The organism is Sphingomonas phyllosphaerae (assembly GCF_036946485.1).
Classification (GTDB): domain Bacteria; phylum Pseudomonadota; class Alphaproteobacteria; order Sphingomonadales; family Sphingomonadaceae; genus Sphingomonas; species Sphingomonas phyllosphaerae_E.
Genome location: NZ_JAQIJA010000005.1, coordinates 1,202,190 through 1,258,847 on the forward strand (window position 1 = coordinate 1,202,190; position 56,658 = coordinate 1,258,847).

The following is a 56,658-nucleotide window of genomic DNA, read 5'->3' on the forward strand; positions in this document are numbered from 1 at the left end:
TGCTGCGCCGCGCCGCCAAGGTGATCGTGATGGCCGAGCGTGGCCGCGAAATCCTCGAGCGCGTCTATGGCGCCAACCCGAAGCAGATCGCGACGATCCCGCACGGCGTGCCCGACCGGCCGTTCGCCGAGCCGGATGCGTTCAAGGCGCGCTTCGGCTGGGACGGCCGCCGCGTGATCCTGACCTTCGGGCTGCTCGCGCCCGGCAAGGGGATCGAGACGATCATCGAGGCGATGCCGTCGGTGGTCGAGCGGCATCCGGAGGCAATGTACGTCGTGCTCGGTGCGACGCATCCCAATCTGGTCGCGCACGAGGGTGAAAAGTATCGCGATTCGCTCAAGGCGCGTGCCGAAGAGCTTGGCGTCGGCGCGAACGTCGCGTTCATCGACGCGTTCGTCGATCACGACGACCTGATCGACTATCTCCAGGCAGCGGACATTTACGCGACGCCGTACCTGAACCCGGCGCAGATCACGAGCGGGACGCTCAGCTATGCGGTCGGCGTCGGCAAGGCGGTGGTGTCCACCCCGTACGTCCATGCCACCGAGATCCTTGCCGATGGGCACGGCGTGCTGGTCGACTTCCGCGACCCGGCCGCGTTCGCGCGCGAGATCAACGACCTGCTCGGCAGCGCGCGTAATCTCGCGCGGCTGTCGGCCCGGGCTTATGCGCGGGGCCGGACGATGATCTGGCCACGCGTGGTGGAGAAGGCGATGGACGAACTGATGGCCAGCCTGTCGACGCGGACGCAGCGGCTTCCGCACCCCGGCAAGGCCGACAAACAGGTGTTGGCTCCCGATATCGCGGCGGTCGAGCGGATGAGCGATGCGACGGGGATGCTCCAGCATTCGATCTTCTCGGTGCCCGATCGCCGCCACGGCTATTGCATCGACGACAATGCGCGCGCGCTGATGCTGATGAGCGCGATCGACGATCTCGACGCGGAGACGCGCGACAAGTGGATGACGATCTATGCGTCGTTCGTGCAGTTCGCGTGGAACCCGGATGCACGTCGGTTCCGCAACTTCATGAACTTCGACCGGACGTGGTGCGAGGACGTCGGCTCGGAGGATTCGAACGGACGTGCGCTTTGGGCGCTGGGTGTCACCGCGCGTGACGCGCACGAGCCCAAGCATCGCGATTGGGCGACGGCGATGTTCGACAACACCGCCAGCCTCGCGCTCGACCTCGGCAGCCCGCGCGCGCAGGCGTTTGCGATGCTCGGCGCGGCGGCGATGCTGGAGGCGTCGCCGGGGCATGAGATGGCGTTGCAGATCCTGCGCCGCTTCCCCGACGAGCATCTCGCCCTGCTCGACGCGGCGCGGCGGCCGGAATGGTGCTGGTTCGAGATCGTGCTCGCTTATGACAATGCGCGGCTGCCCGAGGCGATGCTGCGCGCCGGGCTGGCGCTCAACCGTGCCGATCTGATCGCGTGCGGGCTGGACACACTCGACTGGATCGTTGCCCGGCAGACCGCGCCCGAGGGGCATTTCCGCGCGGTGGGGTCGGAGAGCTTCGGGCGCGTCTATGAGGATCCGTTGCCGTTCGACCAGCAGCCGCTGGAGGCACAGGCGACGATCGACGCGTGCGCCGCGGCGTTCGACGCCACCGGTGATGCGCGCTGGTACGCCGAGGCGAAGCGTGCCTATGACTGGTATCTCGGGGTCAACGACCTCGACCTGCCGCTGGCGACGCAGCGCGATGGTGGCTGTTTCGACGGGCTGATGCCGACCGGATTGAACCGCAATCAAGGTGCCGAGTCGATCCTTGCGTTACAAATGGCGTCCTGTGCGATTTCGGGGCTTTCAAAGCGCGTCGGAAAAGTGGCAGGGACGGTGCGCGTCTTCGCCTGACGGCGGCGACGCTCGCGTTCGACGTCCCTAAAGACGAGGCTGGTCCTTGGAGCTGTTCAACCACCGGCTGCGCCTGCATGCCGATCCGTCGCGCGTCGTGGTGCGCCCCTTTCACATCGGCTGGATCGCCAATGCCAACGGCGTCAGCCGGTCGCAGCGGCTGATCAGCGAGGTCATGGACATGTCGCCGCAGGAGGCGCGTGACCAGCTCGACCTGGTGCTGAAGGACTTCGAGGCGCGTCACTGGCAGACGCGACGCGTGTTCATGACCCGCTATGACGAGATCGCGGCGGCGCATGGGCTGGACGGCAGCCGGATCTCTGACGAGAAGCGTCAGTTGATCGGCGCCTATTTCTGCCACGAATATAGCTATGCCGCCGCCGCGCTGATGAACCCCAGCGCGGTGCCGCATCCCGATCAGTCGGGGATGGAGGACGGGGCGCAACGCATCGTCATGTCGCTGCGCGCGGTCGGCGAGGGGCATATCTCCTCGGTGGCGTTCCGCGAGGGGATCATCACCAGCGAGAACGAGCTGAAGCTGGCGCCCGAGCCGCCGTTCGCGACCGCCACCGACGCGACCGGCACCGACGAGGAAGCGCCGCCCAGCGGGCCGGTGACGGTCTATCGCCATCGCGACAGCACGCTGTCGGGCACGGTGATCTTCCCGATCACCGATGCGCAGTCCAAGGGGCTGGAGGATCTGCGGCTCGTGCACTTCACGCACGACGACGGGACGCAGGAGTGGCTGGGGACCTATACCGCCTATAACGGCGCGACGATCCAGTCCGAGCTGCTGCGGACGCGCGATTTCCGCGCGTTCGACCTGATCCCGATGACCGGCAGCGCGGCGCGCAACAAGGGCATCGCGCTGTTCCCGCGCAAGGTGGGTGGCGAATATCTGTCGATCGGGCGGCAGGACGGCGAGAACCTGTACCTGCTGCGCACCAACGACCTGACGCATTGGGACGACGGCGAGCTGATCCTCAAGCCGGTGTTTCCGTGGGAGTTCGTCCAGATCGGCAATTGCGGGCCGCCGATCGAGATCGACGAGGGTTGGCTGCTGCTGACGCACGGCGTGGGCGCGATGCGGAAGTATTCGATCGGCGCGGCGTTGCTCGACAAGGACAATCCGGCGCGGATCATCGGCCGCACGCGCTCGCCGATCCTGGCGGCGGCGGATCAGGACCGCGAGGGCTATGTGCCGAACGTCGTCTATACGTGTGGCGCGATGAAGCATGGCGACAAGCTGTTCATGCCGTACGGGATCGCGGACAGCTCGGTTGGGTTCGCGTTCGTGTCGATCAAGGAATTGCTGGCGAAGATGTGACCGGTCGCCGTCGCGGCCACGTCTGCGGCGGTGCAGGCCACAGGGCCGCGCAGCGACCGGTCCGGCCGGCGGGTTGGCTTGGCCGACCCCGTCCGACATTAGGCCGGCGGCTTTGCCGTCGGCGATGTTCTACAGTCGTCATTGCGAGCATAGCGAAGCAATCCAGGGCCGGATCAGGACGCTCTGGATTGCTTCGCTACGCTCGCAATGACGATATTTGCGACGACTTACGAACTACTCTTCTATCGCCGCCGTCTTCTTAGCGGGCCTTCTTGGCCGGCGCCTTCTTCGCAGGCGCCTTCTTCACCGCAGGCTTCTTCTCAGCAGCCGGCTTCTTCGCCGCCGCCTTCTTCGCCGGTGCCTTCTTCTTCGTCTTGGACGGGCCCGCCGCTGCGCGGTCGTCGATCAGTTGCGCGGCTTCCTCCAGGGTCAACTGGTCGGGGGCGATCGTCTTGGGCAGCGTCGCATTGGTCGTGCCGTCCGTGACATAGGGACCGTAGCGGCCCTCCATCAGCTTGATCTCCGCCTCGGTGCGCGGGTGAGCGCCCAGCACCTTGAGCGGCGCGCGCGCCGCCCCGCGCGCCGGGCGACCGCCGCCCGCCGCCGCCTCGGCCAGCTTGACGACCGCGGCGTTCATGCCGGTTTCGAACACCTCCGATGTTGACGAAAGTCGCGCATATTTGCCGTCGTGCACGAGGTACGGCCCATAGCGGCCGATGCTGGCGTTGATGGGCAGCCCCGTCTCCGGATGTTGCCCGATGGTGCGCGGAAGGTTCAACAAACGCAGCGCCATCTCGAGGTCGAGTTCGCCGATGTCCTTCGGAATCGACGCGCGCTTCGCCTCCTTGCCCTCGCCGAGCTGGATGTACGGACCGAACCGCCCGCTCTTGCGCTCGACCGGCAGCCCGGTTTCGGGATCCTGCCCGAGCGTCTCCGGCCCGCTGTCCTCCGCCGCGGCGTCGCCGCCCTGCGCGAAGCGGCGCGTGAACTTGCACTCGGGATAGTTGCTGCACGCGATGAACGCGCCGAACTTGCCGCCGCGCAGCGCGAGCTGCCCCGCGTGGCACGCCGGGCACAGCCGCGGATCGCTGCCATCGGCCTTTTCGGGGAACAGGTATGGCGCAAGGAACTGGTCGAGCGCGGCGGTGACCTCGCTCGGCTTCTGCTCCATCACTTCGGCGGTGCGCGGCTTGAAGTCGCGCCAGAACGCCTCCAGCACCGCCTGCCATTGCGCGCGGCCGCCGGAGACGTCGTCCAGCTCCTCCTCGAGCCCGGCGGTGTAATCGAAGCCGACGTATTTCTCGAAGAAGCGCTCGAGGAACGCCGTCACCAGCCGCCCGCTCTCCTCGGCGAAGAAGCGGTTCTTCTCGACGCGCACATAGGCGCGGTCCTTGAGCGTCTTGATGATCGAGGCATAGGTCGACGGGCGACCGATCCCCAGTTCTTCCATCCGCTTGACCAGCGAAGCCTCGGAGAAGCGCGGTGGCGGCTGGGTGAAATGCTGTTCGGCGACGACGTCCTTCTTCGCCGGGCTGTCGCCCTCGCGCATCCGCGGCAGGCGCTTGGCGTCCTCGTCCTGGCTGTCGTCCTGGCCTTCCTCGTAGAGCGCGAGATAACCGGGGAAGAGCACCACCTGACCGGTCGCGCGCAGCACGTTGCGCCCGGTGCCGTCGGCCAGCTCGATCGTGGTGCGCTCCATCCGTGCCGACGCCATCTGCGACGCGAGCGCGCGCTTCCACACCAGATCGTACAGCCGCGCATGGTCGCCCGAGCCGACGCGGTCCTTCGAAAAGTCGGTCGGTCGGATCGCCTCGTGCGCTTCCTGGGCGTTCTTGGCCTTGGTCTGATACTGGCGCGGCTTGTCGGGGACGTAGCCGCCGTCATAGCGGTCGGCGATCGCGGCGCGCGCAGCGGAGATGGCGCTGCCGTCCATCTGTACGCCGTCGGTCCGCATGTAGGTGATCGCGCCATCCTCGTAGAGCTGCTGCGCGATCCGCATCGTATGGTCGGCGGAGAAGCCGAGCTTGCGCGCCGCCTCCTGCTGGAGCGTCGAGGTGGTGAAGGGCGGCGGCGGGTTGCGCGTCGCGGGCTTGGTCTCGACCGACTGGACCGAGAAATTGCCGGCCTCGACGTCCGCCTTGGCCTTGAGCGCGTCGCCCTCGTTGCCGATCGACAGGCGGTCGAGCTTCTTGCCCTGCCATTGCACCAGCCGCGCGGCGAACGGCGTGCCGTCCTGCTCCATGCTCGCGATGACCGACCAATATTCCTGCGCGCGGAATGCCTCGATCTCGCGCTCGCGGTCGACGATCAGCCGCAGCGCGACCGACTGGACGCGCCCCGCCGACTTTGCCCCGGGCAGCTTGCGCCACAGCACCGGCGAGAGCGTGAAGCCGACCAGATAGTCGAGCGCGCGGCGGGCGCGGTACGCGTCGATCAGGTCGGTATCGAGATCGCGCGGCGCCTGCATCGCCTGCGTCACCGCCTGTTTGGTGATCGCGTTGAAGGTGACGCGCTGGACGTCCTTCGGCAGCGCCTTGCGCTTGGCGAGCACCTCCTGAACGTGCCACGAAATCGCCTCGCCTTCGCGATCAGGGTCGGTGGCAAGGATCAGGCGGTCGGCGGTCTTGGCGAGATCGGCGATCGCTTTCAGCTGCTTGGTCTTGTCGGCGTAGTTCTCCCACTCCATCGCGAACCCCTCGTCGGGGTTCACCGAGCCGTCGCGCGGCGGCAGGTCGCGGACGTGGCCGTAGCTGGCGAGGACGCGATAGTCCGAGCCGAGGTACTTCTCGATGGTTTTGGCCTTGGCGGGCGATTCGACGATGACGAGCTGCATTGTTGCCTAACTAGGGAGCCTCACACGTACGTGCGAGGGTGAAGGGGAGCGGCGGGGGGCGTCAAGGGTGTGTGGAACAGTCTTCCTTCCGTCGCCCCGGACTTGATCCGGGGCCCCGCTTCTTCTTCGCGACGGAGGTAAAAGCGGGATCCCGGATCAAGTCCGGGATGACGGGGTAGCGGGTCGGTGATTTCAGTCGATCACGTTCAGGCAACGGCGCTCAGCAAAGGCTCACGCGGCCGCCGGCGTGGCGTTCGAGGCGACTGGCGAGTTCGAGTTCCAGCAGCACCATCTGCACCACCGCCGGCGCGCAGCCGGACTGACGCACCAGTTCGTCGACCGCGACCGGCACCGGACCGAGCAGCGCTTCAATGCGCGTGCGCTCGGCGTCGCTGGCGTCTTCGGGCGGGGGCGCGCCCCAGCCGCCGGTGGGCGCACGGACCGCGGCGCGGGCGTCGATCGGGCGAATCTGCTCCAGCACGTCGGCGGCGTTCTGGATCAGGGTCGCGCCATCGCGAATCAGCGCGTTGCAGCCCTGTGCGCGCGGGTCGGACGGGTGACCGGGCACCGCCATCACCTCGCGCCCCTGTTCGCCGGCCAGTCGCGCGGTGATGAGCGAGCCCGATTTTGGCGCGGCCTCGACCACCACCGTGCCCAGCGCCAGCCCGGCGATGATGCGGTTGCGGTGCGGGAAGTGACGGGCACGCGGCTCGGTGCCGGGTGGCATTTCGGCGATCAGCAGTGCGTCGCTGGCGATGTGTTCCTGAAGCGTCGCATTCTCGGGCGGGTAGGCGACGTCGATCCCGCCGGCGATCACCGCGATCGTCGCCGCGCCCGCGCCTTCGTGCGCCGCGGTATCGATCCCGCGCGCGAGCCCGGAGACGACGCTCGCGCCGTCTGCGGCCAGTTCCTGCGCCAGACCGCGCGCGAAGCGGCACGCGGCGGCCGAGGCGTTGCGCGCACCGACCAGCGCGACCGGCGTGCGTCGCATCAGCGACAGGTCGCCACGGACGGTCAGCACCGCGGGGCCGTTGTCGATCTCGGCGAGCAAGGCGGGGTAATCGGGGTCGCCGACGAACAGCAGCCGCGCACCGAGCTTCTCGACGAGCTTTCGTTCGCGCTCGACCGCGGCGATCGGGGGTGGCGCGGGGACGCGGCCGCCGCCGCGTCGGGCGAGATCGGGGAGCGCGTCGAGCGCCGCCGCCGCCGAGCCGAAGCGTGCGAGCAATTGGCGATAGCTGACCGGTCCGATCGACGGCGTGCGGATCAGCCGCAGCCGCGCGGTCGTGTCATCCACCGGCGTCTTCGCCCACCGCCTCCGCTTCGCTGGGCGCAGGCTTCGCGCCGCCGACGCGCGGCTCGGTGCCGTCGACCAGCCGCGCGATATTGGCGCGGTGCTTCCACAGCACGATCGCGGCCAGCGCCAGCAGCAAGGGCACGAGATCGAAATCGCCGAGGATCGCGGCGGTAACCGGGGTGCTGATCGCCGCCGCCATGCCGGCCAGCGACGAGACGCGGGTGATCGCGAGCAAACCGAGCCACAGGATCGCGAACACCAGCCCGAGCGGCCAGCCGAGCCCGAGCGCGACGCCCATCAGCGTCGCGACGCCCTTGCCGCCGCGGAAGCGCAGCCAGACCGGATAGCAATGGCCGATCAGCGCGCCGGCCGCCGCCAGCGGTTGCTCGCCGGGCCACAGCCACGCGACCAGCAGCACCGCGGCCAGCCCCTTGGCGAGATCGAGCAGCAGGGTCGCCGCCGCCAGCCCCTTGCGCCCGGTGCGCAGCACGTTGGTGGCGCCGATATTGCCCGAGCCGATCTGGCGCAGGTCGCCCGCGCCGGTCAGCCGCGTCAGCACGACGCCGAACGGGATTGAGCCGAGCAAATAGCCGATCAGCAAGGCCGCGGCCGGCGGTATCCAGATGATCTCGGTCGGCAGTGTTCGATCCCCCTCGATCGCGAGCTTTAGCCGAAACATTTCGGGTACGCCACCGGCAGCGTTGCCCTGCATCATCGATACGGACTAGGTGGCGGTGTGATTGAATCGGCTCCGATCCTGTTCTTCGATTCCGGCGTCGGCGGACTGTCGGTGGTCGCGCCGACGCGCGCGCTGCTGCCGCAGGCGCCGATCGTCTACGCCGCCGATTCGGCCGGCTTCCCCTACGGCACGCGCAGCGAGGCGGAGATCGCCGCGCGGGTGCCGGCGCTGCTCGGGCGGCTGGTCGAGCGCTATCGCCCGCGGCTGGTGGTGATCGCGTGCAACACCGCCTCGACGATCGCGCTGGCGGCGGTCCGCGCCGCGCTCGACGTCGGGGTTGTGGGTACGGTGCCCGCGATCAAGCCGGCGGCGGCGATGAGCCGGTCGCGGGTGATCGGGGTGCTGGGCACCGCGGCGACGGTGCGTCAGCCCTATGTCGACGATCTGGCGGCGCGGTTCGCGAGCGACTGTACGGTGCTGCGCTATGGCTCGGCGGCGCTGGTCGAGATCGCGGAGGCGAAGCTGGCGGGGACGCCACCCGATCCGGCGGCGCTGGCGCGCGAGCTGGACGGGCTGTTCGCGCAGCCGGGCGGGGCGGCGATCGACGTGATCGTCAATGCCTGTACGCACTTCCCGTTGCTGGAGGCGGAACTGGTGGCTGTCGCGCCCGCGGGCGTGCGGTTCGTCGACGGCGGGCCGGGAATCGCGCGGCGGATCGTCCATCTGACAGAGGGGCAGGCGTGGCCGGCGCAGGCGGAGGATGTGCTGGTGTTCACGCGGCTGGGTGACGCCGAGCGGCGGCTGGCGGCGGGGCTCGGTTTCGGGCGGGTCGAGGCGCTTTGACTCGAGGTTCCGTCGCCCCGGACTTGATCCGGGGCCACGCTTCTTATTTCGACGTCGCACAGAAGCGGGATCCCGGATCAAGTCCGGGATGACGAGAGAAGGCAAAGGGGGTGGGGCAATTTGTCCACCCTTTTCGATCAGAGAGAATGCGGTTCTGCGCTGGCCATCGCCGGTCGGAGGGAGTAATCGCGGGCACCATGAAGACGGAGAGCATCGAAGCGCGCGGCGTCGATTATTCGCGCGTGTTCACCCAGGCGATCGACCGGCTTCATGCCGAAGGCCGGTATCGCGTGTTCATCGACATCCTGCGCAACAAGGGCATGTTCCCCAATGCGCGGTGCTTCGCCGGGCATAACGGGCCGAAGCCGATCACCGTCTGGTGCTCGAACGACTATCTCGCAATGGGCCAGCATCCCAAGGTGATCGCGGCGATGGAGGAGGCGCTCCACGACGTCGGCGCCGGCTCGGGGGGCACGCGCAACATCGGCGGCAACACGCATTACCACGTCGATCTCGAAACCGAGCTGGCCGACCTGCACGGCAAGCAGGCGGCGCTCTTGTTCACCTCGGGCTATGTCTCGAACGAGGCGACGCTGTCGACGCTCGCCAAGGTGCTGCCGGGCTGCATCATCTATTCCGACGAGCTGAACCACGCCTCGATGATCGCGGGGATCCGCAATTCGGGATGCGAGAAGCGCGTGTTCCGGCACAACGATCTCGCGCACCTCGAGGAACTGCTCGCCGCCGACGATGCGGCGGTGCCGAAGCTGATTGCGTTCGAGAGCGTCTATTCAATGGAAGGCGATGTCGCGCCGATCGCGGCGATTTGCGACCTCGCCGACAAGTATAATGCGCTGACCTATCTGGACGAGGTTCATGCGGTCGGCATGTATGGCCCGCGCGGCGGCGGCATCTCGGAGCGCGACGGGGTCGCGCACCGGCTGACGATCATCGAGGGGACGCTGGGCAAGGCGTTCGGGGTGATGGGCGGTTATATCGCGGCCGATCGCACGATCGTCGACGTGATCCGCTCCTATGCGCCGGGGTTCATCTTCACCACCTCGCTGTCGCCGGTGCTGGTCGCGGGGGTGCTGGCGAGCGTGCGGCACCTCAAGCAGTCGAGCGCCGAGCGCGACGGGCAGCAGGCGGCGGCGGCGACGCTGAAGGCGATGCTGCGCGACGCCGGGCTGCCGGTGATGGCGGGCGAGACGCATATCGTGCCGGTGATGGTCGGCGACCCGGTGAAGGCCAAGAAGATCAGCGACATCCTGCTCGCCGAATATGGCGTGTACGTGCAGCCGATCAATTATCCGACCGTACCGCGCGGGGCCGAGCGGCTGCGCTTCACGCCGGGGCCGGCGCACAGCGAGGCGATGATGCGCGAGCTGACCGATGCGTTGGTGGAGATCTGGGATCGGCTGGAGTTGCGCGCGGCGGCGTGAGGGCCGTACGTCATTGCGAGCGCAGCGAAGCAATCCAGGGCCGGATCAGGACGCCCTGGATTGCTTCGCTGCGCTCGCAATGACGTTTTGGGCGTAGCGCGGGTGCCCAAATTCTCCGGCAAAGAAGAAGCGGGCCCCCGGCTCAAGGCCGGGGCGACGGTTAGTTGAGGCCCTCGTCCCTTCGCGCCAGCAGCGGTGGCTGGTAGGGCAAAGCCGCATCCTTCGGCATCGTCGCCAGTTCCCGCTCGATCGCTGCCGCGCGGTCCTTTGCCGAGGGATGGGTGCGGCTGTGGAACATGCCGCCGTCGATCTTGCTGCCGTATTCGCGCCAGAAGCGCACCGCGAGCTGCGGATCCCAACCGGCGTTGCGGAGCAGGTATGCGCCGAGCAGATCGGCCTCGGTCTCGGTCTGGCGGAACAGCCGCGCGTTGCGGCCGAATTCGGAGAGCAGCCCCCATTTGACCCCCGCCGCCTCCAGCCGGACGCGGTGGCGAAGGATCGCATGCGCCAGCTCGTGCGCGACGACCACCGCGATCTGATCGTCGCCGAAACGCTCGAACAGTGCGCCGCCGACCTGCACGACATGGCCGTCCGACGAGGCGCCCAGCTTGCTGCCGGTCAGCACCTCGAATTCTACGCGGCAGCCGGCGCGCGGCTGGACCGTCACTTCGCGGACCGCGCCATCGCGGCGCAAGGTCAGCGCGATCGGTGCGGTGACCGGCAGCGCCGCGATCCGTGCCTGGGCGGCGTCGCGAGTCGCGCTGGTCATCGCGTCACCGGTCGTCGCGGGTGGCAGCGGCTGCGCGTCGATCGCGGTGACGCCGTCGTTGGCGAGTATCCCGGCCTGTGCGGCCGGCGCGCCGGGCACGACCAGCTCGACCGCGACCGGCGCGGCGAAGGCGCTGCGCAGCTCGGCCGGATATTGGTCGGCGGCGTGGAGCGTCGCGCCGATCACCGGTTGCTGCTCGCGGCACAGGGGTGCGTTGGCGGTGGTCAGTCGCCATGCGATCGCCGCGAGCCGCAGGTCGACCTCCAGAAGGCTCGGCGCGGCGGCGGCGGGCAGCGCGACGAGCGCCAGCAGAACGGCCAGAAAACGGAACAACATACGCATTACTCGGACGGGCGGGCGGTCGGGCGGAAGGCCGCGGGCTCGATGCCGTGGCGCTGCATACGGTCGTACAGGCTGCGGCGCGGCAACTGCAACTCCGCCGCCGCCGCGCCGACGTCGCCGCGCACGCGCTCCAGCGTGGCGCGGATCGCCGCCGCCTCGAAACGGTCGACACGCTCCGACAGCGGGAGCTGGTCGGCGGCGTGCGCCGCGCCGCCGTCGACCCCGAGCACGACGCGCGCGGCGAAGTTCCTCAGCTCGCGGACGTTGCCGGCCCAATCGTCGCTGACCAGCCGTGCCTCGACCGCGGCGTCGATCATCGGCCGCTCGCGCCCGAAGCGCTCGGCGGCTTCGCCAAGGAAGTAAGCGAACAGCAGCGGCACGTCGGCGCGGCGCTCGCGCAAGGGCGGGATGCGCAACCGCACCGTCTCCAGCCGGTAGAGCAGGTCGGCGCGGAAGCGGCCCTCTGTAGCGGCGGCCGACAGATCGGTCTTGGCGGCGGCGACGACGCGCAGATTGACAACACGCGGTGCCGCCCCCGCTTGCGGCAGTTCGCGCTCCTCGACGACGCGCAGCAACTTGCCTTGCAGCGCCGGGGACATGCTATCGATCTCGTCGAGGAACAGCGTGCCGCGATCCGCATCGGCGATACGGCCGGGCTGGGTACGGTTGCCGAACAGCGCCTCGTCGGCGATCGCGTCAGGCAGCGCCGCGCAATCGACCGCGACGAACTGGCGCGTGCGGCGGTGGCTCCAGCGGTGGAGCAGCAGCGCGACCAGCTCCTTGCCGGTGCCGGTCTCGCCCTCGATCAGCACGTCGACATCGACATCGGCCAATTGCCGGATCGTCTCGCGCAGCCGCACCATCACCGGCGTCTCGCCGATCAGCGGATAATGCGTTTCGGCCTCGGCGGCGGCGACGCGCAGCCGGCGGTTTTCGAGCACCAGCCGTCGCACCTCCAGCGCGCGACGGACGCTGGCGATCAGATGGTCGGCGGCGAACGGCTTGGCGATGAAGTCCCACGCGCCCTTCTTGAGCGCGGCGACCGCGGTCGCGATGTCGCCGTGGCCGGTCATCAGGATCACCGGCAGTTCGGGGTCGCGCGCGGCGATCGCCTCGGCGAGCGCATGGCCGTCCATGCGCGGCATTCTTATGTCGCTGACCACCACACCGGGAAAATCGGTCCCGAGCTGCGCCAGCGCGGCGCGGGCATCGGCGAACGGCTCGACCGCGATCCCGGCGATCGCGAAACTGTCGGCGAGCGCGGTGCGCAATCCGTCGTCATCGTCGATCAGCAGGACGCGCTGCGTGTCGCTCGCGGGCGAGTCGCTCATGCGCGCTTCACCGAGGCCATGAACGCCGCGCCGCCCAGCGGCGAGGGCACGATCCGCAGCGTCCCGTCGAACTGCGCCATGATGTCGCGCGCGATGCCGAGCCCGAGCCCCAGCCCGTCGGGCTTGCCGGTGACGAACGGGCTGAACACCTCCTCGCCCAGCGCCGGGTCGATCCCGCTGCCGTTATCGGCCACGATCAGCTCCACGCATGTCTCCCGTTCCTCCACCAGCACAGCGATGTGCGGGTCGTCGCGCCCCGCCACCGCATCGACCGCATTGTTGAGCAGGTTGACGAGCACCTGCTCCAACCGCACCCGCCCGGCGATCACCGCCGGCTGGCCGCGCGCGGGCCAGTCGACCGCCACGTTCGCGCCGCGCAGCCGGTCGCCGACCAGCAACAGCGTGCCGTCGAGCACCTCGTCGAGCGCGATCGGCTCGATACGGCCGCTGCCGCGGCGCGCGAAGCGGCGCATCTCCTGCGTGATCGAGCCGATCCGCGCGGTCAGCGCCACCGCGCTCTCCAGCGTCGCGCGCACGCGATCGTTCCGCCCGGCGGCGAGATGGTGCTGCGCGTTCTCGGCGAGCGTGCGGATCGTCGCGACCGGCTGGTTGATCTCATGAGCCAGTCCCGCTGTGATCGAGCCGAGCGAGGCGAGGCGATTGGCCTGCGCCAATTCCTCGCGCGCGGCGCGGAAGCGCTGGTCGGCATCGGCGCGGCGCTCCATCTCGGCACTCAACGCGGCGGTGCGCTCCGTCACGGCGGCCTGCAACTGCGTGCGCACCGCCGCGGCGCGGGTCAGCCGGGTGATCCGCCATAGCACCAGCGCCGCGAGCAACAGGAGCACCAGCGCAAAGGTCGCGGTGGCGAGCCGCGCGACGCCCGCCGCCTCGCGCAGCGCCCGCGCGATCGGCACGACCCGCACCAATCGCCAGCCGGGCACGTCGAGCGGAGTCGCGACCGTCAGCAGGGTCGGATCGGCGCCCGGGCGGACATGGGTGAGCGGCAGCGGCTGTGCGCCGAACTGCCCGCTGGCGCGGATCGCGGCGCGTGTAGCGGGCGAGAGCGGCCGCAGCGTGCGCAGCGCCTCGCGCGGGTCGGTGGTGGCGAGGACGATGCCGCGCGCGTCGACGAGCAGGGTGGTGCCGGGATCGTTGGCCCAGACGCGCGTCACCGCGTCGAACTCGACCTTCACCACCACCACGCCCGCCGGGCCGCGCGGGCCATCGATGCGGCGGCTGAGGAACAGCCCCGGTCGCCCGCTGACATTGCCGAGCGCGAAATATTCGGCGCTGCCGTCGCGCATCGCCAGCCGGTAATAAGGGCGAAAGCGATAGAGATGGCCGACGAAACTTTCCGGCTGCGCGGCGTTCGAGGCGGCGACGGTCATGCCGCGCGCGTCGATCGCATAGATCACCGCCGCGCCGGTGCGCTGTGCGAGCGGGGCGAGCTTGCGGTCGAGTCGCCGCGCCGCGTCCGCCCCGGTCCCGCCGGCGAGCGCGTCACGCAAGTCGCTGTATTCGCTGAGCACGATCGGGAGCAGGCGATATTTGTTCAGCTCGCTGTCGAGCAGCCGCGCCTGCTGGCGCGCGGTGCCGAGCGCCGCCGCACGCGCCTCTTCGCGTGCGCGCGCCGCGGTCCAGGGGGCGACCAGCAGGTAGAAGAGCAGCGTCAGCGCGACCACGATCGCGGGCACGATCAGCCGCAAGGGAAGACGCGCGGGCGACATGCGTGCAGGATATTGCAATGCCGTCGATGAAGTCACGCGGGATTTCGCCCGCGGCCCCCTGATCTGCCGCAAGGTTTCCAAAAAGTTACGAGTGTTTTCATGTTTTTAGCATACCGCCCCGCTGATTTTTGCGATCCCGCCTGGGCACGTCATGCTGTGCGCAAGCCGGGGAAGACGGCGAGAGAGGACCGAATGTACAGCAATTTGAATGGCGCACAGGCGAAGGTGGCGCGGGGCGCGACGCTTCGCGCGCTGCTGCTCGGCGCGTCGGCGCTCGTCGCGACTCCCGCGCTCGCCGATCCGGCCGCCACCGCGCAGGTCACCGGCACCAAGGAATCGCCCGCCACCCCGTCGGTGGTCGGCTATCCGGCGATCGGCAATGGCGAGGGCACCGTTTCGGGCAAGTACAATGTCTCGCGCTGGGCCGAGGACTGGCGGTCGATGCGCGATCCGGCGAAGCGCGACGATCCGCTCGACCGGCTCAAGTTCCTGCCGCTGACGGCCGACGGCGACGTCTATCTGACGTTGTCGGGCGAGTTCCGTTTCCGCGTGCAGGAGACCACCAACCCGGACCTGCGCGACCGCGCGGCGCAGCGGCAGGACCGGACGCGCGTCTATGCCGGTGCGGACCTGCATCTGGGCGAGCATGTCCGTTTCTACGGCGAGCTGGCGCACGCCGGGGTGAGCGGGGTCAATATCGGCACCCCGGCAGGGAACATCAGCAACCGGTTGACGCTGCAACAGGGCTTTGGCGAAGTGATGGGCCGGATCGGCGGCGCCGAGGTCGGCGTGCGCGGCGGGCGGCAGGAATTCTCGGACGGTCCCAACCTGTTGACCTCGGTCCGTGACGATCCGACGCTGCACTTCGTGCTGGACGGCGTGCGTGGTTACGCGCGCGGCAAGCGCGTGCGCGCCGACGTGTTCGACCTGCGCTTCGTCAATTTCGGGCGCGAGGGGTTGAGCGACGATCGTACCGACGGGTCGCGGCGGTTCAGCGGCGTGACCTTCGGCTATGCGGTGCCGAACGACTTCCTCGGCACGTCGAAGCTGTTCTTCGACCCGTTCGTCTGGCGGCTGCGCACCCGCGCCGCGGCGTGGGGACGCCAGACTGCGCGCGAGGAGCGGATGTTCTACGGGCTGCACCTGTACGGCGATGTGGATCGCGCGACGATCGACTGGACGGTCAATTATCAGGGCGGCGACTTCAACGACCGCAAGATCAGCGCGTGGCAGGCGTTTCTCGCCCAGACGTGGCGGGTCGGCAAGGCCGCGAGCGCGCCGCGCGTCGGCGTCCATGTCGATTACGGCAGCGGCGGCGGCGGGGTGAGCGGGCAGGGTGACCTGCGCACCGCCAGCGGGCTGTACGGCAACAACATCTATTACAGCTATCAGCTGTTCCTGACCCCGACCAACCTGATCGCGATCTCGCCCAACGTGACGGTGCAGCCGGTCAAGAACCTGCGCGTCACCGGCGAATATACGATGGCGTATCGGCCGAACGAGAATGAGGCGGTGTATCGCGCTTCGGGCGCGGCGTTCGCCAACACGCAGAACGTCGAGGGCAAGCATATCGCCGATCTGATCCGCCTGCAGGCGGTATGGGCGCTGACGCCGCGCATCTCGCTGACCGGGCGCTACGAGCATATGATGGTCAAGGATGCGCTGGCCAATGCCGGCTTCAAGAATTCGGATTTCCTGGCCGGCTGGGTCAGTTTCCGGTTCTGATATAAAAAGGGAGAGACGCGATGGCGGGAACGCCGACGACCGACAATCGACTGAAATCCATTATCGGAGGATCGACCGGCAATCTGGTCGAATGGTTCGATTGGTACGTCTATTCGGCGTTCACGCTGTATTTCGCCCCGCACTTCTTTCCCTCGGGTGACCAGACCGCGCAATTGCTGAGCGCCGCCGCGGTGTTCGCGGTCGGCTTCGTGATGCGGCCGATCGGCGCGTGGATCATGGGGATCTATGCCGATCGCAAGGGGCGCAAGGCCGGGCTGACGCTGTCGGTGACGCTGATGTGCGCCGGCTCGCTGATCATCGCCTGCACGCCGGGCTATGAGACGATCGGGCTCGCCGCGCCGGCGCTGCTGGTGCTCGCGCGGTTGATGCAGGGGCTGTCGGTCGGCGGCGAATATGGCGCAAGCGCGACCTATCTGTCGGAAATGGCGGGCAAGGACCGGCGCGGGTTCTTCTCGGCGTTCCAATATGTCACGCTGATCTCCGGGCAGCTGCTCGCGATCATGGTGCTGCTGATCCTGCAATCGGTGATGCCCAGGGCCGAGCTGGAAGCATGGGGCTGGCGCATCCCGTTCGTGGTTGGCGCATTCCTCGCGGTAGTCGTCTTCTACCTGCGCCGCGGGCTGGCCGAGACGCAGAGCTTCAAGAACGCCCATGCCAATGAGGCGCCCAAGTCGGGGTTCCTCGCACTGCTGAAGAACCATCCGCGCGAAACCGCGCTGGTGATGCTGCTGACCGCCGGGGGCACGCTCGCCTTCTACGCTTACTCGATCTACATGCAGAAGTTCCTGGTCAACACCTCGGGCTTCTCCAAGGAAGTCGCGACGCAGATCAACGCGGTCACCTTGTTCGTCTTCATGCTGCTCCAGCCGGTCGCGGGCGGGCTGTCGGACCGGATCGGGCGCAAGCCGCTGATGGTCGCGTTCGGGGTCGCGGGGGTGCTGTTCACCTATCCGATCTTCTCGGCGCTGGAGGCGACGCGCGACCCGGTCACCGCCGGGCTGCTGGTGATGGCGTCGCTGATCATCGTCACCGGCTATACGTCGATCAACGCGGTGGTGAAGGCGGAGCTGTTCCCCGCGCATATCCGCGCTTTGGGGGTCGCGCTGCCCTATGCGCTGGCCAACACGCTGTTCGGCGGGACCGCCGAATATGTCGCGCTGAGCTTCAAGAAGCACGGGTGGGAGCAGGGCTTCTACTGGTATGTCACGGTGATGATCGGCATTTCGCTGCTGGTGTACCTGCGGATGCGCGACACCGGGCGGAACAGCCTGATCAGCGAGGATTGATCACCTCGCTCCATTCGTCATCCCGGACTTGATCCGGGATCCCGCTTCTCCCTCGCCGGTCGCCGAGAAAAGCGGGGCCCCGGATCAAGTCCGGGGCGACGGGGGAGGTGGCGGTCGATCTCAGGGTCACCGATCAAGCTCATCCGTCGCCCCTGCGCAGGCAGGGGCCCATGGCTGTCTAATGTTGCGGCGCATTTGACACACGGTTGTCGTCACTGTGTCAGCCTCGGCGATGCACGACACAGACATGGGTCCCTGCCTGCGCAGGGACGACGGTGATTGACGGGCGGGGTGGTTTCCCTTGCGCCAGCGGATCGCTACATCGGCGCGCATGACCGATATGCTGCTCGACCCGCTCGTCCTCCCCGATTTCGCCGCGCTGACCCCCGAGGCGATCGCCCCCGCGCTCGACGCCGCGATCGCGCGTCATGCCGAGGCGGTCGAGATCGTCACGCGCGACCGGCCGACGACGTTCGAGCAGGCATGGCTGCCGCTCGAACGCGCCGAGGCGGGGGTGGATGCGCTCTGGTCGGCGGTGTCGCACCTGCGCGGCGTGGCGGACACGCCCGAGCTGCGCGCCGCGCACGCTGCGGGGCAGGAGAAACTGGTCCAGCATTTCATGGCGGTGGCGCAGAACCGTGACCTGTACGACGTGCTGACCGCGCTGGAGGCGTCGCCCGGCTTCGCCGATCTGCCGCAGGCCGATCGCGTCGCGGTCGAACATGCGATCCGCGACTTCCGGCTGGCGGGCGTCGCGCTCGACGCGGCGGAGCGCGAGCGGTTCGCGGCGGTGTCGGTCGAGCTGTCGGCGCTGTCGACCGAGTTCGGCAGCGCGGTGCTCGACGCGACCGATGCGTGGACCTGCCACATTACCGACGAGGCGCGGCTCAAGGGCATTTCCGCGCCCGACAAGGCGATGTTCGCCGCCGCGGCACAGGCCAAGGGGCTGGACGGCTGGCTGGTCACGCTCCAGCAGCCGAGCGTCAATGCGGTGCTGACCTTCGCCGAGGATCGCGACCTGCGCGCCGACGTGTACCGCGCCTATGGCACGCGCGCGTCGGATCAGGGGCCGAACGCGGGCACGCACGACAATGGCCCGCGGATCGCGCGCATTCTCGAGTTGCGCCGCGAGGCGGCGGCGCTGCTCGGCTTCACCGATCCGGTCGCGCTGTCGCTGGAAACCAAGATGGCGCCGAATGCGGGAGAGGTGCTGGCCTTCCTGCGCGACCTCGGCCAGCGTGCGAAGCCGGCGGCGCAGCGCGATCTCGACGCGTTGCGGGCGTTCGCGGCGGAGGAACTGGGCATCGCTGACCTTCAGCCATGGGACGCGGGGTTCGCCGCCAACCGGCTGCGGCAGGCGCGTTATGCGGTGGATGAGCAGGAGGTGCGCGGCTATTTCCCGGTCGAGCGCGTCACCGCCGGCTGGCAGACGCTGCTCGGCCAACTCTTCGGACTGCGGCTGACGCGGCGCGACGAGGTGCCGCTCTACCTCCCCGACGCGCATTATTACGACGTCGCCGATGACAGCGGTGAGGTGTTCGCGGGCCTGTACCTCGACCTCCATGCCCGCCCCGGCAAGCGCGGCGGTGCGTGGATGGCGCAGGCGCGGCCGCGGCTGCGCGATGGCAATAACGTGCGGGTGCCGGTCGCCTATCTGGTCTGCAATTTCGCGCCAAAGGGCGAGGGGCAGCCGTCGCTGCTCAGCCACAGCGATGTCGTGACCTTGCTCCACGAAACCGGCCATTGCCTCCACCATCTGTTCACGCGTGTCGACCGGCCGTCGATCGCGGGGACCAGCGGGTTCGAGTGGGACGCGGTCGAACTGCCGAGCCAGTTGATGGAGGATTTCGCCTGGGACCGCGCGGTGCTGACCGCGATGTCGGGGCATTACGAGAGCGGCGCGCCGCTGCCGGCCGATCTGTTCGACCGGATGGTCGCGGCGCGGCGTTTCCAGTCGGGGATGTTCATCGTCCGCCAGCTCGAATTCGCGTTGTTCGATCTGCTGCTCCACCTCGGCACGATCGGCAGCGACCCGATGGAGGTGATCGAGGCGGTGCGCGACGAGGTGTCGGTGCTACGCCCGCCGGCATGGCACCGTTTCCCGCACGCGTTCAGTCATATCTTCGCGGGCGGCTATGCCTCGGGCTATTACAGTTATCTGTGGGCCGAGGTGCTCGCCGCCGACGGGTTCGGCAGGTTCGCCGAGAACGGGCTCGTCGATCGCGCGACCGGCACGGCGCTGCGCGAGGAAGTGTTGTCGCGCGGTGCGACGCGCCCAGCGGCGGAGAGCTTCCGCGCGTTCCGCGGGCGCGACGCCGATCCGGTCGCGATGCTGGTCCGCCACGGCTTGCTGGAGGACGCGCAGTGAGCGTGCTGATCCTCACCACCGGCGGGACGATCGACAAGCTCTATTTCGATGCACTCAGCGAATATCAGATCGGCGACAGCGTGGTCGACCGGCTGCTCAGGACCGCGCGCGTCGCTTTGCCGTTCCGCGTGCAGGAGCTGTTGCGCAAGGACAGCCTCGAGCTGACCGACGACGATCGCGCGGCGATCGCGCAGGCGGTGGCGGACGCGCCCGAGCGGTGGATCGTCATCACGCACGGCACCGATACGATGACCGACACCGCGAAGGTGCTGGCGGGCCGGACCGACAAGACGATCGTGCTGGTCGGCGCGCTCGCCCCGGCGCGGTTCGCGGAGAGCGATGCGTCGTTCAACCTCGGCATGGCGTTCGCCACCGCGCAGGTCGCCGGACCGGGCGTGTGGATCGCGATGAACGGCACGATCTTCGATGGGACCAAGGTGCGCAAGGATCGCTCGATCAACAGCTTCGTCGCCGTCGAATGACGCGCGACTGGCTGGCGGAGGCGATCCGGCGGATCGAGGCGGATTACAACCGCAGCGCCGACACGCATCTGATCCAGGTCGATCTGCCGCATCATGACGGTATCCAGCTGTACCTGAAGGATGAGAGCAGCCACCCGACCGGCAGCCTCAAGCACCGGCTGGCGCGCTCGCTGTTCCTCTATGCACTGTGCAACGAGTGGATCGGGCCGGACACCTGCGTGATCGAGGCGTCGTCGGGGTCGACCGCGGTCAGCGAGGCCTATTTCGCCAAGATGCTGGGCTTGCGCTTCATCGCGGTCGTCCCCGCCGCCACCGCCGCGCCGAAGCTCGACGCGATCCGTTTTCATGGTGGCGAGATTCACGCGGTCGACGACCCGCGCAGCGTCTATGACGTCGCGCAGCGGCTCGCGCGTGAGACCGGCGGGCATTATCTCGACCAGTTCACCTATGCCGAGCGCGCCACCGACTGGCGCGGCAACAACAATATCGCCGAGAGCATCTTCGCGCAGATGGCGGAGGAGGAGCATCCGGTTCCGGCGTGGATCGTCTGCGGCGCGGGGACCGGCGGCACTTCCGCGACGATCGGGCGCTTCATCCGCTATCGCCGTTACGCGACGCAATTGTGCGTCGCCGATCCGGTCAATTCGATCTTCCATCGTCATTATGCCGATCGGGCGGCAGTGGCGCTGCCCGAGGGCTGCGCGTCGCGGATCGAGGGCATCGGGCGACCGCGCGTCGAGCCGAGCTTCGTGCCGGGCGTGATCGACCGGATGATCGCGGTCGAGGACGGCGACAGCCTCGGCGCGATGCGGGCGCTGGGGCAGGTGCTGGGGCGGCGGGTCGGCGGGTCGACGGGGACGAACCTGTGGGCGTGCGCGCAGCTGATCCGCGAGATGGCGGCGCGTGGGGAGCGCGGGAGCATCGTGACGTTGCTGTGCGATGGCGGCGATCGCTACGGGTGTACGTACCACGATCCGGCGTGGCTGGCGGAGAGCGGGCTGGCGTGGGAGCGGGCGGAGGCGGAGATGGCGGGGTTGTTGTCCCCTCCGTCGCCCCGGACTTGATCCGGGGCCCCGCTTCTTCTTTCCGACCGGGGCAAGAAGCGGGATCCCGGATCAAGTCCGGGATGACGGGATGGAGTAGCTGGAAACCCCCGGACCCACATCAACCGGCAGCCATTACCGCTTCCCCGCGCCCGCCCCATCGGTTAACAGCCCTGCCATGACGGCGGTGGATCAACCCGCGCAGGGACGTTTCGAGGGGAACAGCCACCTCTTCGCGCTGCGCGTCTATTTCGAGGATACCGACCTGTCGGGCGTGGTCTATCACGCCAATTACCTGCGCTATCTGGAGCGCGCGCGGTCGGACATGCTGCGCGTCGGCGGGATCGACCAGCGCGCGACCTTCGAAAGCGGCGGCGGTGCCTATGCGATCACCGACCTGACGATCAAATATCGTGCGCCCGCCAAGCTCGACGACGCGCTGCTGATCGAAAGCCGCGTGACCCGCATCCGCGCCGCGAGCGTCGTCATTCATCAGACAGTCAGGCGTGGGGCGGAAATGCTGGCGGACGCCACGGTGACCGCGGCGCTGGTCGGCCCCGACGGGCGTCCGCGTCGTCAACCCGCCGGCTGGGTCGACACATTCCGCCGCCTCGCGTCATTGGGGGAAGAGACACCGTGAATCCGATTTTGCAGACCGACGCGGCCACGCTGTCGCCGATCGCGCTGTTCCTGCAGGCCGACTGGGTGGTCAAGGCGGTGATGCTGGGGCTGCTGCTCGCCAGCATCTGGACCTGGGCGATCATCATCGGCTTCTGGCTGAAGCTGGGCCGCACGCGCCAGCGCACCGAGGCGTTCGAGCGCGACTTCTGGAAGGCCGAGGATATCGACGCCTTCTACAAGTCGCAGACGCATACCGATCTGCCCTCCGCGCGCGTGCTGAACGCCGGCGTCACCGAATGGCGGCGCTCGACGCAGGGGCAGAAGATCGATCGCGAGGGCACGCGCGACCGGCTGGCGACCGTGATGGGCTCGGCGGTGGCGCGCGAGATCGACCAGCTGTCGGATCGGCTCAACGTGCTGGCGACGGTCGGCTCGGTCGCGCCGTTCGTCGGGCTGTTCGGCACCGTCTGGGGGATCATGCGCAGCTTCACCGCGATCGCCAGCCAGCAGAACACCAGCCTGTCGGTCGTCGCCCCCGGCATCGCCGAGGCGCTGTTCGCGACCGCGATCGGGCTGTTCGCGGCGATCCCGGCGGTGATCGCGTACAACCGCTTCAGCCATGCCATCAACCGCATCGAGGCGCGGCTGAACCGCTTCGCCGACGGTTTCCACGCCACGCTGTCGCGGCAGCTCGACGGCGAACGCTGATGGCGATGCATTTGCCTTCCGCGCGGGGCAAGGGCCGCCGCGCGCCGATGGCGGAGATCAACGTTACGCCGCTGGTCGACGTGATGCTGGTGCTGCTGATCATCTTCATGGTCACCGCGCCGCTGTTGACGCAGGGCGTGCCGGTGAACCTGCCCGACAGCCGCGCCAAGCCGCTCGATCAGGAGCAGCAGCCGACCGAAATCTCGCTCGACGAACAAGGGCGGATCTTCATCGCCAAGGAAGAGGTCGCGTCCGACGCGCTGCCGGCGCGGCTCGCCACGATCGCCGAAACCGCGAAGGGCAATGAGCCGCCGCAGGTGTTCCTGCGCGCCGATCGCGGGCTGGATTACGGGCGCGTGATGCGCGTGATGGGCGAGCTGAACCGGGCGGGCCTGAACCGCGTCGCGCTGGTGACGGTCGGCGAGGAATAACGTGGAGCGTGGTGAGAAGATCGGACTGGGGCTGGCCGTAGCGGGACACGTCCTGCTGTTCGGCGTGCTGTCGGTCGGCTTTCTCGCTACGCCCAATCCGGTCAAGCTGAAGCAGAACCCGGTCGAGGTCAGCCTCGTCAAGGACGTCGCGCTGGAGTCGGCCGCGCCGCAGCAGACCGAGGCGCCGTCGCAGGCGGTCGCGCCTGATGTCGGCGAGCCCGAGGAAGCGCCGCCGCCCGCCGAGGCCCCGCCGCAGCCCGTGCCCGCGCCGGTCCCCGAGCCCGCACCGCAGCCCGAGCCCAAGCCGGTCGCGAAACCCGCGCCGCCCAAGCCGGCCCCGCCGAAACCTGCCCCCAAGCCCGCGCCCGCGCCGAAGCCGGTCCCCAAGCCGCAGCCGAAGCCCAAGCCCGCGCCGCCTGCGGCGGAGAAGGCCGCGGCCAAGCCCGCACCCAAGAAGCAGGAGAGCGCCGCGGCGTCGAGCAAGTCCTCGGCCGCGCCCGCCGCCTCGAAGGGCAAGGGCAAGACCGAGACCGCCAAGGGCGAGAAGCCGCGCGGCAGCCGGCTGGGCAGCGACTTTCTCAAGGGGCTGACCGCCGAGAAGAGCGACGCCAAGCCCAATGACGCGCCACCGTCCGCCGCGCGCGTCGACGGCAAGGCGCTGGCGGCGATCCAGCAGGCGATCGCGCGGCAAATTCAGCCGTGCGCCGACCGGCAGGTCGATCCCGGCCCCGGCGCGAACCAGATCGTCACGACGCTCAACCTGCGGCTCAACCGCGACGGCACGCTGTCGGCGACGCCGACCGTGGTGCGCCAGAATGGCGTCGACGACGACAACCGCCGCTACGCCCGGCGGGTCGTCGATCTGGGGATTGCGGCATTCAAGGGCTGTTCGCCGCTGAAATTGCCGGCAGAATATTATTCCACCGCCAATGGGGGGTGGAGCAACATCAACTATAATTGGAAACTGCGGTGATGCGACTCCGGCTGCTCCTCCTCGCCACGCTCGTCTCCACCCCTGCGCTGGCGCAGCAGGTGCCGCCCCCCGCGGCGCCGCTCGACCCCGGCGCGGCCCCGGCCGGGCAGACACCGCCGCCGCTGGAGGTCGACGTTACCGGCGGCATCTCCGCGCCGATGCCGATCGCGATCCCGCCGATGCCGACGCAGGCGGTGGTGCAGACCGCCGCCGGCTCGACCGACCAGCTCGGGCGGCAACTGGCAGAGATCGTCAGCAACGACCTGCGCAATTCGGGGCTGTTCACCCCGCTCGCGCCCGGGCGGATGCGCGCGATCGGCTTCCCGGAAGTGACCGCGCCGGCGTTCGACTACTGGTCGGGCTCGGGCGCGCAGGCGCTGGTGCAGGGCTATATCCGCGCGAATGGCGACGGCACGCTGACGGTCGGCTGCTATCTGTACGACGTGTCGGCGCAGACGCAGCTCACGCGGCAGGGCTTCGTGGTCCCGCCGTCCGACTGGCGGCGTGCGGGCCATAAGTGCGCCGACATGGTCTACACCCGGCTGACCGGCGAGGGCGCGTATTTCGACAGCCGTGTCGTTTACGTCAGCGAGACCGGGCCGAAGGCGAACCGCATCAAGCGGCTGGCGATCATGGACCAGGACGGCGCGAACAGCCGCTTCCTGACCACCGGCTCGTCGATCGTGCTGACCCCGCGCTTCGCGCCCAACCAGCAGTCGATCGTGTACATGAGCTATGTCGGCAAGACGCCGGCGATCTATGTCTACGATCTCGGTTCGGGGCGGCAGCGGCTGGTGGTGCAGAACGTCGCGACCACCTTCGCGCCGCGCTTCTCGCCGGATGGCCGCTACATCCTGTTCTCGATGGCGCAGGCCGGGAACACCGACCTCTATCGCGTCCCGGCGTCGGGCGGCACGCCGCAGCGGCTGACGACCTCGCCGGGGATCGACACCGGCGGCAGCTATTCGCCCGACGGGTCGAAGATCGTGTTCGAAAGCGACCGGTCGGGCGGGCAGCAACTCTACGTCATGAACGCCGACGGATCGAACCAGCAGCGGATCAGCTTCGGCGGCGGGCGCTACGCCACCCCGGTGTGGAGCCCGCGCGGCGACCTGATCGCCTTCACCAAGATCCAGGGCGCGTTCCGGATCGGGATCATGAGCCCGAGCGGGCAGGGCGAGAAATTGCTCACCAACAGCTGGCAGGACGAAGGTCCCTCTTGGAGCCCGAACGGGCGTGTGCTGATGTTCTTCCGCCAAGGGCGCGGCAACGCCGGCAAGGCCGATCTGTGGTCGGTCGACCTGACCGGGGTCAACGAACGCCGCGTGCCCACCCCGCTCGACGGATCGGACCCCGCCTGGGGCCCGCTTCGTCCGTAACTATTACGAACGATCATAGAGGAGACACTCGATGGCCCGTCTGACCACCACCCTGCTGATGGCGACCGCGCTGGTCGCCACCGCCGCCTGTTCCAAGAAGCGCCCCGAGGTGCTGCCGCCGGCACCGGGCGCCGCGCCTGCGCCGACGACGTCGACCGGCCCGGTCGATCCCAATGGCGGCGTCACGCCGGGCTCGGCAGCCGATTTCAAGCGCTCGACGCAGGGCGACACCGTGCTGTTTGGGCTCGATCAATATGACATCGACGCCACCGCGCGCGGCATCCTCGATTCGCAGGCCGAGTGGTTGCAGCGCTACAACAACGTGACGATCACGATCGAAGGCCATGCCGACGAGCGCGGGACGCGCGAGTACAATCTCGCGCTGGGCGATCGTCGCGCCAATGCGGCGAAGAACTATCTTGCGGCACGCGGGATCGCGCCGTCGCGGATCAGCGTGATCAGCTATGGCAAGGAACGCCCGGTCGCGCTGGGCTCGGACGAGCAGAGCTGGGCGCAGAACCGCCGTGCGGTGACGGTGGTCGTCGGGGGGTGATGGCTGCCTCTCCCTCTCCCCTCCGGGGAGAGGGTCGGGGTGAGGGGTTGGAGCCTCGCAGAGAGGTCCGTCTCGGTGAGACACCAGCCCCTCACCCAACCCTCTCCCCAAAGGGGAGAGGGCTTATGGAGTATTACGCCGGCGTGATCGGCGGGTTCTCCATCTCGGCCTTGACCTCCGCGATCAGGTCCTTGCGGCTCAGCTTGCCGATCATCGTCTTCGGCATGGTCGCGCGCACCACCACGCGGTCGACGCGCTCGTGCTTGCCGAGTTGCGGGTTGAGCCATGCGGCCAGCGCTGCGCCCTCGGCTTCCATGCCCTCGTTGAGGGTGACATAGGCGCGCGGGACCTCGCCGCGGTACGGATCGGGCAGACCGATCACCAGCGCCTCGCGCACCATTGGATGATGATACAGGATCGCCTCGATCTGGCTGGGGAAGACCTTGAACCCGCCGACCGAGATCATGTCCTTCAGCCGGTCGACGATCGCGATGAAGCCGTCGTCGTCGATCGTCCCGACATCGCCGGTGCGCAGCCATTTGCGCCCCTCCGCATCGACCGCGAAAGTGGTCTCGTCGGCGTCGGGGCGGTTCCAGTAACCCGCCATGATCTGCGGTCCGAGCGCGACGATCTCGCCGGGCTGTCCTTCCGGAGCGGGGCGCGTGGCGTCTTCCTTGTCGACCAGCCGCAGCCGCGTCGCGGGGATCGGTTGGCCGATCGTGCCGGCCTTCTGCCCGCCCTCATAGGGGTTGGTGGTGAGCACGCCGGTGCTCTCCGACAGGCCATAGCCCTCGATCAGCGTGGAGTGCGTCGCCGCCTCCCAGCGTGCCTTCAGCTCGGCATTGAGCGGCGCGCCGCCGGAGATGCAGACGCGCAGCGACGCGAAGTCGGTCTGCGCCAGCTTCGGATGGTCGAGCAGCGCCTGGTACATGGTCGGGACGCCGGGGAGCGACGTCGGCTTGGTGCGCGTGATCGTCGCCAGCGCCTGCCCGGCATCGAAGCGCGGCAGCAGCACCATCTCACCGCCGGTGACGATCGTGCGGTTCATGACGCAGGTGTTGGCGAAGACGTGGAACAGCGGCAGCACCCCGAGGATGCGGTCGCACGCCTCCGGATGCGGATCGAGCTGCGACACCTGCCGGGCGTTGGCGCTGACGTTGGCGTGGGTGAGCATCGCGCCTTTCGGCACGCCGGTGGTGCCGCCGGTGTACTGGATCAGCGCCACGTCGCGTTCCGGGTCGATCGCGGGCGGGGGAAGCGCGCCGTCGTTGGCGATCAGCTTCGAGAAGGCGATGACGCGCGGGTCGTCGGGGCGCGGGGTGGTTTCGGCACGCTTGAACAGGCGATAGGCGATCGACTTGGCGGGCGGCAGGACGCCGGCGACCGACCCGACCACCAGCCGTTCCAGCCCGCTCTTCTCCAGCACCTTCAGCGCGGTCGGCAGCAGCGCGCTGGCCGAGACGGTGAACAGCACGCGCGTCCCCGAATCCTCGACCTGATGACACAATTCCTCGACCGAATAGAGCGGCGAGAAGTTGACGACCGTCGCGCCGAGCCGCAGCGCGCCGTAATAGGCGGCAAGATAATGCGGAACGTTGGGGAGGAAGAGCCCGACGCGGTCGCCCTTGCCATAGCCGAGCGCTGCCAGCCCGGTCGCGACGCGGCGGACACCGTCGGCGAGTTCGGCATAGCTATAATGACGCCCGAGGAAGTCGATCGCGCGGCGGCCGGCGTGACGAGTGGCGGATGCCTCGAACAACGCCGGCATCGACAGCGGCGGATAGTCCGAATCCCAGGCCACGGGATGGCGATAGGCGGTGCGCCAGGCATGCTCTCCAGTCATTGACATGGTTGTAAGCAACAAACCGTGGCGCGCAAGCGGTCAGCGTTGGAACAGCGTCCCGATCACGCCCACCGCCTGTCCGATGCCGGCGATCGCCGACGCCACCGGCGGCGCCCAATCGGCATCGACCGTCGCGCTCTGGCGGTCGATCGAGATCGAGAACGTGCCGATCATCGGCGTGCGGTGACCGGTGCCGATCAGCATCAGCGCGCCCAGCGCGATGACGGCTGCGCGACGACGGCGATAATCGGGTGATGGCGACATGATGGCGTCCCTCTTAGACCGCCGGGATCATAGCATGGATGGGGAAGGCACGGCAGCGGGATCGTCGGCCGGGACGCGGGACTACGCCGCCTCTGCCCAGCGCAAGCGATCGCGACCGGCGCGTTTGGCGGCGAACAGCGCGTCGTCGGCGCGGCGATAGAGGCGCTTCCATTCGGCCTCGTCGACGATCGTGCCGCATTCGCTGCCCAGCGAGGCGGTGACCGCGAGATCGAACGGCATCGCCGCGGCGCGGATCTGCGTCAGGATCGTCTCGGGCATCATGGTCGCCGCCCCGGGCGCGAGCACCGCGAATTCCTCGCCGCCGATCCGTGCGATCAACGCGTCGGCGGGGACTGCCTGCCGCAGGGCATCGGCGAACACGCGCAGCACCTGATCGCCCCCGTCATGCCCCAGCGTTTCGTTGACGCGCTTGAAATGATCGATGTCGACCAGCACCAGCACATGGCGATCGGCGCGCCCGATCGCCTCGCGCAGGAAGCTGCGGCGGTTCATCAGCCCGGTCAGCGGATCGCTGTCCGCCAGCAGCCGCGCCAGCATCTCCTGCTCGCGCGCCTGATCGCGCTCCTCGCCCAGTTGCTTGATCCGCCAGGCGATCGCCAGCGCGCTGCAGCACGCCTCCAGCACCATCGCGATCAGCGTCGAATTGTCGATCCAGAAGTTCCACGGCACGACCCCGAGTGCCTGCAACACGCGCGCGGTGGCGGTGAGCAGCGGCAACGCCCAGGCGATCGCGAATGCGCGCGCATAGCGATCGCGTGCGTACCAGCCGCGCCAGAGCAGCGGCAGGGTGAGCAGTAACGTCCCCAGGAAGGTCAGCGTCAACGCGCGATCCAGCATCCGTTCCTGGATGGGCATGAGCACGACATAGGCCAGCGAGGCGGCGAGGAGCGCTCCGGTGGTCACGTCCATCGTGGGCCGCAGCCAGCCGCGCGTCACCTGTGGTGCGAAGAAGCGTCGCGCGAACAGAAGCGCGCTGCATAACGTGGCGGCGAGCAGCAGCACGTTGAGGCGCAGCCGCAGGTTGTTGTCCAGCCCGGTCAATTGCCCGAGCAACCCCGAACTGCTCGCGGCATAGCCGATCAGGAACAGCACCATCGCGCAATAGGGCAGATGAAAACGCTGCCGAAGCGCGGCGGCCAGCGCGATGTTGAAGATCAGCAGCGCACCCGCCAGCCCGACGAAGCCGGCGTAGAAGGCGGTCAACTGCAAGGCGTAGCGATGCGAGATGTCGGGTGAGAGCAATTGCGGCTGAAGCACCAGCCCGCGCAGGTTCGCCGCGCCCTTAACGTGCCAGAGCAACTGGACCGGGCGCGCCGCGGCGGCGGGGAGCGGAAGTTCGAACGCGGCGCCCAGTTCGAGATAGCGCCACGCGGTCGCGCTGGTGAAGCCGACCGAGCGGATCGAGCCGTCGGCATAGCGGACGTAGAGGGTGACGCGATCCTGCCACAGGCTGCCCGATCGCACCGCGACGCCCGGTTCGACGATGGGCAGCCGCTCCGATCGGACCCAATAGTCGCCCGGCGGCGCGCTACGTTGCGAATGCCGGCAATCGAAGCCCGCCTTCGCACCGAACAGCCGTTCGGCGCGGTCGCCATCCACGGCGGCACGGAAGCAGGTATGCAGGAGCATGTCGGTGCGTGCGGAGGCCGCCGGCGCCGTCGCCAGCGACATGAGGATCACGGCGCAAACCGCCGCGACCCGACGGATGAACCCCCCGGTCATGCGCCGAGGCTAAAGAGGAATGGCAAACAGAAGGTTAACGCGGTCGCCGGAACCGTGAAGATCGCAGGCGTGTCGCTATCCCGGACACGACGTGCGGCGGCGGAAGAGCCCGGCTTCAGACGGGGTGATGGGGGCGGAGTCGACGCAAAATGGTTAACGGGCCGGCGACATGGTCGCCAGCCCGCTAAAGGATCAGTCGGCAGCCGCCGGAGCCGCCTTACCCTTCTTGCCGGACTTCTTGGGCGCGGCCGGCTCGATCGCGAAGGTCAGCGCATTGTCCTTCAGATTGACGGTGACCTCGCCGCCATGGACCAGCTTGCCGAACAGCAGTTCCTCGGCAAGCGGCTGCTTGATCTTCTCCTGGATCAGCCGGCCCATCGGACGTGCGCCATAGAGCTTGTCATAGCCCTTCTCGGTCAGCCACGCCTTCGCCTCATCGCTCAGCTTGATGTGCACGTCGCGGTCGGCGAGCTGCAATTCGAGCTGGAGGATGAACTTGTCGACGACGCGCGCCACCACCTCGGTCGGCAGATAGCCGAACGGGACGATCGCATCGAGCCGGTTGCGGAACTCCGGCGTGAACATCTTCTGCACCGCCTGCTCGTCCTCGCCCTCACGGGTGAGGTTGCCGAAGCCGACCGTCTCGCGCGCCATGTCCGATGCGCCCGCATTGGTCGTCATGATGAGGATGACGTTGCGGAAGTCGACGGTCTTGCCGTGCTGGTCGGTCAGGCGGCCGTTGTCCATTACCTGCAACAGGATGTTGAACAGGTCCGGATGCGCCTTCTCGATCTCGTCGAGCAGCAGCACGCAATGCGGGTTCTGGTCGACCGCATCGGTCAGCAGCCCGCCCTGATCGAAGCCGACATAGCCCGGAGGCGCACCGATAAGCCGGCTGACCGAATGCCGCTCCATATATTCGCTCATGTCGAACCGCTGGAGCGGGATGCCGAGGATCGTCGAGAGCTGCTTGGCGACCTCGGTCTTGCCGACGCCGGTCGGGCCGGTGAACAGGTAATTGCCGATCGGCTTCTCGGGCTCGCGCAACCCGGCGCGCGCCAGCTTGATCGCCGACGACAGATTCTCGATCGCGACATTCTGCCCGAAGACGACACGCTTCAGATCGGTTTCGAGCGTCTCCAGCTGCTTCTTGTCGTCGGTCGACACGCTCTTCGGCGGGATGCGCGCCATCGTCGCGATCACGGCCTCGATCTCCTTGGCGGTGATCGTCTTCTTGCGCTTGTTCGGCGCCACCAGCATCTGCATCGCGCCGACCTCGTCGATCACGTCGATCGCCTTGTCGGGCAGCTTGCGGTCGTTGATGTAGCGCGCCGACAGCTCGACCGCCGACTTGATCGCCTCGGGCGTGTACTTGACCGAGTGATGCTCCTCGAACGCCGAGCGCAGACCGGCGAGGATCTTGATCGTGTCCTCGATCGTCGGTTCGTTGACGTCGATCTTCTGGAAGCGGCGCAGCAGCGCGCGGTCCTTCTCGAAGTGGTTGCGGAACTCCTTGTAGGTGGTCGAGCCGATGCAGCGGATCGTGCCGCCCGACAGCGCCGGCTTGAGCAGGTTCGACGCGTCCATCGCGCCGCCGCTGGTCGCACCCGCGCCGATCACGGTGTGGATCTCGTCGATGAACAGCACCGCGTCGGGCAGCTTCTCCAGTTCGTTGACGACCGCCTTCAGCCGCTCTTCGAAGTCGCCGCGATAACGCGTGCCGGCAAGCAGCGCGCCCATGTCGAGCGAATAGATCACCGCCGGCTTGAGCACGTCGGGCACGTCGCCCTCGACGATCTTGCGCGCCAGACCCTCGGCGATCGCGGTCTTGCCGACGCCGGGATCACCGACATAGAGCGGGTTGTTCTTCGAGCGGCGGCACAGGATCTGCACGGTGCGGTCGACCTCGGCCGAGCGCCCGATCAGCGGATCGACCTTGCCGATCTTGGCCTTTTCGTTGAGGTCGACGGTGAACTGCTTGAGCGCGCTTTCGCCCTTCTTGCCCGGTGCCTCGGCCTTTTCCTTTTTTTCTTCCTCAGGCGCGCCCTTGGCGCTGGTCGCCTCGGGGGTGGCGGCGCCCTTGCCGACGCCGTGGCTGATGTAGCTCACCGCATCCAGCCGGCTCATGTCCTGCTGCTGGAGGAAATAGACCGCATAGCTCTCGCGTTCGGAGAAGAGCGCGACCAGCACGTTGGCGCCGGTCACCTCGTCGCGGCCCGACGACTGGACGTGCAGGATCGCGCGCTGCACCACGCGCTGGAACCCGCTGGTGGGGGATGGATCGGTCGCGGCATCGACCTTGAGCGCGCCCAGCTCGGTATCGAGATAGTGCGCGACGGTGGTCTTCAGCTCGCCCAGGTCGACGCCGCACGCGGACATCACCTGTCCGGCATGTTCGTCGTCGATCAGCGCGAGCAACAGATGTTCGAGCGTCGCATATTCGTGGCGGCGCGACGACGCGGCCTCGAGTGCCTTGTGCAGCGTGGTCTCGAGGGCGCTGGCAAATGACGGCATCAGGTTACTCCTTGCAGGCCGCGTGAAGCCACGCGACCTCTTGCCACGAATGTCGTGACGATCGGGCTCCGCATCAAGCGTCTCCCGTCATCACCCTCTCGACCCTGCACCTATAACCCTGTCACCCTCGGTAAGGTGCCGGTCTTATTTTTTGAATATCGCGTCGGCACTTGCGCGATGGTTAACGGCGCCTTCGATCTTTTTGCGCGTGCGGGCGATCTCGCCCTCCAGCGCCGCCACCCGCGCCTCCAGCTCGGCGACCGACAGGCGATCGAGATCCTCGCGCAGCAGCGCGGTCAGCGGGTCGTCGGGGCGCGCGCCCAGGATGTCGTCCAGGTCCACGGGCAGCATCGTTGACGCTGGGGAACGCGGAGTCAATATGGCCACTGGCCGCTAGACAGGGTTCCCCGACACGATGACCGACGTCCCCGATACGATGCTCGCGATCGACCCTGCCGAGGCGGGCGGCCCCGAGGTGCTGGTGCCGCAGCGCCGTCCCGTGCCGGTGCCGGGCGATGGCGAGGTGCTGGTGCGTGTGGCCGCGGCGGGGGTGAACCGCCCCGATGTGATGCAGCGGCAGGGATTGTACCCGCCGCCGCCCGGCGCGCCCTCGACGTTGGGGCTGGAAATTGCAGGCGAGGTGGTCGCGCTGGGCGAGGGCGTCGACCCCGACATGCTGGGGCAGCGCGTCTGTGCGTTGATCGCGGGCGGGGGCTATGCCGAATATGCGGTGGCGCCGGTCGGGCAGTGCCTGCCGGTGCCCGACGCGCTGACGCTGGAAGAGGCGGCGGCGCTGCCGGAGACGCTGTACACCGTCTGGACCAATCTGTTCGAGCGCGCCTTTGCGGTCGAGGGCGACACCGTGCTGGTGCATGGCGGGACGAGCGGGATCGGGACGATGGCGATCACGCTGGGGAATCTGTTCGGGCTGGAGGTGATCGTGACGGTCGGCTCGCCGGAGAAGCAGGCCGCGGCGCTGCGGCTCGGCGCGGATCATGCGATCGACTATAAGGCGGAGGATTTCGTCGCGCGGGTCAAGGAAATCACCGGCGGCCGCGGCTGTGCGGCGGTGCTCGACATGGTCGGGGGCGATTATGTCCCGCGCAACCTGCAGTGTTTGGCGGAGGATGGCCGCCACGTCTCGATCGCGGTGCAGCGCGGCGCGTCCGCGACGGTGCCGTTGTTCGAGATCATGAAGCGGCGGCTGACGCTGACCGGCTCGACGCTGCGCGCGCGCGATGCGGGGTTCAAGGCGCTGGTGACCGAGGAAATCGCGCGGACGGTGTGGCCGTTCGCGGCGGCGGGCAAGCTGAAGCCGGTGATGGACCGCAGCTTTCCCTTCGCGCGGGCCGCGGACGCGCACCGGCGGATGGAAGAGGGCAGCCATGTGGGGAAGATCGTGCTGACGATGGGGTGAGGGCGTTCGCCTGTGGCCGTCGCCCCGGACTTGATCCGGGGCTCCGCTTCTTTCTTACGTCGGCGAGAAGAGGTGGGGTCCCGGGTCAAGCCCGGGACGACCAAAATCACCGCCGCTCGTAGGCTTTGGGCAACGCACCCTCCGTGGGAGTCAAATACCGATCCCGAAGCTCGGTCTGACGCGACCGCATCGGTTGCGCGACGCCGTCGATCCACGTCGCGACCGGCACCGATGACAGCTCCAGCGGATCGCCGTCCCAGATCACCACGTCCGCGCGGCGCCCGGCACGTAGTGAGCCGATCTCGCCGCCCATGCCGATCGCCTCGGCCGGACCGCTGGTGATCGACGCGAACGCCTGTCCCCAGTCGAGCCCGGTCGCGCCGGGGATGCGCGCGATCGCGACGAGGTTGCCCGCGAACTGCCGCAGCACATGGTCGCCGCCCGACGCCCCGGTCGAGGCGAGCGCCACCGGCACCCCGGCGGCGCGCAGCCGGCCGACGTTCGACTCGGTCGCAGCGAGATTCTCGAACTGCGCGGGCAGGTCGGCGAGCGCCGCGGCGATCACCGGCACTTTAGCGGCGGCGATCTCGCGCGCGACCAGCCAGCCCTCGGTCACGCCGACCAGCACCAGCCGGAGCTTCGGATAGTCGCGCGGCAGCGCCAGCACGTTGCGGATGTCCGCGGCCCGCTCGACATGCACCAGCAGCGGCACCTGTCCGTCGAGCACGCGCAGCAGCGCCTCGGCATCGGCGCGCGTCACCAGGGCGTCGCGCGAGCGGCCATCGAAGGCGGCGGGGTTGCGGCGGAAGTCCTGCGCCTGCGCAAAGGCGTCGCGGAGCAGCGCATAGGCCGCCGGCCGGCTGCCGCCCGCCAGCTTGCCGCCACCTTCGCCAAGCTCGACGAACTGGAACGCGCGCGGCCGCGTCACGGCGTTCGGGTCCGCGCCGAGGTCGATGATCGCGCCTTGTCCGGCAAAGATCGAGCTTTCGGCGCTCGGCGTCACGATCGCACGCGTCACGCCAAACAATCGCTCGTTGGCGATCTTCACCGCCGCGGGATTGACCCCGAGCGACACGTCGATGGCGGCCTTGAACGGCGAGTTGCGCGCACCGGCGTCGTTGCTTTCCTGCACGCCGTCGGCATCGACCAGCGACAGGTCGGTCAGCGCCGAGACGACGCCCGCCGACACCCATTTGCCGGCCGCGTCGATCACCTGCGCACCGGCCGGCACCGCGACGCCGCGCCCGGCGGCGACGATCCGCCCGTTCGCGATCACCACCGTGCCGCCCTCGATCGGCGCGGAGCCGTCGCCGATCGCGACGGTGCCGCCGGTGATCGCCACCGTCTGGGCAGCAGCGGGCGTCGCCAGCATCGTGGCGAGGAGGAGCAGCGCGCGCTTCACTTGACGTCTCCCGATCCGGGCTGGCCGAGTTCGAAGTCGCTCACCGGGCGACGTTTCGGATCATTGGCATCGTAGAGCAGCGCGCCGTCGACCCAGACCTTTTCGGGGCGGGTGTAGACGCTGAACGGATTGCCGTTCCACAGCACGACGTCCGCCATCTTGCCGGGCTTCAGGCTGCCGGTCTGCGCATCGATGCCGAGTGCCTTGGCCGGGCCGAGCGACAACCACTTCCACGCCGCGGCGTCGCTGATCTGGATGCCGGAATGGCGCGCCGAGGACAGGACCTTGGCGACTTCCTGATTGAGCCGCTGGATGCCGTTCTCGTCGTCAGAATGGATCATCGCGCAGGCGCCGGCATTTTCGAGGATCGCGAGGTTCTCGCCAATCCCGTCATAGCTTTCCATCTTAAAGCCGTACCAGTCGGCCCACACTGCCGCGCAGGTGGCGTTCGCCTTGAGCAGGTCGGCGATCTTGTACGCCTCCACGGCATGATGGAAGGCGGTGACGTGGTAGCCGAACTCCTTGGCCATATCGAGGACGATCGCCATTTCGTCGGCGCGGTAACAATGGTTCTGGACCATGATCTCGCCCGACAGCACGCCGCGCAGCGTGTCCATGCCGATGTCGCGATCGGGGGCGTCGCCGCCCTCGGCCTCGTATTTGTCCCATTTGCGCTTGTAGGCGACCGCCTTCGCCCAGGTCTGGCGATCGACCGCGACATTGCCCATCCGCGTCGATGGCTCGCGGTTCTTGCTGCCATAGACGCGCTTGGGGTTCTCGCCGCACGCCATCTTCAGGCCATAAGGCGCGCCGGGGAACTTCATCGCCTGCATCGTGCGCGCATAGACGTTCTTGAGCACCACGCTGCGCCCGCCCATCAAATTGGCCGAGCCGGGCAGGATCTGGAGCGTCGTCACGCCGCCGTTCGCCAGCGCGCGGCCGAAGCCGGGGTCCTGCGGCCAGACGCTGTGTTCGGCCCAGACGTCGGCGGTGATCGGCGCGGTCGCCTCGTTGCCGTCCGAATGCGCCTGCACCGACGGGGTCGGATAGTCGCCGAGGTGGCTGTGGATGTCGACCACGCCGGGGGTGAGATACTTGCCCTGTCCGTCGATTACCGTCGCGCCGGCCGGGGCGTCGAGCGTCTGCCCGACCGCGACCACCTTGCCGTCGGCGAACAACACCGCGCCGCCGTCGATCCGGTTGCCCTCACCATCGAAGACCGTGACGTTGCGCACCAGCGTCGGCGTGCCGGGATAGGCGTGATAGGTGGAGGGATAAGGGTCACGCGCATAGCGGATCGGCGGCGCCTTCTTCGCGGCGGTCGCCGGCTTCTCCTTGGTCGTGGCGCACGCTGTCAGCGGTAGCGCCAGCAACGCGGCCGACAGCAAAGCGCGCCGTGCGCGATCCGAATTCATGGCGGTGCCCCTTTTTATTCATTGTTTGTTGTCCCGATCATGGACGCCGTCTTGCATGGCGGTCAAGCGACACCGGCGTCATTCGACCGCAAAGCGCAGGCGGGAAATGGTTCCCAGCCGATATTTGCCGACGCAAATAGATACATGTTGATTTCATTTGACGGGCGCGTTGACCTGTTCCGAAACGCTGTCTAGGGCGAGGCATGTAAATAAGGGAGCGCCCCATGTCCGAAGATACCATCACTGCCAACGCGGTTGAGCTTGCTACCGAACTGACCATCGCGTGGCTCGCCAATCCCAACACCCGCGCCTCTGGCGAGGATGTGCCGGCATTTCTGCGCACGATGCATGATGCGGTGACGAACCTGTCGTCGTCGACTGCCCCGGCCGCGCCGGAAGAGCCCGCCACCGAATATACCCCGGCGGTATCGGTGCGAAAGTCGCTGGCGTCGAAGGATCATCTGATCTCGCTGATCGATGGCAAGCCTTACAAGACGCTGCGCCGCCATCTGGCCGGCCATGGTCTTACCCCGGACGACTATCGTCAGCGTTATGGCCTGAAGCCCGACTATCCGATGGTCGCCGAAAGCTATTCGGAAGCGCGTCGCGACATGGCCAAGAAGATCGGCCTCGGCCGCAAGCCCGGCGCGCGTCGTGGCGAAGCTGCCCCGGCCGCCGAGCCGACCACCGGCGGGCGTGGCCGTCGCAAGGCCGCACAGGCGGAGGGCTGATCCCCCGCAGCGCACGGGGCGGCGCGCCGATGTCGATCGTCGATCCGATGATCGCACCGGCGCTCGACCGCGCCCGTGCGTCGCTCGCGCAGGCGTTGCGCGAGATGGTGGGTAGTGGCGAGCTGGACCTCGCCCGCCCGCCCGGCGACCCCGGACTGATCGCCGACACCTCGCCCGCGTGGCGGGTGCATGGCGACTTCTCCGCGATGATGATCGGCGGTATCTCCGCCTTGCTGCTCCAGATGCTCCATCCCGGTGCGCTCGCGGGCGTCTGGGATCACAGCGACTTTCGCCGCGACCGGCTCGGTCGCCTGCGACGGACGGCCCAGTTCATCGCCGTCACCACCTACGGCCCGACGGATCTGGCCGAGCGCACGATCGCACATGTCCGGGCGATCCACGACCGCATTCACGGGCACTTGCCTGACGGCGCGCCTTATGACGCCAACGATCCCGCGCTGCTGACCTGGGTGCACGTCGCCGAAGCCGACAGCTTCCTGCGCGGCTATCTGCGCTATCGCGATGCGACCTTGTCGCCCGAGGATCAGGACCGCTACGTCGCGGATGTCGCGATCGTGGCGGAGCGGCTCGGCGCGTGTGACGTGCCGCGCTCGCGCGCCGATATCGCCGCTTATTATCGCAGCGTCCGTCCCCAATTGCGCGGCGACCACCGCGTGCGCAAGGTCGCCGATGCGCTGCTCGCGCCCGGCCCCGACCGTGCGCAGGCCGCCGGGCTGGCGGTCGCGGCGGCAGCGGCGCTCGACCTGCTTCCCGACTGGGCGGCGGCGCTCCACGACCGCCGCGCGCCGCCGCTCGCGCGGCCCGCGATCCGGGCAGGCGCGGACGGCATGAGCCGCGTGCTGCGCTGGGCATTGCGCGCGCCCTGAACCGTTCGGCATGATGGCTCGTTCTCTTGCGGAAGGAGCCGGGACGATGCCGCTGACCACCGATGCCGAGATCAGGACGCTGCTCGAAGAGGTGCGCACAATCGCGCTGGTCGGCGCGTCGGATCGCCCGACCCGACCCTCGAACGGGGTGATGGCGACCTTGCAGGGACATGGCTATCGCGTGATCCCGGTCAACCCGCAGATCACGGGCATGCATGTGCATGGCGAGTTCGTGTTCCGCGATCTCGACCAGCTCGGCGATCCGATCGATATGGTCGACATCTTCCGCCGCTCGTCGGAGGCGGGCGCGGTGGTCGATCAGGCGATCGCGATCGGCGCCAAGGCGGTGTGGCTGCAACTCGGGATCATCGACGAAGCCGCCGCGGCGCGCGCCGAAGCGGCGGGGCTGAAGGTGGTCATGGATCGCTGTCCGGCGATCGAGATCCCGCGGCTGGGGGTGGGGCCGATCACCGGATAGCCTGTCCCTCATGCCGGACTTGTTCGGGCATCCACAGGTTCGCAGGAGCGCAAGCCGTTAATTTTGCGGCGCAGTGGGTCCCGGAACAAGTCCGGGGTGAAGGGGCTTTCTGAGTGTCGTCGGGACTTTCGCAGAGGTCTCGCCTGCGCATGGCGCGTTGCGGCGGCGTTCCCGCACTCTCCCCAATGGTCGTTGCGGCTGTTACATTCGCGCCGACACCAGAAAAGGGGAGTGCATGTCCAGTTTGTTCCGGCGCAAGCCGATCGCGGTCGATCATGGTGACGGGCACGTCCTCGCCCGTACGCTGTCGTGGCCGCATCTCGTCGCACTCGGCGTGGGCGCGATCGTCGGGACGGGTATCCTGACGCTGATCGGGGTCGGGGCGGATCGCGCCGGGCCGGCGGTGATGCTCAGCTTCGTGATCGCGGGGGCGATCTGCGCCTGCGCCGCGCTTGCCTATGCCGAGATGTCGACGATGATCCCGGCATCGGGCAGCGCCTATACGTACAGCTATGTCGTGCTGGGCGAAGTGATCGCCTGGGTGATCGGCTGGTCGCTGATCCTCGAATATTCGCTGGTCGTCTCGACGGTGGCGGTCGGGTGGTCTGGCTATGCCTCGGCGTTGCTGACACCGCTCGGCTTCCCGGTCGCGCTGACCAACGGGCCGGAATTGGGCGGGATCGTCAACGTGCCCGCGGTGTTCATCATCGCGGTCGTCGCCGGGTTGCTGTGCTTCGGCACCAAGGAGAGCGCGACGCTCAATGCGGTGCTGGTGGCGGTGAAGCTGGTTGCGCTGACGGTGTTCGTGATCGTGGCGCTGCCGCATTTCGACGCCGCGAACCTGCATCCGTTCATGCCGCACGGCTTCACCGCCTCGGTCGATCCGGACGGCAAGGAGCGCGGTGTGATGGCGGCGGCGGCGATCATTTTCTTCGCTTTCTATGGCTTCGACGCGATCTCGACCGCGGCGGAGGAGACCAAGAACCCGGGGCGCGACCTGTCGATCGGGATCATCGGGTCGATGTTCGGGTGCATCGTCATCTATGTCGGCGTGGCGGTGGCGGCGGTCGGCGCGCTCAGCTACACGCGCTTTGCGGGCTCGCCCGAGCCGCTGGCGCTGATCCTGCGCGACATCGGGCGACCGGGGTTCGCGACCTTCCTCGCCGCCAGCGCGGTGATCGCGCTGCCGACGGTGCTGCTGGGGTTTCTGTTCGGGCAGAGCCGGATTTTCTTCGTCATGGCGCGCGACGGCTTGCTGCCGGCTGGATTGGCGAAGGTGTCGCGGCGCGGCGCGCCGGTGCGGATCACGCTGATGACCGCGGCGCTGGTCGCGGTGATCGCGGGAGTCATGCCGATCGACGCGATCGCTGCGCTCGCCAATGCGGGGACGCTGGCGGCGTTCGTGGCGGTGTGCGTGTGCATGATGGTGATGCGCCGTCGCGCGCCGGATGCCGAGCGGACCTTCCGCGCGCCGCTCGCGCCGGTGGTCGGGACGTTGGGCGTGCTGGGGTGCGTGTATCTGTTCTTCAGCCTGCCGCTGAAGACGCAGGAATATTTTCTGCTGTGGAACGTCGTCGGGCTGGGGCTCTACTTCGTCTATGGGCGTAAGCGCGCGGCCGTCGCCTGATGATCGGGGCGGCGTGAAGGGAAGGTAAGAAGGAGGGTTGTTCGCGCAGAGGCGCAGAGGCGCAGAGGGGCCGCGGTTGCCGCGAGGGTCCGAGCCGCCTCGGCGGCTCCCCTCCCGAGCCGGTTTGAGTGGCTTCCTGACGGAAGCCGCGTACGCAACCTCTCTGCGCCTCCGCGCCTCCGCGCGAACCGAATTCTTCTTCGCGCGATCTTACCGCTTCTTCACGAACTCCGCCCGCAAGACCAGGCCCTTGATCCCGTCGAAGCGGCAGTCGATTTCCTGTGGGTCGCCGGTCAGCCGGATCGACTTGATCGCGGTGCCGCGCTTGAGCGTCTGGCTGGTGCCCTTGACCTTCAGGTCCTTGATGAGCGTCACCGCATCGCCGTCCGCCAGCAGGTTGCCGACCGCGTCGCGGACCTCGACGCCGTCCGCGGGCGCCGTGGCGCTGACCTCACCCGCCGGCACCCATTCGCCGGTCGCCTCGTCGTAAACGTATTCCTCGCTCAACCCCATGTCCCCCAAAAGCAGAAAGGGAGGACCAGCGGCCCTCCCTTCCCGAAATCATCCTGATCGTCGTCGCTTACGCGGCGAGGTTCCGCAGCACGTACTGCAGGATGCCGCCGTTCAGGAAATATTCCAGCTCGTTGACCGTATCGATCCGGCAGCGGGTCTGGAACTGCTCGGTCGACCCATCCTGGCGCTTCAGCGTCACGGTCACGTCCTGACGCGGCCGCAGGTCGGCGACGTGGTGGATCGTGAAGGTCTCGTCGCCGGTCAGCTTGAGCGTCTCGCGGGTCACGCCCTCGGCGAACTGGAGCGGCAACACGCCCATGCCGACGAGGTTCGAGCGGTGGATGCGCTCGAAGCTCTCGGTGATAACCGCCCGCACGCCCAACAGGTTGGTGCCCTTCGCCGCCCAGTCGCGCGACGAGCCGGTGCCATATTCCTTGCCGGCGATGATGACGAGCGGGGTGCCGTCGGCCTTGTGACGCATCGCGGCGTCGTAGATCGGCATCACCTGACCCTCGTAGCGGCTCATGCCGCCCTCAACCCCCGGCACCATCTCGTTTTTGATACGGATGTTGGCGAAGGTGCCGCGCATCATGACCTCGTGATGGCCACGGCGCGCGCCATAGCTGTTGAAGTCGGCGCGGCTGACCTGATGCTCCTGCAACCACGTCCCCGCCGGGCTGTCGGCCTTGATCGAGCCGGCCGGCGAGATGTGGTCGGTGGTGATCGAATCGCCGAGGATCGCCAAGGGCTTGGCCTCGATGATGTCGGTCACCGGCGCCGGGGTCATCTCCATGCCCTCGAAGTAGGGCGGGTTGGCGACATAGGTCGAGCCGGCGCGCCACGCATAGGTGTCCGACCCGGTCACGTCGATCGCCTGCCACTTCGAGTCGCCGGCATAGACGTTGCCGTAGCGCGCGCGGAACATACCGTCGTCGATGTTGGCGGCCATGAGGTCGGCGACCTCCTGGTTGGTTGGCCAGATGTCGCGCAAGTACACATCCGCGCCGTCCGTGCCCTGACCGATCGGCGTGTCGTTCATGTCGGTCGTCACGGTGCCCTTCAGCGCATAGGCGACGACGAGCGGCGGCGAGGCGAGGAAGTTGGCGCGCACGTCGGGCGACACGCGGCCTTCGAAGTTGCGGTTGCCCGACAGCACCGAGGCGGCGACGAGATCGTTCTCGTTGATCGCCTTCGAGATCGGCGCGGCGAGCGGCCCCGAATTGCCGATGCAGGTGGTGCAGCCATAACCAACGAGGTTGAAGCCGATCGCATCGAGATCCGCCGACAGCCCGGCCTTGTCGAGATAGTCGGTGACGACCTGGCTACCCGGGGCGAGCGAGGTCTTCACCCACGGCTTCGGCTTCAGACCGAGCGCGTTGGCCTTGCGCGCGACCAGACCGGCGGCGACCAGCACCGACGGGTTCGAGGTGTTGGTGCAGCTGGTGATCGCGGCGATCACCACGTCGCCGTCGCCGATGTCATGCCCACGCTCGTCGACCTCGACGCGCGCCGGCTTCTCGCGGTGGTACAGCTTGAACAGGTCGCCGTTGAACACCTCGTCAACGGTGTCGAGGCTGACCTTGTCCTGCGGGCGCTTCGGGCCGGCGAGCGACGGGACGACGGTGCCCATGTCCAGCTCCAGCGTGTCGGTGAAGACGGGGTCGGGGCTGTCGGCGTGCCGCCACATGCCCTGCGCCTTGGCATAGGCTTCGGTCAGCGCGACGACCTCGTCGGGGCGGCCGGTGAGGCGCATGTAGTCGAGCGTCTTGTCGTCGACCGGGAAGAAGCCGCAGGTTGCGCCGTACTCGGGCGCCATGTTGGCGATCGTCGCGCGATCGGCGAGCGTCATCTGGTCGAGGCCCGGGCCGTAAAATTCGACGAAGCGGCCGACCACGCCCTTGGCGCGCAGCATCTGCGTGACGGTGAGCACGAGATCGGTGGCGGTGATGCCTTCACGCAGCGCGCCGGTCAGCTTGAAGCCGACGACCTCGGGGATCAGCATCGAGACCGGCTGGCCGAGCATCGCCGCCTCGGCCTCGATCCCGCCGACGCCCCAGCCGAGCACGCCGAGACCGTTGATCATCGTCGTGTGGCTGTCGGTGCCGACCAAGGTATCCGGATAGGCGATCGTCGCGCCGGCCTTGGCATGGTCGCCGGTTTCCTGCGACGACCAGACCGCGTGACCGATATATTCGAGGTTCACCTGGTGGCAGATGCCGGTGCCCGGCGGCACGACCTTGAAATTGTCGAGCGCCTTGCTGCCCCACTTCAGGAACTCGTAGCGCTCGGCATTGCGGGCATATTCGAGATCGACGTTATCCTCGAACGCCTTGGGCGTGCCGAATTCGTCGACCATGACCGAGTGATCGATGACGAGGTGGACGGGAACCTGCGGATTGATCTTCGCCGCGTCGCCGCCGAGCTTGGTAATCGCGTCGCGCATCGCGGCGAGGTCGACCACGCACGGCACGCCGGTGAAATCCTGCATCAGCACGCGCGCGGGGCGATACTGGATCTCGCGGTCCGAACGACGCTCCTGCTGCCAGTCGACGATCGCCTTCACATCGGCCTCGGTGACGGTGACGCCGTCCTCAAAACGGAGCATGTTTTCGAGCAGCACCTTCATCGAGAAGGGCAGGCGGCTGATATCGCCGAACTTTTGCTCGGCGGTCTTCAGCGAGAAATAGTCGTAGGACTTGCCCCCGGCCTGCAGCGTCTGGCGGGCGTTGAGCGTATCCTGGCCGATGGCCGTCATGAGCAAAGTCCTTTCTTCAAGGGCCGTCGCCCGGCGGCATGCGCGGATGGCGACGGGAGCGAATGTCTCGGTCGCCGCGGGCGATAGCAGCCGTGCCGCATGTGCGAAAGGGGGGTGGCGGGGGCGGATGTAAGCGATTGTGGCTGGGTCGGGCGCGTGCGGTGGCAGGCGCCGGCGTCCCGCCTGAGGGCGCATCCAGAAGCTCCGACCTTCCGGTGCTGTCGACGGACCTGCGTGTCCGGGTTCCCGTCCATGCCAGGGCCGATCGACATTCATGATGGTGTCCTCTTGCCCTTGCCCCTGGACCGGGGAGAGGGATAGCGCAGCTTGGGTGAGGGTTGAGCGAGCCAAAGGCTCGCGCGCTCGCTTGCGCGAGCGCCACCCCTCACTCAGCTCCGACCAAGACTTTGCTGCGCAAAGCCTAAGTCTGCGCAACCCTCTCCCCTCTGCGAGGGGCGAGGGCAGGCAACCATGAATGTCGATCGTCTCCAAGCCGCGGCGCGCGAGCATCGAAGTCGTCGGTTTCGTGGCGCCGTGGACCCCGGAACAAGTCCGGGGTGACGAACGATGGAGCGCGACGGGCAGACTTTTGCAGAGCTTTCGCCTGCGCGGGAATGAGAGGGGACGTTCTGAACCGCGCGAGCGCCGGACGGTTGTAAGGGTGAGCCGCTGCGGAGGCGAGAGGACAGGGCGATGCCGCGCAAGCTGAAGGTCTTTCGCACCCCCGCCGGCTTTCATGACGCCTATGTCGCTGCGCCGAGTCGCAAGGCCGCGCTGGCGGCATGGGGCGCCACCGCCGACCTGTTCGCGCGCGGCGCGGCGGAGGAGGTGACCGATCCGGCGCTGATGGAAGCGCCGCTCGCCGCGCCGGGTGAGGTGGTGAAACGGTCGCGCGGCAGCGCCGAGGAGCAGCTTGCCGCCGCCCCCGCGCCGCGGCGCGCGGGCAAGCCGGCGGTGTCGAAGAAGACCACTGCCAAGCCCGCGCCGCGGCCGAGCCGTAAGGCACTGGATGATGCGGAGGCGGCGCTCGACGCGGCCGCCGCTGCCGAGGAAGCGGAGCGCGAGGCGCTGGCGAAGCGGCGCGCGGCGCTGGAACGGGAGGAAAAAGCGGCCGAACGGCGCTGGCGCACGGAGCGGCGCGTGCTGGAGGATGCGCGCGATGCGTCGCGCGAGCGGTACGAAGCGGCGCTGGCGAAATGGCGGGGGTGATCGCGGCGGCGGTGACGCGGGAGCGTGTCTCGCGCCATGCTCCGGGCATCTGCCTCCCCCGTCACCCCGGACTTGATCCGGGGTCCCGCTTGCGCCGCAACCGTCGAGAAGAAGCGGGGCCCCGGATCAGGTCCGGGGCGACAGCGTGGTTCGGGCTGTCCTACATGCACGCCGTTGCGGTATTTTCTCCATCGGCAGCGTGGGGATCGAGATGAGCGACGGCGGTGAGGCAGCGTTTCGGCATCGGCATGACGGCTGGACGCCGCTGCGGCAGACGACCTTCCTGCGCGCGCTGCGCGAGACGGGGTGCGTGCGCTCGGCCTGTGACCGGGTCGGGTTGAGTTCGACCTCGGCCTATCGCGTCAAACGGCGCATTCCCGACTTCGGCGCGGCGTGGGACGCGGCGCTCGCCTATCGCCTGCCGGCGCTGGAGCGCGCCGCTTACGAGCGGGCGGTCGAGGGATGGCTGGAGCCGATCGTCTACAAGGGCGAGGTGGTGGCGCATCGGCGACGCTATTCCGACGCGATGCTGCGGCTGTTGTTGCAGCGCGAGGATGCGCGACCGGCACCGAAGCTGTCACCAACGGGTGCGCCGATCGCGGGCTCGGAGGCGCATTTGCGGCAGCGCGCGGAGCGGGAGCTGCTGCGCAAGCTGAAGGTGCTCAGAGAGCAGGTCCGGCGCGAGGAGGCACGCACGAACGAGCAGCAAGGCGGCGGGCGGCCCTTGAGCTGAACGACGTTCAGCGATCGCTCGCCTTCGTGTGTCCTTCCGCACCCGATCCGGGATGCCGCTTCCTTCTTCCGTGGCAAGAAGAAGCGGGGCCCGGGATCAAGTCCGGGGCGACGAACAACGGTTGTCCGGGTTGAATCGTCGCCGACGCGTCCGGTCACAACGTCGGGATCATCTCCGTCAGCACTTCGAGGCACGCCACGCCGAGCGCGCGCGACCGCTCCGCGCTCCAGCCGAACGCCGGATCGGGGTTGGCGTCGTGGTCCTTGAACGGCATCTCCAGCGTGACCGAGACCGCGCCGAACCGCTCGGCAAGCTGGTTGGTCGACATCGACAGGTTGGCATTGCCGGGCGCCGACTTTTCATAGCCGAGCTGCGTCTGGAAATCGGGGGTGTGCGCCGCCAGCCGCCGGCCGAATTCGGCGAAGCTGTCGCCGCGGGCGTTGTTCCACGACGGAATGCCCTCGAATCCGGCGATGAAATTGGCGGCGATCGCCTCGTCGCCATGGACGTCGATCGCGAAGGTCACGCCGGTCTTGTCCATCTCGCGCAGCACGCACAGCACCTCGGGGCTGCGCTCCGGCGTCGGCGCGTGCCATTCGCGGTTGAGGTTCACCCCCGCCGCGTTGGTGCGCAGGTGCCCGCGCCGCGTGCCGTCGGGGTTCATGTTGGGGACGACATGCACGGTCGCTTCGCGGAGCAGCGGCGCGGCGGCGGGGCCGGTCAGCCAGTCGAGCGCGCCGTCCATCCAATATTCGGTCATCGATTCGCCGGGATGCTGGCGCGCGTAGAGCCACACCTGCTTCGCGCCGGTGCCGAGCCGGAAATAGTCGATCGCCTGCCCGTCGAGCGTCTCGCCGAGCTGGCGGTGCGTCACGCCGGGGCGCGCCGCGATCCGCGCCACGAGTCGCGCGTGCATCTCCATCGTATAGGGCGCGAAATAGGCGAACCACGCCAGATCGCCCTGACCGGTCCAGTCGAAGCTGAGCACGCCGCCGTCGTAGCGGGTGTCGATCATCCGCCACTGGTCTAGGTCGGTCGAGGCGCGGGTCCGATAGCCCGGCCAGCCGAACGGATAGGCCGAGTCGCCGGCGTTGAGGATGCGGAAGGTGACGCGCTTGCCGCGGAGGCCGGCGGCGCGGAAATAGAACCATTGGAAGAAATCCGACTGATGGTCGCGGACGATCTCCAGATCGCAGCGCCAGTCGTCGCCCGCGCCCTCTAGGCTGACGAGCTTGATGTTGCCGCCGTCGAAAGCGGCATTGATGTCCAGCGTCATTTTACCTCGACCGTGCGTCCCGAATCACCGGGGAAATTCTTGAAGAGTGCGCCCGCGAGTCGCCCGGCAACCGAGGCGGCGTCGGCGTCGGGGGCGCTGGTGTCGGTCAGCGACTGCGCCTGCCCCTCCCAGATCGCGTCGGCGCCGTGGCGGATGCGGACCGCCAGTTCGGTGACCAGCCCGAGCCGGCCGCCCGAATCGCCGCCGACCGGGAAGCTCACGCCGCCGCCCAGTCCGGTGCCGCCGCGCCAGCCGCCCGAATAGCCGCCGCCGCCGATCCCGATCTGGATCGGCGAGCGCCGCGGCGGCAGCCCGCGCTCGGTACGGGTGAAGCCGACGGTGGCGATGAAGTCGGGCTTGCTGCCCGGTGCGGCGCTGGTGAAGCCGTTGCGGAGCAGCTCGGCCTCAACCGCGGCGGCGTAGGTCTTGTACTCGAGGCTGGCGGACGAGGGGCCGGGCAGCGGCTCGACCGCGATCGTCCCGCGCTCCGCTACGGCGTCGTAATGGAAGCGCGTCGCCTGGACCGGAAAACGCTGTGGCCCGGTGGTGCAGGCGGCCAGCGGCGCCAGCGTAAGAGCCAGAAGAATCGCGCGACGCATGACACACCCTCGATAAGATCGTTGCGACATAGCAACGCACACTTCTGGTGCAAGCTCCCGCTCGGTTGACTTTCGGGCGTGCGCTCTCTAGGCGGCGCGCTTCCCAGTTTTCGAAGAAGCGCAGCCATGAAGATCCGCAACAGCCTGAAGTCGCTCAAGGACCGTCATCGCGACAATCGCGTGATCCGCCGTCGCGGCCGGACCTATGTCATCAACAAGACGAATCGCCGGTTCAAGGCCCGCCAGGGCTGATTTCCGGCGTGAAGCCGACGTCGGTCATCTTCGACGTCGGGCACGTCCTGTACGACTGGAACCCGCGGGTTCTGTACGAGCGCCTGTTCGATGACGAACGGGCGCTCGACGTGTTCCTGAATGACGTCGCCACGAAGGAGTGGCATTTCCAGCACGACGCCGGTCGCCCGTTCGCGGAGACCAGCGCGGAGCTTGGCGCGCGCTTCCCCGAACATGCCGCGATGATCGCGCATTGGGGGCCGCGCTTCGGCGAGCAGATCCCGGGGCCGATTCCCGGCATGATCGCGATCGTCGAGGAGCTGGACGCGGCGGGGGTGCCGCTGTTTGCGATCACCAACTTCAGCCACGAATTCTTCCCGCCGTTCCGCGCGCGCGAGGCGGCGGTGTTCGATCGCTTCCGCGACATCGTCGTGTCGGGCGAGGAGCGGCTGGTGAAGCCCGATGCGGCGATCTACCGGCTGGCGCTCGACCGGTTCGGGCTGGCCGCGGGCGAGGCGTTCTTCATCGACGACAATGCCGCCAACATCGCCGGGGCGCAGGCGCTGGGCATCCACGCGCATCTGTTCACCGACGCCGCCACGCTGCGCCCCGCGCTGGTCGCCGCCGGGCTGTTGCGCTGACGCACGGCGGAACGTTCGGGCGTACCACGGCTTTCAGGCTCCGACACCAAATCGGAGAGTGCCATGGAAGACCATCGCGTGTGGGCGTTCGAGGAAAGCCTGTGGACCGGTGACGCCGAACACTATCGCGAGTCGATCGACGAATCGGCGCTGATGGTCGTGCCGCAACCGCCCTATGTTCTCGAAAGCCAGGCCGCGGTCGACGCAGTGTCGCAGACGCCGCGCTGGGAACGGGTCACGATCAAGGACGGTCGGATCGTGCGCCCGCAGGAAGGGCTGATCGTGATCGCCTATGGCGTCGAGGCGACCAAGGGCGACGAGCGCTATGTCGCGCATTGCACCTCGACCTACCGCCGGCTGGAGCATGAGGTCTGGAAGGTGGTCCAGCACCAACAGACCCCGCCGCTGACCGCAGAGGTGCGGGCGGAGAGCCACTGACCGCCATCGTCGAATGCGCGCCGCCAAGCCTTGAAGGAGGGTGGCGGCGTCGCCGGACGAACGGTTCAGCCCGTCAGCCGTGGTGCATCCGGAACGGCGACGGGCAGCGCACCGCTAAACAATTGATCTTCGAGTTCCGAGATATAGTCGCTCAACATGCGCATCGACAGCGGATCGTTGATCATGCCCCTTGCGCGGCGCGCCGTGGCCAGATCACCCCGTAAACGTCTCTCGGCAGCAGCCCGCGGCATCGTCGTCTTCACCCCACACCCGCGGCGGGCCATGACCGATCGCGTCGCAACGTGATTGTACAAATAGGTTATGGTGTCGGCGGAAACTTCCTATTTGATGGTGTTTGCGACGAGATGTTGCTCGATCAGATGGACCGTTTTCCGAGCGGCCAAATCACGCTGCAGCCGGTCGATACGCACAGGAAAGCGATAAAAACGAAAGGCCGACACGCCGGGAGCGATCCCCGGAATGCCGGCCCTTGATGGTCGGCGTCGCGCCACCGACGGCACGACGAATCGGTTGCCTTACTGCGCGCCGGGGGCGCGATAGTCCTTCAACTCGTCGCCGACGATCTGCACGACATGCAGCACGTTGGTCGAGCCCGGCGTGCGGAACGGCACGCCCGCCATCACGATCACGCGGTCGCCGGCCTTGGCGATCCCCTGGCGCAGCGCGATGCGCTTGGCCTTGGCGACCATCTCCTCGAACGACTCGACGTCGCGGGTGTTGACGTTGTGCGTGCCCCACAACAGCCCGAGCCGCCGCGCGGTGTCGGTGCTGGGCGTCAGCACGAGGATCGGCACCGCCGGTCGCTCGCGTGCGATGCGGCGGGCGGTCGACCCCGACATGGTGAAGCAGATGATCGCCGAGGCCGAGACGGTGTCGGCGATGTTCTTCGCCGCCTCCGCCAGCGCGTCGGCGGTGGTCGGATCGGGGCGCGTGACCGTGAAGTGGATGCGGTCGCCGTGCATCGGGTCGCGCTCCACCGCGTCGCCGATCGCGTTCATCATCGCGACCGACTCGACCGGCCACTGGCCCGCGGCGCTCTCGGCCGACAGCATGATCGCGTCGGCGCCGTCGTAGATCGCGGTCGCGACGTCGGACACTTCGGCGCGGGTCGGCGACGGGCTCTGGATCATCGATTCGAGCATCTGCGTCGCGACGACGACCGGGCGGCCCATGCGCCGCGCGGTCTCGACGATGCGCTTCTGGAGCGGCGGCACCGACTGCGGCGGCAGCTCGACGCCGAGATCGCCGCGCGCGACCATCACGCCGTCGCACGCCTCGACGATTTCCTCGAGCCGCTCGATCGCAGCGGGCTTCTCGATCTTGGCGAGCAGTGCGGCCTTGCCGCCGATCAGCTTGCGCGCTTCCCACAGGTCCTCGGGCCGCTGCACGAACGACAGCGCGATCCAGTCGACGCCCTGATCGATCGCGAAGGCGAGGTCGGAACGGTCCTTCTCGGTCAGCGCTGCCATCGGGATCACGACATCGGGGACGTTGAGCCCCTTGTTGTCGGACAGCGGGCCGCCGACCTCGACGGTGGTGACGATCCGGTCGGCGTCATGCTCGGTGACGCGCAGCACCAGCTTGCCGTCGTCGAGCAGCAGGCGCGCGCCCGGCTCGATCGCGGCGAAGATCTCCTTGTGCGGCAAGCGCACGCGCGAGGCATTGCCCGGCGTCGGATCATGATCGAGCACGAAGGTGCTGCCATGTTCCAGCGTGACGCGCCCGCCGTCGAACTTGCCGACGCGCAGCTTCGGCCCCTGAAGATCGGCGAGGATCGTCGTCGGGCGCTTGAACCGCTCCTCCATCGAGCGGATCGCCTGGATGACCGCGATCTTCGATTGCTGGTCGCCGTGGCTCATGTTGACGCGGAACGCGTCCGCGCCCGCCTGGAAGAGGGTGGTGATCATCTCCAGCGTGTTGCTGGCCGGGCCGAGCGTCGCGAGCACGCGGACCTTGCGCGAGCGCGGAGCGATGTGATTCGGGTTCAGGGTCATGCGCCTTCCTGCTTTGCCGGCACGGCCTTAGCGAGTAACGCCGCAGGATCAAATGACGGAGACAACATGGATCGGCTCGATACGCTCGACGATGCCGTAGCGGCGGCGGCTTTCCGGCGGCTGGTCAGGCATTTGCGCCACCGCACCGACGCGCAGAACGTCGACCTGATGGGGCTGGCGGGCTTTTGCCGCAACTGCCTGTCCGACTGGGTGGGCGAGGCCGGGGGGCTGGACAAGGACGATGCGCGCGAAGCGATCTACGGTATGCCTTATGCGCAGTGGAAGGCGCAGCATCAGGGCGACGCGACGCCCGAGCAGCTCGCGCGGATGGCGGAGAGCGTGAAGAAGAACGCCTGAGGCGGGCCGTGCACGCCCTTGAGCATCGGCGCGCGCGGGCGTAGACGCGCCGCCGCACCCCATCGGGGTATCCACCACGCCGTCCCCGCCCGCGCGATTCGCGTCGGCGTCGCGGGCGGCGTCATTGTTTTCGGGGAATATCATGGCGGAAGAGCGTGGCGAAGGCATGGGCGGCGGTTCGGTGGCAGCCGACGAGCTGCGGCTGTTGATCGAGCGTGCCGAGCGACTCGAAGAAGAGAAGAAGGGCATCGCCGACGACATCAAGGACGTGATGGCCGAGGCCAAGAGCCGCGGGTACGACGCCAAGGCGATCCGCAAGATCCTGCAGATCCGCAAGAAGAAGCGCGAGGAATATCAAGAAGAACAGTCGATCCTCGAAGTCTATATGCAGGCGCTCGGCATGATCTAGATCATTGACGGCCGTCATAAAGATGGTCGTTAAGATTATCTTTGCCCCCGCTGCCGTATACGTTTGTGGTGATCGACGGTGTGGGGGAAGACGACCGGTGCTAGCGGCTTTACAGACCGGCTTCCGACCGCGGGAGGAGCGGATCACCGTGCTCATTCCGTCGCGGATGCGGCTGGAGGCGCAGTGGCTGGACGTCGTGATCCACAACGTCTCGTCGCGCGGGTTGATGGCGGGATGCGATCAACCCCCGGCGGTCGGCAGCTACGTCGAAATCCGGCGCGGGTCGCTCGTGATCGTCGGGCGCGTGCAATGGAGCAAGGGGCGCTTCTTCGGGATGCGCTCGCAGGATCGCCTGTCGGTCAAGGCGTTGATCGACGAGCCGCGGCTCGCGGGCCGACCGGCGCGCGACGCCGCGAAGCCCGAAGCCGACCGCCGCGCCGAGCGCCGGCTGGCGCATGAAGCGCAAATGGCACGCAAGGTGGAGCGTTCGCGCAGCTTTGCGTCGATGTTCCAGTTTCTGGTGATCGTGGCGGTGGGCGTGACGCTGGCGGGGATCGCCGCGCATACCGTCTATACGATGCTGTCGGCACCCGCGGCGCAGATCGAGGACGCGTTGAAGGTGAAGTGAGGGCGGGGCGGCTTCGCGCTACAAGTTGGCGCTGGAAGGACGCTTTGTCCGTCGAGTCGTCATTGCGTTCGCTACGCTCGCAATGACGGAGGGCGGTCTTCCTTTCCGTCATCCCGGACTTGATCCGGGATCCCGCTCTCTTCCTGCCGCGAAGAAAAAGCGGGGGCCCGGATCAAGTCCGGGGCGACGGCCGATCGGCACGGCAACAGGGGGGCGCTACGCCGCCTCCGCTGGCGCAGTGGTCCAGCCCAGATGTGGGATCGTGATTGAGCGTTTGCCGCCCATGTCGGTGCGCGTCACGAACAGGTCGCGGCCCTCGATATAGCCGATCAGCCGCTTGACCCGCCCGATCGAGCTGGTGCCATAGGTATTCGCGATCGCCACGTCGGACGGGCAGGGCGCGCCGTCACGCGCCGCCTTCGCCACCAGCAGGAACGCGCCGAGCATGTCGTCGGGCAGCCCGCCGGCCAGCGCGAGCACGCTCGCCCATTCCTCGGCATGCGGATCGAAGATGCCGGCGCGCGCGCACGACAGGCGGCGGCTGAACGCGGCGAGATCGAGCGCCGGCTTGGCGATCCCCGCCATCCGGCAGCGCACCTGAAAATCCTGAAACAGCACCGCCGCCGGCCGGCCGCTGCTTTCGTCGTCGGTGACGATCGCGCGCAGCACCTCGGCATAGACCGCCTCGACCTCTTCCTCGTTGCGGTCGGGCAGCGACGGAGCGGGAGTGGCGGGCGCGGGTGCCTCGATGTCGGACAGCAGTTCGTCGGCGGGCACCCGGCGCGGGCGCGGGTCGAAGGTCATCGGCAGCGTCGGCGCGGCCTCGGGCGTGACGTCGAGCAGGCTCTGCAGGTCGACCGAATCGGCCTGCGGCAGCGGGACCAGCTTCGGGCTGCCGCTGCGCGCCTGCGTCTCGACCGTGCCGATCCGCACCGTGATCGGCCGCCGCGACACCGCCGGCCCCAGCGCCATGAACGTGCCGCGCGCCAGATCGCGGATCGATTCGGCCTGTCGCCGCTCCATGCCGAGCAGGTCGGCGGCGCGCGCCATGTCGATGTCGAGGAAGGTGCGCCCCATCAGGAAGTTGCTCGCTTCGGCGGCGACGTTCTTGGCGAGCTTCGCCAGCCGCTGCGTCGCGATCACGCCGGCGAGCCCGCGCTTGCGCCCGCGGCACATCAAATTGGTCATCGCCGACAGCGAGGCGCGGCGGACTTCCTCGGCGACCTCGCCACCGGTGGTCGGCGCGAACAATTGCGCCTCGTCGACCACCACCAGCGCCGGATACCAATGTTCGCGCGGCGCATCGAACAGCGCGTTGAGGAAGCCGGCGGCGCAGCGCATCTGCCCCTCCGCCTCCAGCCCCTCGAGGCTGAGCACGACGCTGGCGCGGTGTTCGCGAAGCCGGGCGGCGATTCGCGCCAGCTCGCGCTCGGCATAGTCCGCGCCCTCGATCACGACATGGCCGTAGCGCTCGGACAAGGTGACGAAATCGCCCTCGGGATCGATCACCACCTGTTGCACCTGCCCCGCGCTTCGTTCGAGCAGCCGGCGCAGCAGGTGCGACTTGCCGGACCCGGAATTGCCCTGGACGAGCAACCGGGTGGCGAGCAGTTCTTCGAGGTCCATGGTCACGGGCGCGCCGCGCTCGTCGCTGCCCATGTCTACGCTGACGGTCATGATCGCGCCCCGTTTGGCCGATCATGCCCCGGTTGGGCAAGCGCTTTGCGCGACCGCGGCGTGCGGCTACGGGGGCGCGTCACGAAGGGGAATCGTCCATGGCGCACCGTCCACCGATCGCCGATCTCGCGCTGCGCATCATCGGCAAGCCGCGCCATTCGCTCGATGCCGAGGAACGCCGCGTCCTCGACAGCATCGATGCCGGGACCTTGGTCAGCCGCGATGCCGCCGACGAGGCCGACCTGCGCGCCAGTTTCGGCGACCGGCTGGCCGACAAGGTCGCGGCGATCGGCGGGTCGTGGGGGTTCATCATCGCCTTCACGGTGGTGTTGGTCGGCTGGATGCTGCTCAACACCGACGTGCTCAAGTACTTCGGGATGCAGTTCGACCCGTACCCGTACATCTTCCTCAACCTGATGCTGTCGACGCTCGCCGCGGTGCAGGCACCCGTCATCATGATGAGCCAGAACCGGCAGGCCGCGAAGGACCGGCTCGCCGCCGGGCTCGATTACGAGACCAATTTGCGCGCCGAGCTGGAGATCCTGCGGCTGCACGAAAAGATCGACGGGCTGGTGATCGAGCGGCTCGCGGCGCTGGAGGCGAAGATAGACGGGTTGGCGAATGCCGTCCGCCGCGCGTAAAGGCACGGGATTATCCGTCAGAGGCGACCATGGCAGGCCATTCCAAGTTCAAGAACATCATGCACCGCAAGGGCGCGCAGGATAAGAAGCGCTCCGGCATGTTCTCCAAGCTCAGCCGCGAAATCACCGTCGCGGCGAAGATGGGGCTGCCCGATCCCGACATGAACCCGCGGCTGCGCGCCGCGATCAACGCCGCCAAGGCGCAGTCGATGCCCAAGGACAATATCCAGCGCGCCGTCGACAAGGCGAGCAAGGGCGACACCGAGAATTACGAGGAAATCCGCTACGAGGGCTTCGGTCCCGGCGGGGTGAGCCTGATCATCGAGGCGCTGTCCGACAACCGCAACCGCACCGCGACCAACGTGCGCACCGCGGTGTCGAAGAACGGCGGCAATCTGGGCGCGAGCGGCTCGGTGAGTCACGGCTTCGACCGGATGGGGCTGATCAACTATCCGGCGAGCGCGGGCGACGCCGAGAAGGTGTTCGAGGCGGCGCTGGAGGCCGGGGCGGAGGACGTCACCTCGACCGAGGAAGGTCACGAGATATGGACCGAGCAGGGGTCGCTGCACGAGGTCGCCAAGGCGCTGGAGCCGGTGCTGGGCGAGGCCGAGGGCGCGAAGCTGGCGTGGCGCCCGCAGACGATGGTCGAGGTGACCGAGGCGGATGCGGCGACGCTGTTCAAGCTGATCGACGCGCTGGACGACGACGACGACGTCCAGACGGTGTGGGGGAATTACGAGGTGTCCGACGAGGTGATGGCGAAGCTGGGGTGATGCCGGCGCGGAACGGTGTTCTAAAAGCCCCTCCCCTTCAGGGGAGGGGTTGGGGTGGGGGAATGACGACCGAGGCTGAGCTACTGGCACGCGCCGCCGGAATGCGCCGCAATCCCACCGAGTGGGAGAACCGGCTCTGGCGCGAACTCTCCGGCGCCAAGCTCGGTTACAAGTTTCGTCGCCAACACGTCATCGCGCCATTCATCGCCGACTTCTTCTGCCCGGCTAAAGGGTTGATCGTGGAGGTCGATGGCGACACGCACGATCCCGTCAAAGATGCCGGGCGTGATCGCTTTATGGCCAGCAAAGGCTTTCACACCCTGCGCTTCTCCAACCTGGACATTCGTGAGAACATCGAGGGCGTCCTGCTCACGATCGTGGCCGCTCTCCAAGCCCGTCCCGATCGCTGGTCCGGCGTTCCCCACCCCAACCCCTCCCCTGAAGGGGAGGGGCTCAAGGCATGATCATCCTCGGCCTCGATCCCGGGCTCGGCACCACCGGCTGGGGGGTGATCCGTGCCGAGGGCAACCGGCTCAGCCATGTCGGCAACGGGCAGATCCGCACCGATCCGTCGATGCCGCTGCCGCGCCGGCTCGCCAACCTCTACGGCGCGCTGATCGACGTGATCCGCGCCGAGCGGCCCGACGAGGCGGCGGTCGAGGAGGTGCTCGGCAACACCAATGCGCAGTCGACGCTGAAACTCGGGCAGGCGCGCGGGGTGGTGCTGCTCGCGGCGAGCGGCGCGGGGCTGACGATCGGGGAATATCATCCCTCGACGGTCAAGAAGGCGGTGGTCGGCACCGGCGGCGCTGAGAAGCGGCAGATCCAGGCGATGATGGCGGTGCTGCTGCCCGGCGCGAAGCTGGCCGGGCCGGATGCCGCCGACGCGCTGGCGGTCGCGATCTGCCACGCGCACCACGTCGCGAGCGCGCAGGGGATGATGCGACGCGCGCGGGCGGGGGCGTAGGCTGGCGGTAAAGCCCTCTCCCCTGTGGGGAGAGGGTTGGGAGAGGGGTTGATGTCTCACCGAGGGCGGCGCCTGTGGCGGCCCCTCACCCAACCCTCTCCCCGCAGGGGAGAGGGCTATTCGGTCGCTTGTTGGTGGTCAGCAGCCGTTCGCAGCGTCTCGTCCCAGCCAGCGGGAGCGGACTTTCACCGTGACCGATTTCCCGAACAATCTATCATCCTGCGGGCGCTTCGAGCGGTACTGCAGACGCGTTCTAAACTAATGACTCGGTTATTAAGTCCGATCGGCGCGCCGCGTTTCACTACGTAGACCTCATCTGACGGACCGACAGTAGCGCCGCCGCTCATGTCGCGCGCCTGAACTGCCTCGTGCTCGCCGTCCGGCGACGCGTTCCGCGCTATGACCTACAAGCGATCTGGCTTCGGTCCGCAGCCTGATAGTA

The 56,658-nt window shown here is 68.1% G+C and carries 53 protein-coding genes (1 of these 53 cut by a window edge); 32 read left to right on the forward strand and 21 right to left on the reverse strand.

The window, feature by feature from the left end; genetic code table 11:
• A protein-coding gene (locus tag PGN16_RS14365; RefSeq protein ID WP_335310056.1) for a glycosyltransferase family 4 protein crosses the window boundary here: on the forward strand, window positions 1-1,853 show its 3' portion. It extends 421 nt beyond the left edge of the window; 1,853 of the gene's 2,274 nt are visible here — the last part of the coding sequence; the start codon falls outside the window, past its left edge; it ends in the stop codon at window positions 1,851-1,853.
• Window positions 1,854-1,899: 46 nt separating this feature from the next.
• Window positions 1,900-3,180 (forward strand): glycoside hydrolase family 130 protein, encoded by a 1,281-nt coding sequence (locus PGN16_RS14370; protein ID WP_335310057.1) that lies wholly within the window; start codon window positions 1,900-1,902, stop codon window positions 3,178-3,180.
• 259 nt (window positions 3,181-3,439) lie between these two features.
• On the opposite strand, the gene topA is transcribed toward PGN16_RS14370, so the two are convergent.
• The 3 genes from topA to plsY form a co-directional block, all read right to left on the reverse strand.
• Window positions 3,440-6,013, reverse strand: coding sequence for a type I DNA topoisomerase (gene topA, locus PGN16_RS14375; protein WP_335310058.1), 2,574 nt, complete (start codon window positions 6,011-6,013; stop codon window positions 3,440-3,442).
• Window positions 6,014-6,233: 220 nt separating this feature from the next.
• On the reverse strand, window positions 6,234-7,310 hold the full coding sequence (dprA, locus tag PGN16_RS14380) for a DNA-processing protein DprA (protein ID WP_335310059.1): 1,077 nt from the start codon (window positions 7,308-7,310) through the stop codon (window positions 6,234-6,236).
• Window positions 7,303-7,989, reverse strand: a complete 687-nt coding sequence (gene plsY, locus PGN16_RS14385) for a glycerol-3-phosphate 1-O-acyltransferase PlsY (protein ID WP_335310060.1) — start codon at window positions 7,987-7,989, stop codon at window positions 7,303-7,305. The genes dprA and plsY overlap by 8 nt, the downstream gene beginning before the upstream one ends.
• Window positions 7,990-8,046: 57 nt before the next feature.
• Here plsY and murI point away from each other — a divergent pair, with 57 nt between their 5' ends.
• Together murI and hemA are read left to right on the forward strand one after the other, a co-directional pair.
• Window positions 8,047-8,832, forward strand: a complete 786-nt coding sequence (murI, locus tag PGN16_RS14390; protein ID WP_335310061.1) for a glutamate racemase — start codon at window positions 8,047-8,049, stop codon at window positions 8,830-8,832.
• A 197-nt stretch (window positions 8,833-9,029) separates the two neighbouring features.
• On the forward strand, window positions 9,030-10,274 hold the full coding sequence (gene hemA / locus PGN16_RS14395) for a 5-aminolevulinate synthase (RefSeq protein WP_335310062.1): 1,245 nt from the start codon (window positions 9,030-9,032) through the stop codon (window positions 10,272-10,274).
• A 160-nt stretch (window positions 10,275-10,434) separates the two neighbouring features.
• Here the strand turns inward: hemA and PGN16_RS14400 are convergent, their stop codons facing one another.
• Genes PGN16_RS14400 through PGN16_RS14410 form a run of 3 tightly spaced genes read right to left on the reverse strand, consistent with a single transcriptional unit; the run spans window position 10,435 to window position 14,443 of the window.
• Window positions 10,435-11,379, reverse strand: a complete 945-nt coding sequence (locus tag PGN16_RS14400) for a M48 family metallopeptidase (RefSeq protein WP_335310063.1) — start codon at window positions 11,377-11,379, stop codon at window positions 10,435-10,437.
• A 5-nt stretch (window positions 11,380-11,384) separates the two neighbouring features.
• Window positions 11,385-12,716: a sigma-54-dependent transcriptional regulator gene (locus tag PGN16_RS14405; protein WP_335310064.1), complete on the reverse strand. Its 1,332-nt coding sequence runs from the start codon at window positions 12,714-12,716 to the stop codon at window positions 11,385-11,387.
• A complete protein-coding gene (locus PGN16_RS14410; RefSeq protein WP_335310065.1) occupies window positions 12,713-14,443 on the reverse strand; it encodes a sensor histidine kinase in 1,731 nt (576 codons plus the stop codon). Before PGN16_RS14410 ends, PGN16_RS14405 begins: the two co-directional genes overlap by 4 nt.
• A 192-nt stretch (window positions 14,444-14,635) precedes the next feature.
• On the opposite strand from PGN16_RS14410, the gene PGN16_RS14415 reads away from it, so the two are divergent.
• The 11 genes from PGN16_RS14415 (at window position 14,636) to pal (ending at window position 26,033) form a co-directional block, all read left to right on the forward strand.
• Complete coding sequence (locus PGN16_RS14415; RefSeq protein WP_335310066.1) at window positions 14,636-16,168, forward strand: alginate export family protein; 1,533 nt, start codon at window positions 14,636-14,638, stop codon at window positions 16,166-16,168.
• Window positions 16,169-16,188: 20 nt separating this feature from the next.
• A complete protein-coding gene (locus tag PGN16_RS14420; RefSeq protein WP_335310067.1) occupies window positions 16,189-17,475 on the forward strand; it encodes an MFS transporter in 1,287 nt (428 codons plus the stop codon).
• A gap of 331 nt (window positions 17,476-17,806) precedes the next feature.
• Window positions 17,807-19,843 carry a M3 family metallopeptidase gene (locus PGN16_RS14425; RefSeq protein ID WP_335310068.1) on the forward strand — a complete coding sequence of 679 codons (2,037 nt, stop codon included), beginning with the start codon at window positions 17,807-17,809 and terminating at the stop codon, window positions 19,841-19,843.
• Window positions 19,840-20,325: an asparaginase domain-containing protein gene (locus tag PGN16_RS14430; protein WP_335310069.1), complete on the forward strand. Its 486-nt coding sequence runs from the start codon at window positions 19,840-19,842 to the stop codon at window positions 20,323-20,325. The genes PGN16_RS14425 and PGN16_RS14430 overlap by 4 nt, the downstream gene beginning before the upstream one ends.
• Window positions 20,322-21,389: a PLP-dependent cysteine synthase family protein gene (locus PGN16_RS14435; protein ID WP_335310070.1), complete on the forward strand. Its 1,068-nt coding sequence runs from the start codon at window positions 20,322-20,324 to the stop codon at window positions 21,387-21,389. Before PGN16_RS14430 ends, PGN16_RS14435 begins: the two co-directional genes overlap by 4 nt.
• 157 nt (window positions 21,390-21,546) lie before the next feature.
• Entirely contained in the window at window positions 21,547-22,008 is a 462-nt protein-coding gene (locus PGN16_RS14440; RefSeq protein ID WP_335310071.1) for a YbgC/FadM family acyl-CoA thioesterase, read from the forward strand.
• Window positions 22,005-22,697 (forward strand): protein TolQ, encoded by a 693-nt coding sequence (gene tolQ / locus PGN16_RS14445; protein WP_335310072.1) that lies wholly within the window; start codon window positions 22,005-22,007, stop codon window positions 22,695-22,697. The genes PGN16_RS14440 and tolQ overlap by 4 nt, the downstream gene beginning before the upstream one ends.
• Complete coding sequence (gene tolR, locus PGN16_RS14450; RefSeq protein ID WP_335310073.1) at window positions 22,697-23,128, forward strand: protein TolR; 432 nt, start codon at window positions 22,697-22,699, stop codon at window positions 23,126-23,128. The genes tolQ and tolR overlap by 1 nt, the downstream gene beginning before the upstream one ends.
• Window position 23,129: 1 nt before the next feature.
• Complete coding sequence (locus tag PGN16_RS14455) at window positions 23,130-24,101, forward strand: cell envelope biogenesis protein TolA (RefSeq protein ID WP_335310074.1); 972 nt, start codon at window positions 23,130-23,132, stop codon at window positions 24,099-24,101.
• Window positions 24,101-25,480 carry a Tol-Pal system beta propeller repeat protein TolB gene (gene tolB / locus PGN16_RS14460; RefSeq protein WP_335310075.1) on the forward strand — a complete coding sequence of 460 codons (1,380 nt, stop codon included), beginning with the start codon at window positions 24,101-24,103 and terminating at the stop codon, window positions 25,478-25,480. The genes PGN16_RS14455 and tolB overlap by 1 nt, the downstream gene beginning before the upstream one ends.
• A gap of 31 nt (window positions 25,481-25,511) precedes the next feature.
• On the forward strand, window positions 25,512-26,033 hold the full coding sequence (pal, locus tag PGN16_RS14465; protein ID WP_335310076.1) for a peptidoglycan-associated lipoprotein Pal: 522 nt from the start codon (window positions 25,512-25,514) through the stop codon (window positions 26,031-26,033).
• A gap of 133 nt (window positions 26,034-26,166) precedes the next feature.
• Here pal and PGN16_RS14470 read toward each other — a convergent pair whose 3' ends face one another.
• The 5 genes from PGN16_RS14470 to PGN16_RS14490 form a co-directional block, all read right to left on the reverse strand.
• The gene (locus PGN16_RS14470) at window positions 26,167-27,876 is read right to left on the reverse strand and encodes a long-chain-fatty-acid--CoA ligase (protein ID WP_335310077.1); all 1,710 of its coding nucleotides are present in this window, start codon (window positions 27,874-27,876) and stop codon (window positions 26,167-26,169) included.
• A gap of 39 nt (window positions 27,877-27,915) precedes the next feature.
• Window positions 27,916-28,140, reverse strand: a complete 225-nt coding sequence (locus PGN16_RS14475; RefSeq protein WP_335310078.1) for a hypothetical protein — start codon at window positions 28,138-28,140, stop codon at window positions 27,916-27,918.
• An 81-nt stretch (window positions 28,141-28,221) separates the two neighbouring features.
• Complete coding sequence (locus PGN16_RS14480; RefSeq protein ID WP_335310079.1) at window positions 28,222-29,790, reverse strand: GGDEF domain-containing protein; 1,569 nt, start codon at window positions 29,788-29,790, stop codon at window positions 28,222-28,224.
• Window positions 29,791-30,075: 285 nt separating this feature from the next.
• Window positions 30,076-32,397, reverse strand: a complete 2,322-nt coding sequence (clpA, locus tag PGN16_RS14485) for an ATP-dependent Clp protease ATP-binding subunit ClpA (protein WP_335310080.1) — start codon at window positions 32,395-32,397, stop codon at window positions 30,076-30,078.
• A 144-nt stretch (window positions 32,398-32,541) separates the two neighbouring features.
• Entirely contained in the window at window positions 32,542-32,739 is a 198-nt protein-coding gene (locus tag PGN16_RS14490; protein ID WP_335310345.1) for a DUF1192 domain-containing protein, read from the reverse strand.
• Between the two features lie 73 nt (window positions 32,740-32,812).
• Here PGN16_RS14490 and PGN16_RS14495 point away from each other — a divergent pair, with 73 nt between their 5' ends.
• On the forward strand, window positions 32,813-33,814 hold the full coding sequence (locus tag PGN16_RS14495; protein WP_335310081.1) for an NAD(P)H-quinone oxidoreductase: 1,002 nt from the start codon (window positions 32,813-32,815) through the stop codon (window positions 33,812-33,814).
• A 106-nt stretch (window positions 33,815-33,920) separates the two neighbouring features.
• Here PGN16_RS14495 and PGN16_RS14500 read toward each other — a convergent pair whose 3' ends face one another.
• Window positions 33,921-35,216 (reverse strand): amidohydrolase family protein, encoded by a 1,296-nt coding sequence (locus PGN16_RS14500; RefSeq protein WP_335310082.1) that lies wholly within the window; start codon window positions 35,214-35,216, stop codon window positions 33,921-33,923.
• Entirely contained in the window at window positions 35,213-36,631 is a 1,419-nt protein-coding gene (locus PGN16_RS14505; RefSeq protein WP_335310083.1) for an amidohydrolase, read from the reverse strand. The genes PGN16_RS14500 and PGN16_RS14505 overlap by 4 nt, the downstream gene beginning before the upstream one ends.
• A 224-nt stretch (window positions 36,632-36,855) precedes the next feature.
• Here PGN16_RS14505 and PGN16_RS14510 point away from each other — a divergent pair, with 224 nt between their 5' ends.
• The 4 genes from PGN16_RS14510 (at window position 36,856) to PGN16_RS14525 (ending at window position 40,354) form a co-directional block, all read left to right on the forward strand.
• Entirely contained in the window at window positions 36,856-37,362 is a 507-nt protein-coding gene (locus PGN16_RS14510; RefSeq protein WP_335310084.1) for a MucR family transcriptional regulator, read from the forward strand.
• Between the two features lie 29 nt (window positions 37,363-37,391).
• On the forward strand, window positions 37,392-38,249 hold the full coding sequence (locus PGN16_RS14515; RefSeq protein WP_335310085.1) for an oxygenase MpaB family protein: 858 nt from the start codon (window positions 37,392-37,394) through the stop codon (window positions 38,247-38,249).
• 46 nt (window positions 38,250-38,295) lie between these two features.
• Entirely contained in the window at window positions 38,296-38,727 is a 432-nt protein-coding gene (locus tag PGN16_RS14520; RefSeq protein ID WP_335310086.1) for a CoA-binding protein, read from the forward strand.
• 235 nt (window positions 38,728-38,962) lie between these two features.
• Window positions 38,963-40,354, forward strand: a complete 1,392-nt coding sequence (locus PGN16_RS14525) for an amino acid permease (protein ID WP_335310087.1) — start codon at window positions 38,963-38,965, stop codon at window positions 40,352-40,354.
• A 210-nt stretch (window positions 40,355-40,564) separates the two neighbouring features.
• On the opposite strand, the gene PGN16_RS14530 is transcribed toward PGN16_RS14525, so the two are convergent.
• Both PGN16_RS14530 and acnA read right to left on the reverse strand, forming a co-directional pair.
• Window positions 40,565-40,867, reverse strand: a complete 303-nt coding sequence (locus PGN16_RS14530; protein WP_335310088.1) for a zinc ribbon domain-containing protein YjdM — start codon at window positions 40,865-40,867, stop codon at window positions 40,565-40,567.
• A 67-nt stretch (window positions 40,868-40,934) separates the two neighbouring features.
• Complete coding sequence (gene acnA / locus PGN16_RS14535; protein ID WP_335310089.1) at window positions 40,935-43,622, reverse strand: aconitate hydratase AcnA; 2,688 nt, start codon at window positions 43,620-43,622, stop codon at window positions 40,935-40,937.
• Window positions 43,623-44,315: 693 nt separating this feature from the next.
• Between acnA and PGN16_RS14540 the strand changes: the two genes are divergently transcribed.
• Both PGN16_RS14540 and PGN16_RS14545 read left to right on the forward strand, forming a co-directional pair.
• Window positions 44,316-44,831, forward strand: coding sequence for a hypothetical protein (locus tag PGN16_RS14540; protein WP_335310090.1), 516 nt, complete (start codon window positions 44,316-44,318; stop codon window positions 44,829-44,831).
• Between the two features lie 211 nt (window positions 44,832-45,042).
• On the forward strand, window positions 45,043-45,564 hold the full coding sequence (locus PGN16_RS14545; protein WP_335310091.1) for a hypothetical protein: 522 nt from the start codon (window positions 45,043-45,045) through the stop codon (window positions 45,562-45,564).
• Between the two features lie 154 nt (window positions 45,565-45,718).
• Here PGN16_RS14545 and PGN16_RS14550 read toward each other — a convergent pair whose 3' ends face one another.
• Both PGN16_RS14550 and PGN16_RS14555 read right to left on the reverse strand, forming a co-directional pair.
• The gene (locus PGN16_RS14550; RefSeq protein ID WP_335310092.1) at window positions 45,719-46,840 is read right to left on the reverse strand and encodes a M14 family metallopeptidase; all 1,122 of its coding nucleotides are present in this window, start codon (window positions 46,838-46,840) and stop codon (window positions 45,719-45,721) included.
• Window positions 46,837-47,439, reverse strand: a complete 603-nt coding sequence (locus tag PGN16_RS14555; RefSeq protein WP_335310093.1) for a DUF4136 domain-containing protein — start codon at window positions 47,437-47,439, stop codon at window positions 46,837-46,839. The genes PGN16_RS14550 and PGN16_RS14555 overlap by 4 nt, the downstream gene beginning before the upstream one ends.
• Window positions 47,440-47,565: 126 nt before the next feature.
• Here PGN16_RS14555 and ykgO point away from each other — a divergent pair, with 126 nt between their 5' ends.
• From ykgO to PGN16_RS14570, 3 genes are all read left to right on the forward strand, one after another.
• Window positions 47,566-47,691 carry a type B 50S ribosomal protein L36 gene (gene ykgO / locus PGN16_RS14560; protein ID WP_003046794.1) on the forward strand — a complete coding sequence of 42 codons (126 nt, stop codon included), beginning with the start codon at window positions 47,566-47,568 and terminating at the stop codon, window positions 47,689-47,691.
• A gap of 8 nt (window positions 47,692-47,699) precedes the next feature.
• Entirely contained in the window at window positions 47,700-48,311 is a 612-nt protein-coding gene (locus PGN16_RS14565) for an HAD family hydrolase (protein ID WP_335310094.1), read from the forward strand.
• Between the two features lie 63 nt (window positions 48,312-48,374).
• Window positions 48,375-48,749 (forward strand): DUF4440 domain-containing protein, encoded by a 375-nt coding sequence (locus PGN16_RS14570; protein ID WP_335310095.1) that lies wholly within the window; start codon window positions 48,375-48,377, stop codon window positions 48,747-48,749.
• Between the two features lie 65 nt (window positions 48,750-48,814).
• Here PGN16_RS14570 and PGN16_RS14575 read toward each other — a convergent pair whose 3' ends face one another.
• The 3 genes from PGN16_RS14575 to pyk all read right to left on the reverse strand — a co-directional run bounded on the left by PGN16_RS14575 (window position 48,815) and on the right by pyk (window position 50,764).
• On the reverse strand, window positions 48,815-49,012 hold the full coding sequence (locus PGN16_RS14575) for a hypothetical protein (protein ID WP_335310096.1): 198 nt from the start codon (window positions 49,010-49,012) through the stop codon (window positions 48,815-48,817).
• 78 nt (window positions 49,013-49,090) lie between these two features.
• Window positions 49,091-49,270 carry a hypothetical protein gene (locus tag PGN16_RS14580; RefSeq protein WP_335310097.1) on the reverse strand — a complete coding sequence of 60 codons (180 nt, stop codon included), beginning with the start codon at window positions 49,268-49,270 and terminating at the stop codon, window positions 49,091-49,093.
• Window positions 49,271-49,285: 15 nt separating this feature from the next.
• Entirely contained in the window at window positions 49,286-50,764 is a 1,479-nt protein-coding gene (pyk, locus tag PGN16_RS14585) for a pyruvate kinase (RefSeq protein WP_335310098.1), read from the reverse strand.
• Between the two features lie 66 nt (window positions 50,765-50,830).
• On the opposite strand from pyk, the gene PGN16_RS14590 reads away from it, so the two are divergent.
• From PGN16_RS14590 to PGN16_RS14600, 3 genes are all read left to right on the forward strand, one after another.
• Window positions 50,831-51,121, forward strand: a complete 291-nt coding sequence (locus tag PGN16_RS14590; protein ID WP_335310099.1) for a DUF1244 domain-containing protein — start codon at window positions 50,831-50,833, stop codon at window positions 51,119-51,121.
• A 142-nt stretch (window positions 51,122-51,263) separates the two neighbouring features.
• Complete coding sequence (locus PGN16_RS14595) at window positions 51,264-51,530, forward strand: DUF2312 domain-containing protein (protein ID WP_184036625.1); 267 nt, start codon at window positions 51,264-51,266, stop codon at window positions 51,528-51,530.
• 97 nt (window positions 51,531-51,627) lie between these two features.
• The gene (locus PGN16_RS14600) at window positions 51,628-52,158 is read left to right on the forward strand and encodes a PilZ domain-containing protein (protein ID WP_335310100.1); all 531 of its coding nucleotides are present in this window, start codon (window positions 51,628-51,630) and stop codon (window positions 52,156-52,158) included.
• A 216-nt stretch (window positions 52,159-52,374) separates the two neighbouring features.
• On the opposite strand, the gene PGN16_RS14605 is transcribed toward PGN16_RS14600, so the two are convergent.
• Window positions 52,375-53,835: an ATP-binding protein gene (locus PGN16_RS14605; RefSeq protein WP_335310101.1), complete on the reverse strand. Its 1,461-nt coding sequence runs from the start codon at window positions 53,833-53,835 to the stop codon at window positions 52,375-52,377.
• 98 nt (window positions 53,836-53,933) lie between these two features.
• Here PGN16_RS14605 and PGN16_RS14610 point away from each other — a divergent pair, with 98 nt between their 5' ends.
• The 4 genes from PGN16_RS14610 (at window position 53,934) to ruvC (ending at window position 56,216) form a co-directional block, all read left to right on the forward strand.
• On the forward strand, window positions 53,934-54,476 hold the full coding sequence (locus tag PGN16_RS14610) for a DUF1003 domain-containing protein (RefSeq protein WP_335310102.1): 543 nt from the start codon (window positions 53,934-53,936) through the stop codon (window positions 54,474-54,476).
• Window positions 54,477-54,505: 29 nt separating this feature from the next.
• A complete protein-coding gene (locus tag PGN16_RS14615; RefSeq protein ID WP_335310103.1) occupies window positions 54,506-55,249 on the forward strand; it encodes a YebC/PmpR family DNA-binding transcriptional regulator in 744 nt (247 codons plus the stop codon).
• Window positions 55,250-55,311: 62 nt separating this feature from the next.
• Complete coding sequence (locus PGN16_RS14620) at window positions 55,312-55,713, forward strand: endonuclease domain-containing protein (RefSeq protein WP_335310104.1); 402 nt, start codon at window positions 55,312-55,314, stop codon at window positions 55,711-55,713.
• Window positions 55,710-56,216 carry a crossover junction endodeoxyribonuclease RuvC gene (gene ruvC / locus PGN16_RS14625; protein WP_335310105.1) on the forward strand — a complete coding sequence of 169 codons (507 nt, stop codon included), beginning with the start codon at window positions 55,710-55,712 and terminating at the stop codon, window positions 56,214-56,216. The genes PGN16_RS14620 and ruvC overlap by 4 nt, the downstream gene beginning before the upstream one ends.
• The last annotated feature ends 442 nt before the right edge of the window (window positions 56,217-56,658 follow it).

Bases quoted from the DNA above. Each gene is read 5' to 3' on its own strand.
- PGN16_RS14605 (WP_335310101.1), bottom strand. From the start codon at position 53,835: ATGACCGTCAGCGTAGACATGGGCAGCGACGAGCGCGGCGCGCCCGTG.
- ykgO (WP_003046794.1), top strand. From the start codon at position 47,566: ATGAAGATCCGCAACAGCCTGAAGTCGCTCAAGGACCGTCATCGCGAC.
- PGN16_RS14570 (WP_335310095.1), top strand. From the start codon at position 48,375: ATGGAAGACCATCGCGTGTGGGCGTTCGAGGAAAGCCTGTGGACCGGT.
- pal (WP_335310076.1), top strand. From the start codon at position 25,512: ATGGCCCGTCTGACCACCACCCTGCTGATGGCGACCGCGCTGGTCGCC.
- PGN16_RS14620 (WP_335310104.1), top strand. From the start codon at position 55,312: ATGACGACCGAGGCTGAGCTACTGGCACGCGCCGCCGGAATGCGCCGC.
- PGN16_RS14420 (WP_335310067.1), top strand. From the start codon at position 16,189: ATGGCGGGAACGCCGACGACCGACAATCGACTGAAATCCATTATCGGA.
- PGN16_RS14530 (WP_335310088.1), bottom strand. From the start codon at position 40,867: ATGGGGTTGAGCGAGGAATACGTTTACGACGAGGCGACCGGCGAATGG.
- PGN16_RS14550 (WP_335310092.1), bottom strand. From the start codon at position 46,840: ATGACGCTGGACATCAATGCCGCTTTCGACGGCGGCAACATCAAGCTC.
- PGN16_RS14520 (WP_335310086.1), top strand. From the start codon at position 38,296: ATGCCGCTGACCACCGATGCCGAGATCAGGACGCTGCTCGAAGAGGTG.
- PGN16_RS14480 (WP_335310079.1), bottom strand. From the start codon at position 29,790: ATGCTCCTGCATACCTGCTTCCGTGCCGCCGTGGATGGCGACCGCGCC.
- PGN16_RS14615 (WP_335310103.1), top strand. From the start codon at position 54,506: ATGGCAGGCCATTCCAAGTTCAAGAACATCATGCACCGCAAGGGCGCG.
- PGN16_RS14470 (WP_335310077.1), bottom strand. From the start codon at position 27,876: ATGACTGGAGAGCATGCCTGGCGCACCGCCTATCGCCATCCCGTGGCC.
- PGN16_RS14405 (WP_335310064.1), bottom strand. From the start codon at position 12,716: ATGAGCGACTCGCCCGCGAGCGACACGCAGCGCGTCCTGCTGATCGAC.
- PGN16_RS14415 (WP_335310066.1), top strand. From the start codon at position 14,636: ATGTACAGCAATTTGAATGGCGCACAGGCGAAGGTGGCGCGGGGCGCG.
- tolB (WP_335310075.1), top strand. From the start codon at position 24,101: ATGCGACTCCGGCTGCTCCTCCTCGCCACGCTCGTCTCCACCCCTGCG.
- clpA (WP_335310080.1), bottom strand. From the start codon at position 32,397: ATGCCGTCATTTGCCAGCGCCCTCGAGACCACGCTGCACAAGGCACTC.
- PGN16_RS14410 (WP_335310065.1), bottom strand. From the start codon at position 14,443: ATGTCGCCCGCGCGTCTTCCCTTGCGGCTGATCGTGCCCGCGATCGTG.
- PGN16_RS14555 (WP_335310093.1), bottom strand. From the start codon at position 47,439: ATGCGTCGCGCGATTCTTCTGGCTCTTACGCTGGCGCCGCTGGCCGCC.
- PGN16_RS14475 (WP_335310078.1), bottom strand. From the start codon at position 28,140: ATGTCGCCATCACCCGATTATCGCCGTCGTCGCGCAGCCGTCATCGCG.
- PGN16_RS14510 (WP_335310084.1), top strand. From the start codon at position 36,856: ATGTCCGAAGATACCATCACTGCCAACGCGGTTGAGCTTGCTACCGAA.
- ruvC (WP_335310105.1), top strand. From the start codon at position 55,710: ATGATCATCCTCGGCCTCGATCCCGGGCTCGGCACCACCGGCTGGGGG.
- plsY (WP_335310060.1), bottom strand. From the start codon at position 7,989: ATGTTTCGGCTAAAGCTCGCGATCGAGGGGGATCGAACACTGCCGACC.
- PGN16_RS14610 (WP_335310102.1), top strand. From the start codon at position 53,934: ATGGCGCACCGTCCACCGATCGCCGATCTCGCGCTGCGCATCATCGGC.
- PGN16_RS14505 (WP_335310083.1), bottom strand. From the start codon at position 36,631: ATGAATTCGGATCGCGCACGGCGCGCTTTGCTGTCGGCCGCGTTGCTG.
- PGN16_RS14590 (WP_335310099.1), top strand. From the start codon at position 50,831: ATGGATCGGCTCGATACGCTCGACGATGCCGTAGCGGCGGCGGCTTTC.
- PGN16_RS14515 (WP_335310085.1), top strand. From the start codon at position 37,392: ATGTCGATCGTCGATCCGATGATCGCACCGGCGCTCGACCGCGCCCGT.
- PGN16_RS14545 (WP_335310091.1), top strand. From the start codon at position 45,043: ATGAGCGACGGCGGTGAGGCAGCGTTTCGGCATCGGCATGACGGCTGG.
- pyk (WP_335310098.1), bottom strand. From the start codon at position 50,764: ATGACCCTGAACCCGAATCACATCGCTCCGCGCTCGCGCAAGGTCCGC.
- PGN16_RS14435 (WP_335310070.1), top strand. From the start codon at position 20,322: ATGACGCGCGACTGGCTGGCGGAGGCGATCCGGCGGATCGAGGCGGAT.
- tolR (WP_335310073.1), top strand. From the start codon at position 22,697: ATGGCGATGCATTTGCCTTCCGCGCGGGGCAAGGGCCGCCGCGCGCCG.
- hemA (WP_335310062.1), top strand. From the start codon at position 9,030: ATGAAGACGGAGAGCATCGAAGCGCGCGGCGTCGATTATTCGCGCGTG.
- PGN16_RS14540 (WP_335310090.1), top strand. From the start codon at position 44,316: ATGCCGCGCAAGCTGAAGGTCTTTCGCACCCCCGCCGGCTTTCATGAC.
- PGN16_RS14595 (WP_184036625.1), top strand. From the start codon at position 51,264: ATGGCGGAAGAGCGTGGCGAAGGCATGGGCGGCGGTTCGGTGGCAGCC.
- acnA (WP_335310089.1), bottom strand. From the start codon at position 43,622: ATGACGGCCATCGGCCAGGATACGCTCAACGCCCGCCAGACGCTGCAG.
- PGN16_RS14400 (WP_335310063.1), bottom strand. From the start codon at position 11,379: ATGTTGTTCCGTTTTCTGGCCGTTCTGCTGGCGCTCGTCGCGCTGCCC.
- topA (WP_335310058.1), bottom strand. From the start codon at position 6,013: ATGCAGCTCGTCATCGTCGAATCGCCCGCCAAGGCCAAAACCATCGAG.
- PGN16_RS14495 (WP_335310081.1), top strand. From the start codon at position 32,813: ATGACCGACGTCCCCGATACGATGCTCGCGATCGACCCTGCCGAGGCG.
- PGN16_RS14525 (WP_335310087.1), top strand. From the start codon at position 38,963: ATGTCCAGTTTGTTCCGGCGCAAGCCGATCGCGGTCGATCATGGTGAC.
- PGN16_RS14440 (WP_335310071.1), top strand. From the start codon at position 21,547: ATGACGGCGGTGGATCAACCCGCGCAGGGACGTTTCGAGGGGAACAGC.
- PGN16_RS14425 (WP_335310068.1), top strand. From the start codon at position 17,807: ATGACCGATATGCTGCTCGACCCGCTCGTCCTCCCCGATTTCGCCGCG.